Raw genomic sequence first — 57,671 nt, 5'->3', positions numbered from 1 at the left:
GCACTGCTTAAGGGCTGGTCCCCGTTCGCTCGCCGCTACTGGGGGAATCTCAATTGATGTCTTTTCCTCGGGGTACTTAGATGTTTCAGTTCTCCCGGTTCGCCTTCATGAGTTATGTATTGGCTCATGAATACCTGCCTTGTGGCAGGTGGGTTTCCCCATTCGGAAATCGCCGGGTCGCAGGTCATTTGCCACCTCACCGACGCTTATCGCAGGCTGTCACGTCCTTCATCGCCTCTGACTGCCTAGGCATCCACCGTGTGCGCTTAATCGCTTGACCATATAACCCCAAGGGGTCCGGTCTCACAATCACACTACATTTACCGGCATGCATACGACTATGCATGGCGATAAATTTATACGTTGTCTGCCGGCCGGGTCACAACGCTCATCCGAAGACGAGGTGTTCACCGACCGACAGGTCAGCATGATCCACATTGTTAAAGAGCGTACTGTCAAAAAGACAGTCAGAAATCATGTCGATGATTGTCATCATCATGACTTTTGACTGTGGTTTCATCAGTAGGAGCGAGACTGTGACACCGAGCTGTATGGTGGAGCCTAGCGGGATCGAACCGCTGACCTCCTGCGTGCAAGGCAGGCGCTCTCCCAGCTGAGCTAAGGCCCCGACAGGTTGGTGGGTCTGGGCAGACTCGAACTGCCGACCTCACCCTTATCAGGGGTGCGCTCTAACCAACTGAGCTACAGACCCAAGCAGTCTTCGCTCTATCCGATCAGGCAATTTGTGTGGACGCGCTGGTTCGCGTGAGCACTTGTCGTTTAAGGAGGTGATCCAGCCGCAGGTTCCCCTACGGCTACCTTGTTACGACTTCACCCCAGTCATGAACCACACCGTGGTGATCGCTCTCCCGAAGGTTAAGCTAACCACTTCTGGTGCAGTCCACTCCCATGGTGTGACGGGCGGTGTGTACAAGGCCCGGGAACGTATTCACCGTGGCATTCTGATCCACGATTACTAGCGATTCCGACTTCACGGAGTCGAGTTGCAGACTCCGATCCGGACTGAGGCCGGCTTTCTGGGATTGGCTTCACGTCGCCGCTTCGCAACCCTTTGTACCGGCCATTGTAGCACGTGTGTAGCCCTGCTCGTAAGGGCCATGATGACTTGACGTCGTCCCCACCTTCCTCCGGTTTGTCACCGGCAGTCTCCCTGAAGTTCCCGCCATTACGCGCTGGCAAAAAGGGATAGGGGTTGCGCTCGTTACGGGACTTAACCCAACATTTCACAACACGAGCTGACGACAGCCATGCAGCACCTGTCTCTGCGTTCCCGAAGGCACTTCCTCATCTCTGAGGAATTCGCAGGATGTCAAGAGCAGGTAAGGTTCTTCGCGTTGCATCGAATTAAACCACATGCTCCACCGCTTGTGCGGGCCCCCGTCAATTCATTTGAGTTTTAGCCTTGCGGCCGTACTCCCCAGGCGGTCGACTTATTGCGTTAACTGCGCCACCAAACCCTCAAGGGGTCCAACGGCTGGTCGACATCGTTTACGGCGTGGACTACCAGGGTATCTAATCCTGTTTGCTACCCACGCTTTCGCGCCTCAGCGTCAGTGTCAGTCCAGAAGGCCGCCTTCGCCACTGGTATTCCTCCCGATCTCTACGCATTTCACCGCTACACCGGGAATTCCACCTTCCTCTCCTGCACTCTAGCCTACCAGTTCCGAATGCCGTTCCCGGGTTGAGCCCGGGGCTTTCACATCCGGCTTGGCAAGCCGCCTACGCGCCCTTTACGCCCAGTAATTCCGATTAACGCTTGCACCCTCCGTATTACCGCGGCTGCTGGCACGGAGTTAGCCGGTGCTTCTTCTGTGGGTGATGTCCTTCATGACGAGTATTAATCATCATGCCTTCTTCCCCACTGAAAGTGCTTTACAACCCGAAGGCCTTCTTCACACACGCGGCATGGCTGGATCAGGGTTCCCCCCATTGTCCAATATTCCCCACTGCTGCCTCCCGTAGGAGTCCGGGCCGTGTCTCAGTCCCGGTGTGGCTGATCATCCTCTCAGACCAGCTACGGATCGTCGCCTTGGTGAGCCGTTACCTCACCAACAAGCTAATCCGACATGGGCTCATCCGATAGCGCAAGGTCCGAAGATCCCCTGCTTTCTCCCGTAGGACGTATGCGGTATTAGCTCGGGTTTCCCCGAGTTATCCCCCACTACCGGGCAGATACCCATGCATTACTCACCCGTCCGCCGCTCGTCAGCGGGTAGCAAGCTACCCCTGTTACCGCTCGACTTGCATGTGTTAGGCCTGCCGCCAGCGTTCAATCTGAGCCATGATCAAACTCTTCAGTTTATTTTGAAGCTTTGAGATTCGTTTCGAGGCCTGCCGAGGCAGTCCGCGAGGTGAATCAATCCGGGCTCGAGGTCAAACTAGTTACTCTTGACGAGTGTTCGTCTGCTCGACTATCTATGTGACTGGTGTCACACACGAGCCAGACGCCCACACAAATTGCCTGATCGACTTGTTAAAGAGCGTCTCGAAGATGTTGCCTCAGTCGCCGTGGCGGCTGCTTCGAGAGAGTGGGCATTTTACAGCCCTGAATCGAAAAGTCAACCTCTTTTTTTCGATTCGGAAGTCAGCGGCTGGATCCGTGATCCTGATTGGACGACCAAAACCTCAGTCAAAACAATCACCTGCCAAACTTCCCCGCTGCCTCGTCGCCGTGTGCTCCGTGGCAGCGGATGCGTACTTTATAGATCAGACCCCGAGGGCGCAACCCCTTTCGTCAAAAACTTTCACTTTTCTGTCACAACGGGAGAGAGGCTCGTTTGGCGACGGCTCTACAGGCTGGGCTCTCCGCACTCTCCTCCTTATAGAGAGAGCATCTCTCTATAAGGAGGAGAGTCGCCAAAAGAAAAGGCCCGCCGCTGATCGTGTCAGCGGCGGGCCCTATGGATCTTCCTGATCCTTAAACACCACCCTCCATAGTGATGTCCTTGAAATTTACACCGGGGCTTCCCTTCCCTGGGTGCAACGCTTCCATGCGCCGGCTGCCTCGGTGTTTGTACAACTTACCGAATTGTAGCGGTCATGTCCAACTTTTATGTACAAAAAATGCTGCAGGTGTATGACTTGTCCAGGAATAAGGTTATCCCTTGTGCACCCGCACCCTGGCATAACGCTTTTTACCGGCCTGGATCACGTATTCATGACCCACTGCGAGCATGTGTCCTGCCTCTACCTTGTTGCCATCAATCCAGACACGTGCGTTTTTCAGCATGTCCTTTGCCTGAGCACTATTGTTGGCAAGGCCGGCTCGATTGAGGATCAGAGCAATGGGTGCTTCCGCCATATCCTCGACAATAACCTCTACTTCCGGCAGATCATCCGGCAGCTCGCCTTCCTTGAGCTGATTGCCACTGGCGCGGTGTGCCCCGGCAGCGGCTTCTTCGCCATGAAAGCGGGCCACCAGCTCACGCGCCAGCACCATCTTGACGTCACGCGGATTGGCGCCGTTGTCCACGTCACTCATCAGCGCCCTGACTTCTTCCATGGGCTTGAGCGACAGCAGCTCGAAGTAGCGCCACATGAGCGAGTCCGGCATGGACACAATCTTGTTGAACATCTCACCGGGACGATCCGTGATGCCGACATAGTTGCCCAGTGACTTGGACATCTTCTGCACCCCGTCCAGGCCTTCAAGCAGCGGCATGGTCAGGACCACCTGCGGCGTCTGTCCATAATGCTTTTGAAGCTCACGCCCCATTAACAGATTGAACTTCTGATCGGTGCCACCGATCTCGATATCGGCTTCCAGTGCTACCGAGTCATACCCCTGTATAAGTGGATAGAGAAACTCGTGAATGGCGATGGGCTGGTTGCCGCGATAGCGCTTTTCAAAATCATCACGCTCCAGCATGCGGGCCACGGTGGTCTGGGCGGCCAGGCTGATCAGATCGGCGGCCGACATCGCACTCATCCACTGCGCGTTGAAGACCACCTTCGTACGCTCGGGATGAAGCACCTTGAACACCTGCTCCTGATAGGTGCGCGCGTTGGCCATGACGTCTTCCTGTGTCAGGGGCTTTCGCGTCACGCTCTTGCCAGTGGGATCACCGATTCGCCCGGTGAAATCACCAATCAGAAACAGCACCTCATGCCCCAGATCCTGAAACTGGCGCAGCTTGTTCAAAAGCACCGTGTGTCCCAGATGAAGATCAGGGGCGGTGGGATCGAAGCCGGCCTTGATGCGCAGCGGTCGCCCCAGAGAGAGCTTCTTTTCCAGCTCGTCTTCTACAAGTATCTCGTGGACACCGCGCTTGATCAGCGCCAGCGCATCGGCAACATCGGCCATGACCTGCATCTCCTGTTTTCAGGTTGTTGCGACTGCTCCTCCCGCCAGACGGGAGAACAGCAAGAAATGTGGGGCATGATAGCATGGCGGCAAACGCAGAGACCGCCCCGCCAGGAGTGAGCAGATGAGTCTTTTTATAGGTCTGATGTCCGGCACCAGCCTGGACGGTATCGATGCAGCGCTGGTGGAATGTGACCACCATCACCGACCTCTTTTACTGGAAGCCACGGGCATCGACATGCCGGAGCCCTTGCGCCGCCAGCTCTGGCATCTATGTCACGCCGGAGAAGTGGCCTTTGAAACGCTGGCAGAAACCGAAGAGGCGTTCTGCAGACTTCAGGCGCAGGCCGTCACGGCACTTCTGGAGAAAAGCGGTCATGCCATCTCGGACATCACTGCCATCGGCAGCCATGGGCAGACCATTGAACACCGCCCGGCGGGTCCTTTTCCGTATACCTGGCAACTGGACAATCCTTCACGACTGGCCGAACTGACTGGCTGTCGCGTCGTGGCCGATTTTCGAAGGCGGGATCTCGCCGCCGGCGGTCAGGGTGCACCATTGGCCCCCGCTTTCCACAACGCGATTTTTCGTGACCCTCATCAGTGGCGTGTCCTGCTGAACCTGGGGGGGTTTGCCAACGTCACCCTGCTACCGCCGGAGGGCAGTGACATACCGGTGATCGGCTTTGACACCGGCCCGGCCAACGCCTTGCTGGATGGCTGGTATGCCCGTCATCATGACGGCCGGTTCGATCGCGATGGCGCCTGGGCCGCTCAGGGGCAGTGCCAGACCCCCTTGCTGGCAAGACTGTTAAGTGACGCCTTTTTTGACAGCCCACCGCCCAAGAGCACGGGCCGGGAGCATTTTCACCTGCAGTGGCTTGAGACACATCTGGAAGAGGAATCTGCGGCAGATGTTCAGGCCACCCTGCTGACGCTGACCGTTGAAAGCATTGCTCGTGAACTGGAGCGCCACCTGCCTCCCGAGGCGCAGACCGCGGCCTGCGTCATTCCCTGTGGCGGCGGTGCACATAATGTCGCCTTGATGGACACCCTGAGCGCAAGACTGTCACCGATCAAAACCGGGTCCTGCCAGGCGCTGGGCTGGTCACCCGACTGGCTGGAAGCGGGCGCCTTTGCCTGGCTTGCCTGGCGGCGGCTGGAAAAACTTGCAGGCAACCTGGCCTCGGTCACCGGTGCCGCAGGCCCCCGCATTCTGGGTGGGGTGTACGAGCGCTGAGTTTTCCTGCTGCGGCCCGGGGCTCAGCACCCTCCTGGCATGCTCCGGCCATCAGCAACCCCGAAGCATCAGCCTTTCTCTTCGCGCACGATCAGACCTTCAGCCGCCAGCTTCGACACGGCGGCCTCCATGGTCTGCATGCCCAGCCCGCCGCCGGTCTGCAGCGCAGAGTAGATCTGGGCCACCTTGTCCTCGCGAATCAGATTTCGGATGGCGGGTGTCGCAATCAGAATCTCGTGGGCGGCAATCCTGCCCCCACCGATACGGCGCATCAGTTGCTGTGAAATCACGCCCTGAAGGGACTCGGACAACATGGCGCGCACCATTGCCTTTTCATCCCCGGGGAAGACATCCACGATGCGATCCACCGTTCGGGCCGCAGAGGTGGTATGCAGCGTGGCCAGCACCAGGTGGCCGGTCTCGGCCGCCGTCAACGCCAGCCGCATGGTTTCCAGATCGCGCATTTCTCCTACCAGAATGACGTCAGGATCTTCACGCAGCGCCGAGCGCAGGGCACTGGCAATATCATGTGTATCGCGTTGCACCTCGCGCTGATTGATCAGCGCCCGCCGGGAGTGGTGCACAAATTCAATGGGATCCTCAATGGTCAGCACATGCTGGGCGCGGGCGCCGTTGATATGATCCACCATGGCCGCCAGCGTAGTGGACTTGCCCGAGCCGGTAGGCCCTGTCACCAGCACCAGTCCATGCGGGCATGAAGCCAGCCGTCGAAAGACCTCTCCAAGCCCGAGCGACTCCAGACTGGGCACATGCGAAGGAATGGTACGAAAAACCCCGGCGACGCCCCTGTCCTGATGAAAGGCATTGACGCGAAAACGCGAAACGCCCGGCACCTCGACGGAAAAATCGAGCTCCAGCGCTTCTTTGAAATTCTGCTGCTGGGCCTCACTCATGACCGCCATCAGCAGGCGCTCGACGTCTTCATGTTCAAGCGCCGGCACGTTAAGGCGACGAATTTCGCCATCGACACGCATCATGGCCGGCAAACCTGCCGACAGGTGAAGGTCCGAGGCACCCTGTTTTGCTGTAAAAGCCAGCAGTTCGGTAATATCCATGCGTTCGCAGTTCCGGACGTCACAAAGAGTGATCACTCATGAGCGATCAGCAGTCACGCGCAACCCCAGATCAGAGCCACGCCGTAAAGGACAATATCGTCGCCATACGCCACCGACTTGAGCAGGCCCTTGTCAGCGCCGGGCGACCGGCCGACAGTGCGGCGGTACTGGCGGTCAGCAAGACCAAACCGGCGGACATGCTGCGCGCAGCATTTGATGTCGGCCAGCGGCTTTTCGGGGAAAACTATCTGCAGGAGGCACTGGAAAAACAGCAGGCTCTGGCAGACCTTGAAGAGATCGAGTGGCACTATATCGGCGCACTTCAGTCCAACAAGACGCGTGATGTGGCCGAACACTTCAGCTGGGTCCATACGGTAGACCGCAAAAAGATCGCGCGACGCCTGAGCGAGGCTCGCCCGGCCTCCATGGACGCGCTCAATGTCTGTCTGCAGGTCAATATCAGCCGGGAAAGCTCGAAGTCGGGCGTGATGCCCGAGGCGTTGCCGGCACTGGCCGAGCAGGTCATGGCCCTGCCGGGGCTGAGATTGCGCGGCCTGATGGCCATTCCGGCGGCCAGCGATGATCCGGCGCAACAGCGACGTCCACACGCAGCACTGCGTGAGCTTTTCGAGACACTGGCAAGGCGTTATCCCGAGGCGCCACTGGACACCCTGTCGATGGGCATGAGCGGTGACATGGAAGCCGCCATTGACGAGGGCGCCACGCTGGTCAGACTTGGAACGGCCATTTTCGGCAGCCGCGACTGAACTTCCCGACCACAAGGACACCTTTCATGGCAAGTCAATTGACCTTTATCGGCGCCGGCAACATGGCCAGCGCCATCTTCGGTGGCCTGATCGACAATGGTTACCCGGCCGAGGCCATTACGGCCACGTCCCCCGATGAGGCCATGCTCGAGCAGCATCGGGCGCGCTACGGCATTCAGACCACCAGCGACAATGCCGCTGCGGTCAGTGAAGCCGATGTCGTTATTCTGGCCGTCAAGCCACAGATCATGCGCGAGGTCTGCGAGCCGCTTCAGGACGCGCTGCAGATCAGCCGCCCATTGGTCATCTCCATCGCCGCAGGGCTGACCATCGACACCCTCGGCCAGTGGCTGGGCGATGATAGCCTGCCCATCATTCGCTGCATGCCCAATACACCGGCGCTGGTGGGCCAGGGCGCCACCGGCCTGTATGCTCCCCCCGGGCTCAGCGAGGCCCACCGTGCTCTGGCAGGCGATCTGCTGTCGGCCGTTGGCATTATCGAATGGGTAGAAGAAGAAACCCTGCTCAGCGCCGTCACGGCCATTGCCGGCAGCGCGCCTGCCTACTTCTTCTATATGCTGGAAGCCATGGAAAATGCCGGCGTGGCACGAGGGCTTTCACGCGACATCGCGCGGCGACTGGCCATTCAGACGGCACTGGGCGCAGCCCACATGGCAAAAGAAAGCGAACATGACCCGAAAACGCTCAAGCAACAGGTGATGTCGCCGAAAGGTACTACGGAGCGCGCCATTGCCAGTTTTGAGCAGGCCGGCTTCGAGAAAATGGTGGATGATGCCACACTGGCCTGTTTCGAGCGTGCCGAATCACTGGCACGTGAGCTGCGGGATCAGTAAATTCACTGTATCTGTCATCTTGTGACGACATAACGGAGAGTCTCCATGGGGAGCGCACTGGGCGATACCGGCATCATGCTGGTCAACACCCTGATCAACCTTTATCTGTTTGTGCTGATGCTGCGCTTTTTGCTGCATGCCTCACATGCCGACTACTACAACCCCATCAGCCAGGCGATCGTCAAGGCAACCTCGCCACTGGTGGCCCCACTGCAGCGCATCCTGCGACCTGCCGGCCCCATTGATATCGCAACGCTTGTGGTCGCACTGTTGTTCAAGATGGCGGGCATTGCCCTGATCTGCATGGTGATCTTTGGCTTTCCGCCCATTGGCCTGCTGGCCGTGGCAGCGCTGGCGGGCGTGGTCAACGCCATTTTGAAGATCTACTTCTTTGCGATGATCATCATGATCATTCTGAGCTGGGTCGCCCCCCAGTCCGGTCACCCCGGAGCACTGCTGGTGTTTCAGATTACCGAACCGGTCATGGCGCCAGTACGACGCGTCATTCCTGCCATCGGCATGATCGATCTCTCTCCCATCGTGGTCTTTTTGCTGATCAACGTGCTCGACAGCTTTCTGGTGGGTGCGCTCAGCCGTGCAGCCGGCCCCCTTGCACCGCTGATTTAAGACCTGACAGGCTGTCGTGCCCGCGCACGACAGCCGCCCCGCCAGCGCGCTCCCCCGACGCCTGCGACGATATGCTACAGTGCGCCTGCGACGCCGGGCCATGATTCCGGCCTGCCCTGTCTGACCGGATTTGAGTGCTGATGCCCGAGACACTGTCTTCTACATCGGTTGGCCTGGTAACCCCCCAGGTCGCCCGCTTTGATACGCCCTTGGCGCTGGCCTGCGGCCGTGAACTCCCGGCCTTTGAGCTGGTGTATGAAACCTACGGTACGCTTAACGAAACGGCCAGTAATGCGGTCCTGATCTGCCATGCGCTGTCGGGTCACCATCATGCTGCCGGCTATCATCATGTTGATGATCGAAAGCCCGGCTGGTGGGATGCGCACATCGGTCCCGGCAAAAGCATCGATACCCGACGCTTTTTCGTGATTGCCGTCAACAACCTTGGCGGCTGTCATGGCAGTACCGGCCCTGCCAGTGAAAATCCGGCTACCGGCCGCATCTGGGGTCCCGACTTTCCGCTCATGACCGTGACCGACTGGGTCAACAGTCAAGCCATGCTGGCTGACCGCCTCGGCATCCAGCGCTTTGCCGCCGTGGTCGGCGGCAGTCTGGGCGGCATGCAGGTCCTGCAATGGGCCATGAGCCTGCCCGAGCGAGTGGCCAATGCCACCGTCATTGCCGCAACGCCACGGCTTTCGGCACAAAACATTGCCTTCAATGAAGTGGCACGCCAGGCCATACGTTCCGACCCCGAGTTCTTTGACGGCTGGTATACCGAGCATCAGACCCTGCCCAGGCAAGGGCTGCGGCTGGCCCGCATGGTCGGTCATATCACCTATCTTTCGGAACATTCCATGGGCGCGCGCTTCGGACGCGATCTGCGCACCGACAGCCTCAACTATGGCTATGATGTCGAATTCGAGGTGGAGTCCTATCTGCGCTATCAGGGCGATACCTTCTCGACACGCTTTGATGCCAACACCTATCTGCTGATGACCAAGGCGCTTGATTACTTCGACCCGGCCGGTGAGCACGAGGATGACCTCCCCCGCGCCCTGTCCACGGCGACGTGTCGTTTTCTGGTGGTCAGCTTTACGACCGACTGGCGTTTCGCGCCAGCCCGGTCACGCGAACTGGTCGATGCACTCCTGCGGGCCGGCAAGCATGTCAGCTATGCCAATATCGACTCTCCCCATGGGCATGATGCCTTCCTGCTGCCCAATGAGCGCTATGAGGCCGTACTGGGCGGTTTCATGACGCGTGTTGCCAATGACGTGGAACGGACTACCGAGGGAAATTTGTGATGCGGGCCGATCTTGCACTGATTTATGACTGGGTCCCGCATGGCGCTCGCGTTCTGGACCTGGGCTGTGGCGACGGTACCCTGCTGGCAGCGCTCTCGGCGCAAAAGCAGGTCACGGGCTATGGCCTTGAGATCGACAGCGACGGGATTTCACGCTGTCTTGAAAAGGGCGTGGATGTCATCGAGCAGGATCTGGACCAAGGACTGACCAATATTCCCGATGACACCTTCGATCTGGTGATCATGACCCAGGCACTTCAGGTCCTGAGACGACCTGACCTGATGCTCGATGAAATGCTGCGTGTCGCCAATGAATGCATCATTGCCTTTCCCAACTTTGCCTGGTGGCGCCATCGCCTGTCGCTGGGCATCAAGGGCCGCATGCCGGTATCGCGCTCGCTGCCGCATGCCTGGTACGACACGCCCAATATCCATCTATCGACCTTCCGGGACTTTTCCGATCTGTGCCGCCAGCAGGGGCATACCATCACCGACCGCGCGGTAGGCAATGGCAGTACGGAAGGCCAGTGGCGCCATCGGCGCTGGCCCAATCTTTTCGGCCAGGATGCCATCTTTCGGGTCAAGCGCTAGAACAGAAGGGTCCGGGCGCCCTGGACTTTGGTATGATCCAAGGATCAATCCGTGACGCCCAGCGAGGCCTGAACATGAATTTTCATACCCGCAAGTGGATCAAGCCCGAGGATCTCAACCCCAACGGCACGCTCTTCGGGGGCAGCCTGCTGAAATGGATCGACGAAGAAGCGGCCATCTATGCCGTCATCCAGCTGGCCAACTCGCGCGTGGTGACCAAATACATGTCGTCCATCAACTTTGTCTCCAGCGCCCGTCAGGGGGACATTATCGAGCTGGGGATTACCGCCACCCGATTCGGCAAGACATCACTCACTCTTCACTGCGTGGTGCGCAACAAGATCACCCACAAAAACATCCTGACCATTGATGAGATTGTCTTCGTCAACATGGGCGAGGACGGCCGCCCTGCCCCGCATGGCAAAACGGAGATCACCTATCTTCGCGATCGCGAGCTGGAAGGCCCCGACAGCGCCACCTGAACCTAATAAAGGCGGCGGTAGCGACAGGCTGTTACCTGTTCGGGCGTGATATCGCAGCCCAGCATCATGACCTCTACCCCTGCCTCGCATGCTGCCTGAAAGGTGCGGGCATAGGCAGGATCAAGGTGCGCGGCCGGCTGGACGTCATCAATACCGTCATGGGCGACCAGAAATACCAGCACCGCCCGGTCGCCAGCAGCACGCAGTGCCATGAGTGTTTCCAGATGGCGGCGCCCCCGGGTGCTGACAGAATCGGGGAAATAACCACCGCCCGCCTCCTTGAGCGTCACCTGCTTGACCTCCAGCCAGACCGGGACGCCCTCTTCAGGCGTCAAACAAAAATCAAGCCTTGACTCCCCCGTTCTGACCTCGCGCTGCAATGTCCATGGCGGTTCGAACGGCAGCAGTGTCCCGGCTTCCAGTGCTTCCTGCACCAGAGCATTGGCCCGCCCGGTATGAATGGAGGCCATCGCCCCATCCGGCAGCTCGATCAGCTCCCAGGTCCATGCCAGCCGCCGCTTCGGATTGTCATGCCAGGACACCCAGACCCGACAGCCAGGCACATTGACGGCGCGCATCGAGCCGGTGTTGGGGCAGTGCGCGGTAATGACACGGCCGTCATCAAGGCGGATGTCGGCCAGAAAACGTTTGTAGCGTGCGATCAGCACGCCCGACCATAGTGGCGGCAATTTCATGCTCCCGACTCCAGCGCCGATAGCATGGGGTGAACTACACTCATGAGGCGATCTCCAGGCCTGCTGACGTTCGTTGAAACCGGCTTGCAATTGGCATGGATTTCCTATAAACAGCACTACCCTGAATCATGCGATGCGGTAATCAGGAACAGTCTTGCGGGCTTACAGCATCGCTATTACCTGCAGTGAGGCAATCTCCCATGGCAGTAGCCGAGACGCAGTCGCCCGATACCTTTACGCCCTATGAGCCAACGCCGGGCGAAGAGTACATGAACGAGCAGCAGCTGGCACACTTCCGCCAGATTCTGCTTAACTGGAAAAACGACCTGATGGCAGAGGTCGACCGCACCGTTCGCCACCTTCAGGAAGACGCCAATAACTACGCGGACCCTGCCGATCGCGCCACGCAGGAAGAAGGCTTCAATCTCGAGCTTCGCACTCGTGACCGCGAGCGAAAGCTGCTCAAGAAAATCAACGAGACCATCGAAAAAATCGATGAGGATGATTACGGCTTTTGTGACGCCTGTGGCATCGAAATCGGCATCCGACGCCTGGAAGCCCGGCCTACGGCCACACTCTGCGTTGACTGTAAAACGCTGTCTGAATTGAAGGAAAAACAGCTCGGAGGCTGAATGCCGAGCCAAAGGCATATTGAACACGGCTCCGCGGTCGTTGGTCGCTTTGCACCAACGCCCTCGGGGCCTTTGCATTTCGGTTCCTTGCTGGCCGCACTGGCAAGCTGGCTGGATGTCCGCTCACAAGGCGGTCGCTGGCTGTTGCGCATCGAGGATATTGACCCTCCCCGCTGCCCACCCAGTGCCAGTGACACCATTATCAAACAGCTCGACGCTTTCGGCCTTTATCACGATGGCGCCGTCGAGTATCAGCATGACCATGACAGCGATTACCAGATGGCGCTGGATGCGCTTGTGAAAGGCGGCATGGCCTACCCCTGCAGCTGCTCGCGAAAGGAGTGGCAGCATTTCAGCGTCTATCCGGGCTGGTGTCGTCATGGCCCCCTGCATCCCGAGCGTGATGTCGCCTGGCGACTCAGAACCGATATCGGCGGCCCCGACATCTGCTGGCAGGACCGACGACTGGGCCATCAGCGCTGGTCATTGCCGGAGCTTGGGGATGTTGTGCTCAAGCGACGCGATGGGCTATGGGCCTATCAGCTGGCCGTGGTGGTCGATGACGCCCGTCAGGGAATAACAGATATCGTCCGCGGGGCAGATCTTCTCGACAACACGCCCTGGCAGATTCGACTGCAGCAGGCACTGGAATATCCCACGCCCCGGTATCTACACCTCCCGCTGGTGGTGGCGGCCAACGGTCAGAAGCTGTCCAAACAAAACATGGCGCCAGCCCTTCCCCTGCAGGATCTCGCCGTTCGCCCATTACTTCATGAAGCCCTCACGCTGCTGGGGCAATCTCCCGAGCAGTCCATGCGCCATGCGCCTGTCAGCCACCAGCTCAGCGCCGCCGTCAATGGCTGGCGACCGCACTTTCTGACTTCTCATAATGTTCAGCAAACGACATCGAGTTGACCACTATCGACCATCGTCGTCTTTTTTTACGCTCCGTTACGCGTATGCTGACCCTAGCCAACAAGAACAGTGCACCAAAAATAAGCAAGCACGCGAAATATATGCACTATTTTAGTGCGCAAATAAGCCTCGGTATTTACCGGAACTTGTTTTGGACAATGCCAGATCAATTAAATTTTCATAGATTGATGAATTTAATGGGATTTTTTTAAAGTGGCATATGCCCTGCACTAGTAAAGTCGACTGAAGAAAAATAACAGCGATCACCTGATCGGCTTCCAACAAAAACAATAGCCGGTACCGATCGACAGCCTTGCACAATAACAATATGAAAAGGTCCGTCATAAACGCGTGGATGCGCTGATAATAATAACAATGGTCCCATCTCGCACGAGGCACCAATAACAACAATAAAGGCCTTTCGTTACCCACAGAATGCGATGTCAATGCAGTGTTGTACGATAATAACAACTCAACCCTGCGACACTCCGAAACAACAATAAAATCTTCGGAGCAGCCTTGTGGCTGTCGTTATGGAAGATTGTTTTGAATACGAGATGTTCGCAGCCGTTCAAGCATATAAAAACAATAGATCACGGCATATTGCGTTCGTTGAACATGGTACGTATTCAGGGCGATGCGCCATCACGAAGAAAAACACGATGCATCATCATTGGCGGGGAGACGAAAATGTCTCCCCGTTTTCATTACCAACTGCCGACTTGTATGACAGGCTGCTTTGCAAGCTTTTGCTGCTCGGCTACACTGAGCCTCTGATCGGCGTCACAATTTATCAGGGCGCAGACAGATCGGGACATCATGGCCGTTATTTGATCGGTCCCCGGAATTTCCATCAGGTCAACATGGCTTCACCTTGACGCCCACCATTCTTCCCCGCGATCAACATCCAATTTCTCGACGAATGCTCAGCGAAAATGCGCTGAAGGTACTTTATCGTCTTAACCAGGCAGGTTTTGAAGCCTATCTGGTAGGTGGATGTGTCAGAGATTCTCTTCTTGGGCAGGTGCCCAAGGATTTTGATGTTGCCACCAGTGCCACACCGGAACAGGTTCGCAGCGTCTTTCGCAATGCCCGCATGATCGGTCGACGATTTCGCATCGTTCACGTTCGTTTCGGACGTGAAATCATCGAGGTCACCACCTTTCGCGGTGGTCACGATACCGAAATGGCCGAGCGTCATTCACATCAGTCCGAAGAAGGGCTTTTGCTGCGTGACAATGTCTGGGGCAGTGTCGACGAAGACGCCATGCGTCGTGACTTTACGGTCAATGCGCTTTATTACAGCGTGCGTGACTTCGCCATTCACGACTGGACCGGCGGCCTTGAAGACCTCGAGCATCGCGTACTTCGCCTGATCGGTGATCCGGACCTGCGCTATCGTGAAGACCCGGTCAGGATGCTTCGTGCCGTGCGCTTTGCCAGCAAGCTGGATTTCACCCTGGCTGCCGAAACAGAGGCACCACTGGCAGACTGTGCCTCCCTGCTGCTGCAGATTCCCTCGGCGCGGCTGTTTGAAGAAGTCCTCAAACTCTTTTTGTCCGGTTATGCTCTGAGCGCCTTTCACGGCCTTAGACGTCATGGCCTGTTTGCCATGCTGTTTCCGGGCACTGAGGAGTCTTTTGCACAGCTGAGCTGGGCCGAAAAAATGGTTGAGCAGGCGCTGATCAACACTGATGAGCGTATTCGGGCCGACAAGCCGGTGACTCCGGCCTTTTTGTATGCCGCCCTGCTCTGGCCGGCCACTGTCGCGCAGACCGCGCAGCTGATCAACGAGGGCGTGCCACCGGTACCTGCTGCGCAGCAGGCTTCCCAGCAGGTACTGAATCGTCAGTTACAGCATACGTCCATTCCCAAGCGCTTCAGCCTGCCCATGCGCGAGATCTGGGACATGCAGATGATGCTGCCACGACGACGGGGCAAGCGTCCCTATCAGACGCTGGTGCATCCACGCTTTCGTGCGGCCTATGACTTTTTGCTGCTCAGGGAAACGGCCGGTGAAATAGCTTCGGGGCTTGGACTCTGGTGGACCCGCTTTCAGGAAGCCAGCGAAACCCAGCAGCGTGAAATGGTGCAGAAGGTAGAACAGGGCCAGGATGATGTTCCTGTCGATGACGAGGGACCGGAAAGCATGCCCGCCCCTGCCCGCAAGCCCAGACGCCGCCGCAGACGCCGCGCCCCCCGGGATGACCAGGAGTGAGTCACAGGGCCTGGATCGGATTGGGCAGCAATCTCGATCAGCCTCGCCGGCAGGTCCTGAGCGCGCTTGAGGACCTTGCCGGATTGCCTCTGACTGAACTGAGCGCCAGCTCTTCTCTTTACGGCAGCCGCCCGGTAGGTCCACAGGATCAGCCTGACTTCGTCAACGCCGTGGCAGTACTGGACACCCTCTTGTCCCCGCTGGCGCTGCTCGATCAGCTCCAGGCGCTGGAACAGCGTCATCGACGCGTACGACAGCGTCACTGGGGGCCTCGCACACTGGATCTGGATATTTTGCTGTATGACGACCGGGTACTCGATCTGGCGCGCCTTGTCGTGCCTCATCCCTGGCTTGTCAGCCGTGCCTTCGTGGTCCAGCCCATGCTGGAAATTGATCCTGAACTCTGCCTGCCTGACGGCCAGCCCTTGAACCGGCTTTCCGCGGCAGCGCCCTCGAATGACTTGAAGCGTCTATCGCTCTGACCCTAGACTCGATCAGCCATACCGGCCGCTGACTGTCGAGGGATGCATGACCCGCCCCATTACCATCCGAACATTGAACGAGCGACGCGCGGCGGGACAGCCCTTCAGCTGTCTCACCGCCTATGATGCCACTCTGGCCGCGCTGGCAGGCAATGCCGGCATTGACGTCTTGCTGATCGGGGATTCACTGGGCATGGTGTTGCAGGGACACACGTCCACCCTGCCGGTCACCCTTGAAGACATGATCTATCACACCCGGTGTGTTGCAAGGGCCGGCACCTCCAGTCTGATCATGGCTGATCTCCCCTTCATGACCAATATCACAACGCCCCAGACCCTGCAGGCCGCCGGACAGCTGATGCAGGCAGGCGCGCACATGATCAAGCTCGAAGGGGAGGCCTGGCTTGCCGAGACCGTCACGGCCCTGGCGCAGCGCGGTATACCTGTCTGCGTGCATATGGGACTGACGCCACAAAGCGTTTATGCGCTGGGCGGCTATCGCGTTCAGGGCCGCGACGATGACCAGGCCGAGGCCATGCTCAATGCTGCCATAACGCTGGAACAGGCCGGTGCCGGCGTCATCCTTCTGGAGTGTGTGCCATCCGAACTGGCAGGCCGTATCCGGGAGGCCCTCCATGTCCCGGTCATTGGTATTGGCGCCGGCCCCGACGTTGATGGACAGATTCTGGTGATGCACGACATGCTGGGCGCCACTACGGGGCGAGCGCCGAGATTCGTCAAGGACTTCATGGCAGAATCCGGCAGTATCGAGGGCGCCTTCAGGGCCTATCACGAGGCGGTCACCAGCCGCTGCTTCCCCGCCCCGGAACACTGCTTCTAAGTATGGACACCACACGGCATGCAAACGTTTGACGACATTAAAGCTCTTCAAAACACGCTGGCGGCATGGCGCCGCGAAGGCCATCGAATCGCCCTGGTGCCGACCATGGGCAACCTTCATGAGGGCCATCTAAGGTTGGTGGATGCGGCGCGACAGCACGCCGACCGCGTTGTGGCCACCGTCTTCGTTAACCCGCTGCAGTTTGGCCCTGACGAGGATCTGGATCGCTATCCACGCACGCTTTCCGAGGACCAGCGGCTTCTGGCCGGACGCGGCTGTGATCTTTTGTTTGCACCCGGCGTCGACACCCTCTATCCGGAAGGACAGTCCTCTCTGACCAGGGTTTTCGTCCCCCGCGTCTCGGAAGGGCTGTGCGGTGCCCATCGGCCCGGGCACTTTGATGGCGTGGCGACCGTGGTCAGTCTTCTTTTCAATCTGACCCGTCCCGATGTGGCCTGCTTTGGTGAAAAGGACTTTCAGCAGCTGGCCGTCATTCGAAAGCTGGTGCGCGATCAGCACATGCCCATCGAGATTATTGGCGTGCCCATCGCCCGTGACCATGACGGACTTGCCCTGTCCTCGCGCAATCGCTATCTGGATGAAGAGGCACGCGCTCAGGCAAGCCTGCTTTATCAATGTCTTGTGGATAGCGCCCAACGCCTTGAGCAGGGCGACAATAGCGAGCAGGTGCTGGCGAAGGGGCTACAACAGCTGCAACAGGCAGGGTTTCGACCCGAGTATCTGGCGCTGTGTGATGCCACCACGCTGTGCCCGATCAGCACATGGCACCCCGGCGCGGTATTGCTGGCGGCAGCCAGACTGGGAAATACCCGGCTGATTGATAACCTGGTCTGGGCATCATGACAGGATGGCGATCCGCCCGACCGGAAGATATGGCAGTGCTGACAGACTGGATCGACTCACCCGGAACGCTCGCGCAATGGGGCGGCCCTTTGGTGACATGGCCCGTCAGGGCCGAGGATCTATGGCAGCAGATCGAAGTAGCGTTTTTGCCATCCTTCGCTCTGGACGCGCATGGGGAACTTCAGGCCTTTGGGCAGCTGGCACCTCGAGAGAACATCACGACGTGGCATCTCTGTCGGCTGATTGTGGCCCCCCATCGACGTGGCCAACGGCTGGGCGAACAGCTCTGCGATCATCTGATCGCGCAAGCCATCAACCGGGGCGCTACGCGGGTAACGCTCAATGTCGCCACCGATAATCAACCCGCCCTTCGACTGTATCAACGGCTCGGGTTTGCCAGTGCCGGGCCTGTCAGCAAGCGCGGCATTCAGCCCATGGCGCGACAACTCTAAGCCCTTTTTGAGCGCACAAGAGATCTGTCCTCCGGGCACAAAAAAGGCCTGAACCCGATTAAATCGGTGTTCAGGCCCTGATACCAAAGGCGCTTCTGCTTTTACGACAGCGTCACTGACGCTGCATACAGACAGAAGTCTGGAAAATTACTCTTCCAGCGTGGCCTCAAAGGCGGCCTTTTCTTCTTCGCCAACTTCCTTGATGGAAAGCTTCACGCGGCCGCGGTTGTCGATATCCAGCACCTTGACGGTCACCATCTGCCCTTCGCTGAGGAAGTCACGCACGTCATTGACGCGCTCGGGGACGATCTGGGAAATATGAACCAGTCCGTCAGTACCCGGCATGAAGTTGACGAAAGCGCCAAAGTCAGCAATGCGCACGACCTTGCCGCGATAGAGCTTGTTGATTTCGGCTTCGGCAGTGATGCCCATGACAGTATCCATGGCCTTTTGCGCGCCCGCCTTGGTCTCGGCATAGATACGCACGCTGCCATCATCATCGATATCGATCGAGGCGCCAGTGTCTTCGCAGATCTGGCGAATGGTGGCACCACCCTTGCCAATGACATCACGTATCTTTTCGGGATCGATCTTCAGACGGGCCATGGTGGGCGCATGCTCGGCCACTTCGCCACGGCTCTGCGCGATCACGCGGTTCATCTCGACCAGGATATGCTGACGTGCATGGAAGGCCTGCTCCAGCGCCTTTTCCATGATCTCTTCATTGATCCCTTCGATCTTGATGTCCATCTGCAGCGCGGTAATACCGTCAACGGAACCCGCCACCTTGAAGTCCATGTCACCCAGGTGATCTTCATCGCCCAGAATGTCGGTCAACACGGCAAAGCGATCGTTTTCCTTGACCAGACCCATGGCAATACCGGCCACCGGTGCTTTCAGCGGCACACCGGCATCCATCAGCGCCAGCGAAGAACCACACACGGAGGCCATCGAGCTTGAGCCGTTGGACTCGGTAATCTCGGAGACCACACGAATCGTGTAGGGGAAATCATCGGCAGACGGCAGCATGGCGGCAACACCGCGACGCGCCAGACGACCGTGGCCGATTTCACGACGCTTTGGAGAGCCGATGAAGCCGGCCTCGCCTACGCTGTAGGGAGGGAAGTTGTAGTGCAGCATGAAGCGGTCATGGCGCTCGCCATTAAGGCCTTCAACCAGCTGCGCATCACGTGTGGTGCCAAGCGTCGTGGTCACGATGGCCTGGGTTTCACCACGGGTGAAGATGGCAGAGCCATGCGTACGCGGCAGGACACCGACTTCGATATCCAGCGCACGTACGGTGGCGTGGTCACGACCGTCGATACGCGGCTCGCCGTTAAGGACACGCTCACGCACGATACGCTTTTCGAGTTTTGCAAACCCTCCGCTGACATCTTCACTGCTGTAAAGAGCCGCGTCGCCTTCAGCCAGCTGCGCTTTCGCCTGTGACTTGAGCTCGCTCAGACGATCCTGACGCGCCATCTTGTCAGTGATGCGATAGGCCTCGCCGATGCCTGCCTCAAAACCACTGGCCAGTGCTTCCTTGAGCGACGAGTTTTCAGACTGGGGCTGCCAGTTCCATTTGGCCTTGCCACCTTCACTGACGAATTCGTTAATGGCCTTGATGGCCACCTGCATCTCTTCATGTGCAAACAGCACGGCGCCAAGCATTTCATCTTCGGAGAGCTCTTTCGCCTCGGACTCAACCATCAGCACGGCCTTTTCGGTGCCGGCCACGACCATGTCGAGTTCAGAACCCTGCAGCTCTTCCTGGGTGGGGTTGATGAAATAACCACGCTCACCGGTGAAAGCCACGCGCGCCGCACCGATCGGGCCGGCGAAGGGCACACCGGAGATGGCCAGTGCTGCGGAAGTACCCAGCATGGCAGCGATATCAGGATCCTGATCGCGTTCTGCCGAGAGTACCGTGCAGACGACCTGCACTTCATTCATGAATCCCTTGGGAAACAGCGGGCGGATCGGACGATCGATCAGACGCGATGTCAGCGTTTCCTTTTCACTGGGACGTCCTTCGCGCTTGAAAAAGCCGCCCGGGATCTTGCCGACCGAATAGGTCTTTTCCTGATAGTGCACGGACAGGGGGAAAAAATCCTGACCGGGCTTGGTGTCCTTGCGGGCCACGACCGTGCACAGCACGACGGTGTTGTCCATGGTGACCAGTACGCTGCCGGTAGCCTGACGTGCCAGACGGCCGGTTTCCAGCGTGACGCTGTGATTGCCGTATTGAAATGTCTTTTTAACCGCGTTCAATGCGTTGTCCTTTTCTCGTAAACCATTCATCTACTTTCAATGTCATCTTAAAATCAAACGCCCCAGGTGTCACTCTCACCAGGCCGGCACAACAAAAAACAGGCGGCTCCCGAAGGGGAGCCGCCTGTCAGTTCGTACCGGAAAAGCGACGCAATCAGCGACGCAGGCCCAGACGAGAAATGATCTGCTGATAGCGATCAAAATTCTTGCGCTTGAGGTAGTCCAGCAGCTTGCGGCGCTGGTTAACCATGCGGATCAGACCACGACGCGAGTGATGATCCTGCTTGTGATCCTTGAAGTGGCTCTGCAGTGTGACGATGTTGTCAGTCAGCAGGGCAATCTGAACTTCAGGCGAGCCGGTGTCGTTCTCAACGGTCGCAAATTCCTTGACGATTTCGGCCTTGCGTTCGGCAGTCAGTGCCATGTTACTTCTCCAGTCTAATATGCCTGAGCATTAATAAATGTCGAAGACCACGCATATTTGCAGTCTTCGCGAACCCTACCGACGTTCGTCGGCAGTATTAATCAGCCGGCGAGGCGAACACTGCCCCGACCCACTGATGGTGACCACGCCCAAAAGGCTCTGGTCATGATAAAGCCTGGCAACGCTGCCTTCTGCCAGCTCAAGTGTCTCGAGCGCAATGGGCTGACCGAGCATGATGCGCCGCGCCCCTTCACTATCGGTTTCAAGCGCCGGGAGATGACCGATCAGTGCGTCAATGGGCAACAGCCTTTCAAGGCGCTGCTCATCGCTCATCGACTCAAGCTTCTCGATATCGAGCATGTCACTGCCATCAAAGGGGCCGGTTCTGAGCCGACGAAGCCCTTCAAGGTGTGCCCCACAGCCGAGACGCTCGCCGATGTCCTCGGCCAGCGTGCGGATATAGGTGCCCTTGCTGACGCTGACATCCAGCGAAAAGCCCTGCGCATGTCGCGAGGTGAGCGCGATATCATAAATGCTCACACGCCTGGGTGCACGCTCAATCTCTCGGCCGGCACGGGCATGCTCATAGAGCGGACGCCCCTGATGCTTGAGCGCCGAGTACATCGGCGGCACCTGATCGATCTCGCCGAGAAAACCGGACAGTACGCTTTCAACCTCATTGTCAGGCAATGAGGGCACGGCAAACTGCCGAATCACCTCGCCTTCCCGATCCCCGGTGTCGGTGACGGCGCCCAATCGGACGTCGGCCAGATAACGTTTGTCGGCGTCCAGCAACCAGGATGAAAACTTGGTAGCTTCTCCCAGACAAATGGGCAGAAGCCCGGTTGCCATGGGATCCAGCGTGCCAGTGTGTCCCGCCTTTTGGGCCTGATAGAGCCCGCGCACCTGCTGCAATGCGCGGTTTGAGGTCATGCCTTCGCTCTTGTCCAGCAACAGCACGCCATCAATGGGGCGACCGCGACGTCGTCTTGCCATCAGTCGCGGCGCTCCGAGCCTTCCTCGTCATCTTCCGGCGCCCGATCACGATCAGACTGTACGGCGCGCTCGATCAGACTCGATAGCGCATGACCGCGAGTAACGGACTCATCGAAGTGAAAACGAAGCTCGGGCACATGCCGAAGCTTCATGACCCGGGCAATACGTGAGCGTAAAAACCCGCTGGCCCGCTTGAGCACGGCAAGGTTTTCACGAATACGCTCCGGATCGTTTTCACCCATCAGGGTGACGTGAACATCGGCATAGCCCAGATCACGACTGACATCGGCCGACGTGACCGTCACCATGCCCAGCCGGGGATCCTTGACCTCACGCTGGATAAGCTGTGCCAGCTCGTGTGCCAGCTGCTCGCCTACCCGATCCGTACGACTGAATTCACGCATGAATCGCTCCCTTCATGGGTGCAGCGCTCACAGGGAGCGCTGGACCTCGATCTGGTCAAAGACTTCGATCTTGTCGCCGACCTGGACATCATTGTAGTTACGTACACCGATGCCGCACTCCATGCCATTGCGCACTTCGCTGACGTCATCCTTGAAGCGGCGCAGGGATTCCAGCTCCCCTTCATAGATCACCACGTTTTCACGCAGGACACGGATACGCTTGTTACGATGCACGTTGCCTTCTACCACCATACAACCAGCGACGGCGCCGATTTTCGGGGCGCGGAAAACATCACGAACCTCAGCCACGCCCACGATCTCTTCACGCCATTCCGGTGCCAGCATGCCGCTCATCGCCAGCTTCACCTCATCGATGAGATGGTAGATGACGCTGTAATAGCGCAGATCCAGCCCTTCGCGTTCGATGATTTCACGCGAGGAAGCATCGGCACGGACGTTGAAGCCAATCACGATCGCGTTGGAGGCCACCGCCAGATTGGTATCGGTTTCGGTAATACCGCCGACACCGGAGGAGACCACGGCCACCTTGACTTCATCGGTCGACAGCTCTTCAAGCGCACCGCGGATGGCTTCGAGCGACCCCTGCACATCGGCCTTGAGTACGATATTGACCGTGGCAGTTTCGTCCTGACCCATCTGGCTGAACATGTTCTCCAGCTTGGCCTTCTGCTGACGTGCCAGGCGCACTTCGCGGTATTTGCCCTGACGGAAGTTGGCGACTTCACGTGCCTTCTTCTCGTCAGCCAGCACCATGAAGTCGTCACCGGCTTCCGGCGTACCACCCAGACCGAGGATCTCGACCGGCATGGAAGGCCCGGCTTCATCAACCTGCTTGCCCAGCTCGTTGACCAGCGCTCTCACGCGACCATAGTGAAGACCGGCCAGTACGACATCACCCTTTTTGAGGGTACCGTTTTGTACCAGTACGGTGGCCACCGGGCCACGACCGCGATCCAGACGGGACTCGACCACAACACCCTTGCCGGGCGCTTCGGGGACAGCCTTGAGCTCCAGCACTTCAGAGACCAGCAGTACGGCTTCCAGCAGTCCGTCGATGTTTTCGCCGCTTTTGGCCGAGACATGTACAAACTGGGTGTCGCCGCCCCACTCTTCCGAGATCACACCGCGCTGAGACAGCTCGTTGCGAACGCGGTCCGGATCAGCGCCGGGCTTGTCGATCTTGTTGACGGCCACGACCAGCGGAACGCCTGCTGCCTTGGCGTGCTCGATGGCTTCAACCGTCTGCGGCATGACACCGTCGTCGGCTGCGACCACCAGAATGACGACGTCGGTCGCCTGGGCACCACGAGCACGCATGGCCGTAAAGGCTGCGTGTCCCGGTGTATCCAGGAAGGTCACATTACCGTTTTCATGTTCGACGTGATAGGCGCCGATATGCTGGGTAATACCGCCGGCTTCGCCGGTGGCGACCTTGGTACGACGAATGTAATCCAGCAGCGAGGTCTTGCCGTGGTCGACGTGACCCATGACGGTGACGACCGGCGCACGCGTGATCTGTTCGCCTTCGTAGGAGATGTTCTCGAGCACTTCCGTTTCGAGGGCATCTTCCTTCACCAGCTTGGGCGTATGTCCCATCTCTTCAACCACGATCGCAGCAGTATCCTGATCGATGGTCTGGTTGATGGTGACCGCCGCGCCCATCTTGAACATGGCCTTGATGACTTCGTTGGCCTTGATGGCCATCTTGTCGGCAAGGTCTGCCACGCTGATGGATTCAGGGATCGGTACTTCACGCACGATATTCTGAATCGGCTTCTGGAAGCCGTGCGCGTTATCGCTGCGACCGCTGCCACCACGGCGACTGCCACGGCGCTGCTCGGCACGCTTGACCTTCTTGCCGCCACGCTTGCGTTCGTTGCGCTCGCTGCGCTCATCGGCATCATCACGGCGCTCGTCACGACGGCCGCTGGCCGACTTGGCACCTTCGCCACGACGGGGCGTGCGACGACTGTTGTCGTTGCGAGGCTCACGAGGCGGTGCGTTAACAGCAGGCGCGCCATCTTCTGAAGGCGCTGCAACGGCTTCTTCAACCGGTGCGGCCTTGTTGCTGGCCGTAGCGTCAGCTGCGGCAGCCGTCGGCTCGACAGCAGGCGTTTCTACCGCTGCCGCTGCCTCGGAGGCTGCCGGTGCTGCCGTTTCGCTGGCCTGCTCGACAGCCGGCGCCTGTTCCTGCTCGCCGGTTTCCTCATCGCCACGCTTGACGTAGGTACGCTTTTTGCGAACCTGCACCTCGATGGTCTTGTTGCGATCACCGGTGCGAATCTTGCTGCTGGTCTTGCGCGTCATGGTGATGCGGTTCTTGTTACCGCGTGCACCGGCACCGCCGTGACTCTTGGTGAGATAATCGAGCAGCTTCTGCTTGTCTTCTTCCGAGACCGCATCATTTTCTGCCTTGTGGGGCAGGCCTGCTTCACTCATCTGCTCCAGCAGGCGGCTGACATCACGCCCCACCTTGCCGGCAAATTCCTTGACTGTTGTTTCTGCCATTTATGACCTCCTGAGCCCGTGACCTGTCGCGATACGATGGATTATTCGAACCACGGCGCCCGGGCCGTCATGATCAGTGCCGCTGCGCGTTCTTCATCCATTCCCTCAATATCCTTGAGGTCTTCAATGGACTGCTCGGCAAGATCTTCCATGGTGATAATTCCTCGCCCGGCCAGCCGGTAGGCAAGATGCTGATCCATACCCTCCATTGAGAGCAGATCCTCGGCGGGCGCGGTGCCGTCCAGTTCTTCTTCGGATTTAATGGCCAGATTGAGCAATTCATCCTTGGCACGCGCACGCAGCTCTTCGACCAACGACTCATCAAAGCCGTCGACTTCCAGCATCTCTTCCAGCGGGACATAGGCCACTTCTTCAAGCGAAGTAAACCCTTCTTCCACCAGCAGTCGTGCCATCTCTTCATCAACATCCAGATGATTGATGAAGTATTCGATATAGCTGTCGAGTTCCTGCTCGCGGCGTCCTTCGGCTTCCTCCTCCGTCATGACGTTGAGCGTCCAGCCTGTCAGCTCACTCGCCAGACGCACATTCTGTCCACTGCGTCCGATAGCCTGCGCCAGATTGTCCTCGCCAACGGCGACGTCCATGGCATGAGTGTCTTCATCCACCAGGATGGAGGCCACATCAGCAGGCGCCATGGCATTGATGACCAGCTGAGCAGGATTATCGTCCCAAAGCACGATGTCCACACGCTCATTGCGAAGCTCGTTCGAAACGGCCTGAACCCTGGAACCACGCATGCCGACACAGGCACCGACCGGATCGATACGACGGTCGTTGGTCTTGACGGCAATCTTGGCTCGAGAGCCGGGGTCGCGTGCAGCACCCTTGATTTCAATCAGCTGCTCCGAGATTTCGGGAACCTCAATGGTAAACAGCTCAACCAGAAACTCGGGGCGTGTCCGTGAAAGAATCAACTGGGCACCGCGGGCTTCGGGATCCACGCGCCAGAGCAGGGCCCTGACACGCTCGTTGAGACGATAGCGCTCACCCGGAATCATTTCACCGCGTGGCAGGAAACCTTCCGCATTATCGCCAAGATCAATGATCAGGCCATCACGTGTGGTTTTCTTGACACTACCGCCTACCAGCTCGCCTTCACGTTCGGCGTACTGGCGTACAATTTCGGCGCGCTCGGCCTCGCGCACCTTCTGCACGATAACCTGCTTGGCCGTCTGGGCAGCAATCCGGCCAAATTCGGCGGATTCAATCTGCTCTTCCACCACGGCACCCAGATCCAGCGGCTCATCGCGCTCTTCTGCGGCACCCAGCGGTATCTGGCGCGCCGAGGTGATGTAGTCTTCATCAGGCACGACCGTCCAGCGCCTGAAGGTGTCGTAGTCGCCGGTGTTGCGATCAATACGCACACGAATGTCGACATCCTTGCCTTCGTAGCGCTTGCGGGAGGCGCTGGCCAGCGCCGCCTCGACGGCTTCGAAAATAATGTCGCGGGGGACACCCTTTTCATTCGATATCGCATCGACGACCAGCAAAATATCCTTGCTCATGCCTGTGCCTCGCCAGAAAAGTCCTTGTTATCATCAAGCATCAGTTATCAAACCCGGGCACGACACGTGCCTGCTCAATGGTCTCGATAGGAAATCCATACTCTTCGTCGTTAAACTGCAGCAGCACCTCGTCACCTTCCACACCTGCCAGAAGCCCCTTGAAACGACGCTGCCCTTCAAAGGGCGCACGCAGCTTCAACGTAATCGTGTGACCGGCAAAACGGGCAAAATGTGACAGGGAATAAAGCGGGCGATCCATCCCGGGGGAGGACACTTCAAGTTGATACTGTCCGGGGAGAGGGTCTTCTACATCCAGAAGAGCACTTACCTGCCGACTGACATCGGCACAGTTATCCACACCAACACCATTTTCGTGTTCGATATAGACAATCAGCTTGGAATGCTTGCCCTGAGAGCTGAAATCGATGCCCCAGAGTTCAAAGCCGAGCGCTGCGACGGCGGGTTCTATCAGCGTATGCAGTTTTTCTTGCCTGGTTGGCACGACATGGCCTCCTGCAGTGGCATCAGGCACCTGAGCGAAAATACAGGAGAGCAGATGAGGTGACTGATGAGCGATCTTGTTGCGCTGTAACAAAAAGCCCCTTCAATGGAAGGGGCTTTTCGGGAAAAATTTCCATCCATGACAACTGGATGGTAGCGGGGGCCGGATTTGAACCGACGACCTTCGGGTTATGAGCCCGACGAGCTACCAGGCTGCTCCACCCCGCATCAATAGCGCAATCAGTATAAGGACATTGTCCTGCGGAATCAACATGATCCGTCTGTCGCGACTTGCAGTTCCGATGGTGCCGAAGGCGGGACTTGAACCCGCACGACCATAAGGTCACTACCCCCTCAAGATAGCGTGTCTACCAATTCCACCACTTCGGCTTTCGGATCGACAGAAAACTGCGTTCTGTCGTGCTCGACACTTTCTTTGTCGAACATGCGACAAAGCATCTCTTGAGCGAGTGCCTCATCACTGGCGCGAGATTATGCATCCCATGACATGATTCGTCAAGCGATGCGTAACCTCATACATCAATTACCGTTATTGCTGTCTGTAGAGGGGACGCTTAAACCATCATCACCACTCTTTTCAGACGGCTGCTGAGCGGCGGGCGCGCGAGGTGCATCGTCGCCATCATCCAGACTCGGCGCGCTGCTGCGCTGCTGCTCGATCACCCGGGCGTCAGGAATACCGCTCTGGGTGTCGCCGCCACGATCCACTACCCAGGCAAGGCCGAGTGAGGTCATGAAAAAAAGCGCTGCCAGTACTGCGGTCAGGCGTGCAAGCGTCTTGGAGGCGCCCTGCGAGCCCAGCACCGTTTGAGAGGCGCCGCCTCCGAAGGAGGCGCCGGCTTCGGCTCCCTTGCCGCGCTGCAAGAGCACCAGCGCAATCAGGCTGATGGCAAGAAGGACGTGAATCAAAATGATGGCAACGTACATTTAATCAACCTGCTGCGTGACAAATCGCAATAAAGTCATCGGGTTTAAGCGAGGCGCCGCCTATCAGCCCCCCATCGATATCCGGCCGGGAAAGAAGGTCGGCAGCATTGTCAGCCTTCATGCTGCCGCCATACAGCAGACGCATGCCCTCTCCCAGAGCGGGATCCTTGTCTGACAGCCATGACCGAATCATGGCATGAACCTGTTGCGCCTGATCGGGTGTCGCCGTACGGCCCGTACCGATGGCCCAGACCGGCTCGTAGGCAATGACCAGGCGTGAGCGTTCTTCTGCAGAAAGGGCGTCAATCACCGTACCGACCTGCCCCAGCACCACGGTCTCCACGCGATCAGCTTCACGCTCTTCAAGCGTTTCACCCACACACAGCACAGGCACCAGACCAGCTCCAAGCGCAGCCTTCACACGCGCCAGTACGGCCTGATCATCTTCTGCAAACAGGGTACGACGCTCCGAGTGGCCCACCAGCACATACCTGACACCGCACTCTGTCAGCATGGAGGCACTGGTCTCACCGGTATAGGCACCTGATGATTCGGGATGAAGCGTCTGGGCACCAATTTCTGCCGAGCTTCCCGCCAGTATCTTTCCTGCCGACATGAGCAGCGTGAATGGCGGAATAATGGCGACATCCACGGCAGAGGAAACCCGGGCAGACGACAGCGCCTGCTTCATGGTCTCCAAAAGCGCCAGCGAACCATTCATCTTCCAGTTGCCGGCAATCAGTGGCTTACGCATGGTGACTTCTCCCTAGCCTGTCGGGAACAGGAAAGTATTGGTAGACGCCTCCGCAAGGAGGGCGATGTTAATGGAGCGATGGCGCGAACACAACCACGCCCCGCCTTCTCAACCCTGGGCAGTTGTCATACCCTGCTCGATTTCATCGGCAATTTTTTGTGCCAGCGCCTGAACATCAAAGCGCGGACGCCCTTCTACCATGACCCGAATCAGCGGCTCCGTACCCGACGGCCTGAGCAGAACACGCCCGGACTCGCCCAGCGTTTGTTCGACCTCTTTGACGGCGTTCGTCACAGGAGCACTTTCCATCAGCGCCGCCTTGTCAATGCCGGGCACCAGGCGCACGTTGATCAGCGCCTGCGGGGCCTTTTCCATCCCTTCCAGTAGCTCCTCAAGGCTTCGTTCCTCGATCACCATGGTGGCCAGCACCTGCAGGGCAGACACAATGCCATCACCGGTGGTCTGGGCATGGCCACACAGAATGTGCCCCGAGGACTCTCCTCCCAGCTGCCAGTCACGCGCCAGCATCTGTTCGATGACATAGCGGTCACCGACCTTGGCACGCTCAAAGGGAATACCCAGCTCTTCCAGCGCTGTCGCCAGCCCGAAGTTGCTCATCAGGGTACCAACGACGCCACCGCCCAGCACACCGCGACGCTGACGATCACGTGCAATGATGTAGAGAATGTCGTCCCCATCCACGATGCGACCGGCATGATCCACCATGATCACACGATCACCGTCACCATCAAAGGCAATGCCGAGATCTGCGCCGGTCTCGAGGACCTTTTCGCGCATGACTTCAGGGTGTGTGGAACCTACCTGCTGGTTGATGTTGAGACCATCAGGGGTCACACCCAGCGTAATGACTTCGGCACCCAGTTCACGAAAGACATTGGGCGCGATGTGATAAGTGGCACCGTTGGCGCAGTCGATGACGATTTTCAGACCATGCAGGCCAAAGCGATTGGGCACTGTCGACTTGCAGAATTCGATATAGCGCCCGGCAGCATCCTCGATACGTACCGCCTTGCCCAGCCTGTCCGGGCCGACCGTCTCCTGAAGACCTTCAAGCTCACGCTCGATTTCATCTTCCAGGGCATCGGGCAGCTTGGTGCCATGCTGCGAGAAAAACTTGATGCCGTTATCCTGATACGGATTGTGCGAAGCACTGATGACCACACCAGCACTGGCCCGCAGAGTACTGGTCAAATAGGCAATACCGGGCGTGGGCATCGGCCCCAGCAGGGCCACATCCACTCCTGCTGCCGAAAAACCGGCCTCCAGTGCAGACTCGAACATATAACCGGAGATACGGGTATCCTTGCCAATCAGCACGCGCGCGCGACGATTCTGGCGTGCAAAGACACGGCCGGCAGCCCAGCCCAGACGCAGCATGAAATCTGCCGTAATGGGCGCCTGACCCACCGTGCCACGAATACCATCCGTACCGAAATATTGTCTTGCCATTGCTATTTGCCTTCCTTGAGTACTGCACTGGTCATGCCAACGGCGTCAGCGCTGGCAGCGACATCATGTGTTCTGATAATCCAGGCGCCCTTGCTGACGGCAAGAGTTGTCAACGCCAACCCACCATAGAGACGTTCATCAACCTCGCGAGACAGCGTACGACCGATCATGCCCTTGCGAGAGGTACCGACCAGCAGGGGATAGCCCAGATGCTGGAGATACTCTAGGCGATTCATCAGACGCAGATTGTGCGCAAGCGTCTTTGCAAAGCCAAACCCCGGATCGACCAGCAATCGATCGCCATCCATACCGGCACCGCGACAGCGAGCGATCTTCTGCTCGAGAAATACAGCCACCTCTTCTTCAATAGGGCGTTCATATCGCGGGTCATTTTGCATGTTATCGGGCTCGCCCACCATATGCATGAGACATACGGGCAACCCCGAGGCTGCCGCTGCCTCAAGCGCCCCCGGACGCCTTAATGAGCGGACATCATTGATCATGCCAGCCCCTGCCTTCGTGATGGCGGTCATCACTTCCGGCGAACTGGTATCCACCGAAACCAGCGCCCCCAGCTCATGGGTCAGGCGTTCCACGATCGGCACTACCCGATCCAGCTCCTGCTGTACGCCAACAGGCGTGGCACCGGGCCGGGTGGATTCTCCCCCCACATCGATGATATCGGCACCCTCACGAAGCATCTCTGCGGCACGACGCAGAGCCGCATCGCCCAGAGCATGCTTTCCACCATCGGAAAAGGAGTCCGGCGTGACATTGAGAATGCCCATGACATGGGGCCTGTCACGGGACAGCCGGTGGCGCTCGCCGCACGACATGAAAGTAGCTTCTTTCGACATGATGATTCCTGAAACCCGAACTGACGACCTGTCATTGTAAGCAGTGGACATAAAAAAACCGCCCCGGAGGGCGGTCATGATACGTAAAACGCAGGTCAATGTCCGGAGGAACCACCCAGCGGATCAGAGGGACGACGCCGTGTGTCATCAGCACTGTCGCCATCATCCGGGTCTTCTACCGGACGTACATCCGCGGGACTGGTGTCGGGCACGCCCAGGCCACCGCTCGGACCGCTGCTGCCGGGCTCCTTCGGCGGACGCGGATCACGCCCTTCCATGATGTCGTTGATCTGATCGGCATCGATGGTTTCAAACTTGATCAGCGCATCGGTCATCGCATCGAGCTTGTCGCGATTATCATGCAGAATCTGCTCGGCCTGCTGATAGCACTCATCAATGATGCGGCGAATTTCGCGATCAAGCCTTGATGAAGTCTCTGCAGACGTGAACTTGCCACCGCCGTTACCCGGGCCACCGAGGAACTGATGTGACTCGTCCTCGTCATACATCAGCGGACCCATTTCCTGTGACAGGCCCCACTTGGCGACCATGTTGTGGGCAAGTTCGGTGGCACGCTTGATGTCGTTGGAGGCCCCCGTCGTGACGCCATTGGGCCCCAGCGTCATCTCTTCAGCAATACGTCCACCGAACAGGGAGCAGATCTGACTGATGATCTGCTGACGCGTATAGCTGTAGCGGTCCTCGCTGGGGAGGAACATGGTGACACCGAGCGCACGACCACGCGGAATGATCGTGACCTTGTAAACCGAATCATGCTCCGGCATCAAAAGACCGATGATAGCGTGACCGGCTTCATGATAAGCCGTGTTGCGCTTTTCCTTCTCGGACATGACCATCGAGCGCTTCTCGGCACCCATCATGATCTTGTCCTTGGCCATTTCAAGCTCGGCCATTCCAATCAGGCGACGATTCTTGCGGGCCGCAAAAAGGGCAGCTTCATTGACCACATTGGCCAGTTCCGCGCCGGAAAATCCCGGCGTTCCGCGTGCAATCATCTCTGGCTTTACATCATCAGCCAGCGGCACCTTGCGAAGATGCACGTTCAGAATGTGCTCACGCCCACGAATGTCGGGAAGACCTACAGTCACCTGGCGATCGAAGCGCCCGGGACGCAGCAGCGCAGGATCAAGCACGTCGGGACGGTTGGTGGCGGCAACGATGATGATACCTTCATTGGCTTCAAAACCATCCATCTCGACCAGCAGCTGATTCAGGGTCTGCTCACGTTCGTCATGACCGCCGCCCATACCGGAACCACGCGAACGGCCCACGGCATCAATTTCATCAATGAAGATGATGCAGGGCGCCTGCTTTTTGGCCTGCTCGAACATGTCACGCACTCGAGAGGCGCCGACACCCACAAACATCTCGACAAAGTCCGAACCCGAAATGGTAAAAAACGGTACTTGAGCCTCGCCGGCGATGGCCTTGGCAAGCAGGGTCTTGCCCGTTCCGGGCGGCCCCACCAGCAAAACGCCTCTTGGAATCTGTCCGCCAAGGCGCTGAAACTTGGAAGGATCCTTCAGGAAGTCGACCAGCTCTTCGACTTCTTCCTTGGCTTCATCACAGCCGGCCACGTCCTTGAAGGTTGTCTTGACCTGCTCATGAGACAGCAGCTTGGCCTTGGACTTGCCAAAGCTCATGGGGCCACCCTTGCCGGCGCCACCACCCTGCATCTGGCGCATAAAGAACAGGAAAATACCCAGAATCAACAGTATGGGGAAACTGGCAATCAGCAAACGAGACCAGATGCTCTGCTGATCGGGCTTCTTGCCCACCACGGTCACATTGTTGCTGAGCAGATCGTCCATCAGGCGCGGATCTTCTGCAGACGGCCTGATAGTCTGAAAACTGGAGCCATCATCGCGCTCGCCACGAATATCGTAGCCATCAATGGTGACCTGACGGATCTGTTTGTTTTGCACCTGCTCGACGAACTGGGAATAGTTCATCGCCTGCGGCGAATTATCGACGCTGAAGTTATTGAATACCGTCAGCAGTACCGCTGCGATAATCAACCATAGGATCAGATTCTTGGCCATGTCGTTCAAGGGGACACCCTCACTACGTGATTCTGCCTGCCAGGCGTGGCCCGGTATGTGTCGGATAGCTTGGGGCGCAGCCTGTCGATTACAAGCTCATGCGCGAAAACCGCGACCCAGCAGATATACTTCCCGCGATCCAGGATCGCGAGGCATCTGGCTTGCGAATAACTACTTTATCGAACCGGAGGCACATTTCCTTTAGATACTGATCAAAACCCTCACCCTGGAAGATCCTGGTCAGGAAATCGCCACCCGGCATCAGTACCTGCCGGGCCATATCAAGTGCCAGCTCTACAGGATACATGGCCCGGGCTGATCAATGCCCATCTTCCCGCTCGGATTGGGCGCCATGTCTAATAGCACAACGTTAACCTGTCGATTGCCCAGCGCCTCGAGCATAGCATGCAGCGTGGCCTCTTCCGTAAAGTCACCCTGAATGAAATCCACGCCCGCAATGGCATCCATCTCGAGAATATCAGTGGCAATAACCTGACCCTGATCTCCCACGCGCGTCGTGGCGACCTGACGCCATTCGCCCGGGGCAGCGCCCAGATCGATCACACTCATGCCCGGCGCAAACAGACGATCGCGATCATCGATTTCAAGCAGCTTGCAACTGGCACGGGAGCGATAGCCATCCGCCCAACTACGCTTTACCCGGATATCATCAAAGTGCTCCTTCACCCAGCCGTTGTCGGCTGAAGCCTTCTTGCCGGCAAGCGGCTTTTTGGCGCGTGTCACGTTAACTTCCGAAAAAAGGGATTGCCGTGCTATAGCGATCAAACACCAGCACGATTAAAGGAAAGAACACCGAACGTGATACAACCGTTGGCGCCATTGCCGTCGTGTGGAGTAAGATGATTGCACATGAAAAGGGATCGAGAGTTTTCAACATATCATGAGCCTTACAGCGGCACAAAAGAAAACCCTGCGTAGTGTTGGCCATATCCTCAATCCGGTTGTCCGGATCGGTGACAAGGGCCTGACCGAGGGTGTTACGGGTGAGCTTGAACGAGCACTCACCGACCATGAACTGATCAAGATCAGTATCGCCGGCGCAGAGCGCGATGAGCGTGCCGAGATCATTCAACACTTACTGGCGCAATCAGGCGCCGAACTGGTACAAAGCATTGGCAAGACTGCTCTGCTTTATCGCCACAACCCCAAGGCAGACCCGAGGCTTTCCAACGTGGCGCGTTATACGCAGTAATCGCCATAAAGCGTTGACGGCCCACGCCGGTGACCTGAATGCAAAAAGCCCCCCGACAGTGTCAGGGGGCTTTTTTTATAACGGGCAATGTGGCGCTGATCAGCCAACGTGCTCGACGCTGTCAATTTCATATTCGACATCGCCGCCGGGCGTTCGCACATTGACGACATCCCCTTCGGATTTGCCGACCAATGCACGAGCGATGGGCGAGTTGACCGAAATCTTGCCGTCCTTGATGCTGGCCTCGTCTTCACCAACGATGCGATAGGCCACTTCCTCATCGGTATCGAGGTTTAAAAGTTTGACCGTGGTGCCAAAGATGACCTTGCCGGTATGCGCTACCTTCGTGACATCAATGACCTGGGCATTGGACAGGCGCGACTCGATCTCCTGAATACGCCCTTCAATGAATCCTTGTTGTTCACGCGCCGCATGATACTCCGCATTTTCCTTGAGATCGCCGTGCTCGCGCGCCTCGGCAATGTCTGCAATCACGCGCGGACGATCAACACCCTTGAGCTGGTTAAGCTCTTCACGCAGGGCCTTTTCGCCCTGCACAGTCATCGGAACCCTGGTCATGCCGTTACACTCGTATGGAGTTCCTGAAGTCGCCGCACGGTAATCTCGTTACCATACTCAAGCGCCATACACACGGCACGCGCCCCGGCCAGGGTCGTGGCATAGGGCACCTTGTGTGACAGCGCCGAGCGGCGAATCATGGAAGAATCGTTAATGGCCTGCCGCCCCTCGGTCGTGTTCACGATGTAGGCAACCTCATCGTTTTTGATCATGTCGACAATATGGGGACGGCCTTCAAACACCTTGTTGACCGCCGTGACCGGCAGACCCGCAGCCTCAATGGCCTGCGCCGTGCCCTGTGTCGCGATCAACGTAAACCCTAATGTTAACAGAGAACGGGCCACGTCAATAACGCCCTCCTTGTCCGGATCACGAACAGAGAGGAACGCCTGGCGGTCACCGCTGAGGGCCGGAATGGCCTCTCCCGCGCCCAGCTGCGCCTTATAGAACGCCTCGGCGAAGGTCGTGCCGGTTCCCATGACCTCACCGGTCGACTTCATTTCCGGCGTCAGGATCGGATCCACGCCCGGAAACTTGTTGAAGGGGAAAACCGCTTCCTTGACGCTATAGAAGTTCGGAATGTGCTCACGGGTAAACTCAAGCTCTGCCAGCGTCTTGCCGGCCATAACGCGCGCCGCCAGCTGGGCCAGCGAGCGGCCTATGCACTTCGAGACAAACGGCACGGTACGCGAGGCGCGCGGATTGACCTCGATGACATAGATCTCGCCATCCTGCCAGGCCAGCTGCACGTTCATCAGGCCCACCACGTTGAGCTCCAGCGCCATGCGCTGCACCTGATCACGCATGCGATCCTGCACTTCACCCGGCAGCGAATAGGGCGGCAGTGAGCATGCCGAGTCCCCGGAGTGAACTCCGGCCTGCTCGATATGCTGCATGATGCCGCCAATCACGACCTCCTTGCCGTCACTGATGGCGTCAATGTCCACCTCAATGGCGGCATTGAGGAAGTGATCCAGCAGTACCGGCGAATCGTTGGAGACCTTGACCGCATGGGTCATGTAGTTCTCGAGCTCGTCAGCGGAATAAACGATCTCCATGGCGCGCCCACCCAGCACGTAGGACGGGCGTACCACCAGCGGATAACCGATTTTGGCGGCCTTGACGAAGGCATCTTCAAAACTGCGCGCCGTCGCGTTGTGAGGCTGCTTGAGACCGAGCTTTTCGATCATCTGCTGAAAGCGCTCACGATCCTCGGCACGGTCGATCGCATCCGGTGAAGTACCGATAATGGGTACCCCGGCCGCCTCCAGATCACGCGCCAGCTTCAGCGGCGTCTGGCCACCGAACTGCACGATGACCCCAACCGGCTTTTCCTTTTCGACAATCGCCAGCACGTCCTCAAGCGTTACCGGCTCGAAGTAGAGACGATCGGACGTGTCATAGTCGGTCGAGACGGTTTCAGGGTTACAGTTGACCATGATGGTCTCATAACCGTCTTCGCGCATGGCGAGTGCGGCATGGACGCAGCAGTAGTCAAACTCGATACCCTGACCGATCCGGTTGGGGCCACCGCCCAGCACCATGATCTTCTGACGATCGCTGGGATTGGCCTCGCACTCCTCTTCATAGGTGGAGTACATGTAGGCTGTTGATGTCGCGAATTCGGCCGCGCAGGTATCGACCCGCTTGAAGACCGGACGCACATCCAGCGCATGACGACGCTCTCTGAAGGCCTTTTCACTGACACCGATCAGCCGTGCGAGGCGCGCATCGCCAAAGCCGCGACGCTTGTAGAAATAGACCTGCTTGCGGCTGAGATCGTTCAGGGAAGCCTTGGCAATCTGGCCTTCCAGAACCATCAGTTCCTGAATCTGAATCAAGAACCAGCGGTCGATTTTGGTGAAGTTGAAGACCTCATCCAGCGACAGACCGGCTCGGAAGGCATCGGCCACAAAAAATATCCGGTCAGCGCCCGGACGCTGCAGCTCACCCTGCATCAGCTGACGCGACGCCTCATCGAAATCGGTAAGCTTCGGATCCAGCCCGTCGACACCGATCTCCAGACCGCGCAGCGCCTTTTGCAGCGACTCCTGGAAGGTGCGCCCGATGGCCATGACCTCGCCCACCGACTTCATCTGGGTGGTCAGCCGATCGTTCGCCTGCGGGAACTTTTCGAAGGTAAAGCGCGGAATCTTGGTCACGACATAGTCAATGGCCGGCTCAAACGAGGCAGGTGTGGCACCGCCGGTAATGTCGTTTTGCAGCTCATCAAGCGTATAGCCCACGGCCAGCTTGGCCGCGACCTTGGCGATCGGGAAGCCGGTAGCCTTGGACGCCAGTGCCGAAGAGCGGGAGACGCGCGGATTCATCTCGATAACCACCATGCGCCCGGTGTCCGGGTCCACGCCAAACTGCACGTTGGAGCCGCCGGTCTCGACGCCGATTTCCCGCAGTACCGCCAGCGATGCATTACGCATGATCTGGTACTCTTTATCGGTCAGCGTCTGCGCCGGTGCCACGGTAATGGAGTCACCGGTGTGCACGCCCATCGGATCGAAGTTTTCGATCGCGCACACAATGATGCAGTTGTCGTTTTTATCCCGCACGACCTCCATCTCGTACTCTTTCCAGCCCAGCAGCGACTCATCAATCAGCAGCTCATGGTTGGAAGAAAGCTCAAAACCGCGATGGCAGATCTCTTCAAACTCTTCCCGGTTGTAGGCCACGCCACCACCGGAGCCGCCCATGGTATAGGACGGACGAATAATGCAGGGAAAGCCCAGCTCGGACTGGATTTCCCAGGCTTCCGGCATCGAGTGTGCCACCTTGGCCTTCGGGCACTCAAGACCGATGTTTTTCATCGCCTTGTCAAAAAGGTCCCGGTCTTCGGCCTTTTCAATGGTCTTGGCATCGGCACCGATCAGCTCGACGCCGAACTCATCAAGAATGCCGCGGCGGTCGAGTTCAAGCGCACAGTTGAGCGCGGTCTGTCCGCCCATGGTCGGAAGCACCGCATCAGGGCGCTCACGCTCGATAATGCGCGCGACGGTCTCCCAGGTGACCGGCTCGATATAGGTCGCATCCGCCATGACCGGGTCGGTCATGATGGTGGCCGGGTTGGAGTTGACCAGAATGACCCGGTATCCCTCCTCACGCAGCGCCTTGCAGGCCTGGGCGCCGGAATAGTCGAATTCACAGGCCTGGCCGATAACGATGGGGCCAGCGCCAATGATCAGAATGCTTTTCAGGTCGGTACGTTTTGGCATGACGATTTCACTGCGTCGAAAAATGGGATGCGAACAAGTCGGATGCGATGGCGGCCCGACGGCGGCAAACGCCGCCGCCGGGACCGGGTCAGGCTGCCTGACGGCGACCCTCCATCATGGCCACAAAGCGATCAAACAACGGTGAAACATCATGTGGCCCGGGACTGGCTTCCGGATGCCCCTGAAAGCTGAAGGCCGGTGTATCGGTCAGCTCGATGCCCTGCAGGGTGTGGTCAAACAGCGATCGATGCGTGGCCCGCACGTTGGCCGGCAGGGATGCCTCGTCAACGGCAAAACCATGGTTCTGACTGGTGATCATGACACGGCCGCGATCAATATCCAGTACCGGATGATTGGCGCCGTGATGGCCCTGTTTCATCTTGATGGTTTTTGCCCCGCTGGCGAGCGCCAGCAGCTGATGCCCCAGACAGATGCCAAAAACCGGCGTGCCGGTGGCCAGAATTTCCTGAATGGCCCGGATGGCATAGTCACACGGTTCCGGGTCGCCCGGACCGTTGGCCAGAAAAACACCGTCCGGATTCATCGCCATCACCTCACTGGCGGGCGTCTGCGGCGGCACCACGGTCAGGCGGCAGCCCCGGCTGGTCAGCATGCGAAAGATGTTGTGCTTGGTGCCAAAATCATAGGCCACCACGTGCCAGGGGCGTTCACGCTGGCGAAAATCGGCGTACCCCTTGCTCAGCTGCCACTCACCGTCATGCCACTCATGAATCTCGCGGGTACCGGCCTCGCGAGCCAGATCCATGCCCTTGAGCCCCGGAAAGGCTTTCGCGGCCGCCTGGGCACGCGCCACGGCGTCATCGCCCTGGGCATCCGCCCCGGCCACAATGGCCCCGTTCTGGGCACCCTTGTCACGCAGAAGTCGGGTCAGACGGCGCGTGTCGATATCGGCAATGCCCAGAATGCCGTGGGCAGCCAGATAGTCATCAAGGGCGCGGACGCTGCGAAAATTGCTGACCAGACGGGGCAGATCACGAATGACCAGGCCGGCGGCATGAATGCGGTGGGATTCGACATCCTCTTCATTGATGCCGGTGTTGCCGATATGGGGATAGGTAAGGGTCACAATCTGGCGAGAATAGGAAGGGTCGGTCAGGATCTCCTGATAACCCGTCATGGCCGTATTGAAGACCACCTCGCCACTGGTTTCTCCGTCGGCGCCAATGGAGACGCCGTGAAATACGCTGCCATCCTCGAGCGCCAGAATCGCGGGTTTGATCAATGCAACGTCCTCCACAGGGCAAAAGAAACTGTCAGCGAAAGCAACATGCCACAACGCTGACCGCAAAACCGGCCGTCTGGCGACCCCGTCGACCATGCCCTCCCGGCACGTTCTGGTAACAGACATGCCCCCGGGCTGCAAAAAAGCGGGACGAAACCCTGAAGGGCTTCATCCCGCTTTGTTTTATCGCCATGGTCTGCGGGTTCGACCCGGCCAAATTGTGCCGATAATATCGGATTTCACCCCCGCATGCCATCACACAATGATCAGGCCTGTGGGTCGGCGGGCAGGGCCTGCTTGAGTCCCAGCACATCCTGCATGTCGTAATGACCGGCCCTTTGATCCATCAGCCAGTGCGCAGCCCGTACGGCACCCCGCCCAAAGGTCAACCGACTCGACGCCTTGTGAGTGATCTCGATGCGCTCGCCCTCGGCGGCAAAAAGCACGGTATGCTCGCCCACGATGTCGCCACCGCGGATGGTGGAAAAGCCGATTTCCCGCGCACTTCGAGGGCCGATCTGACCCACGCGCTGATAGACGCCATCGGCTTTCAGATCACGGCCCAGCGGCTCGGCCACGGCCCGGCCCATCATCAGGGCCGTGCCCGAAGGTGCATCCACCTTGTGACGGTGATGCGCCTCGATGATTTCGATATCAAAGCCGGCATCGCCCAGCGCCCGAGCCGCCGTAGCGAGCAGGTTGAGTGACAGGTTGACGCCGGTACTCATGTTGGCGGCAAACACGAAAGGTACCGTTGATGCGTAACCTTCCAGCGTTTTCAGCTGCTCATCGTTGAATCCGGTGGTCCCGATCACGAGACGCTTGCCGTGCTCGGCGCAAACCGCCAGATTATCCAGCGTCAGGGCCGGCGTGGTGAAGTCGATCAGAACATCGAAGTCATCAATGATGGCCTCGAGACTGCCCGCCAGCATCACGCCCAGACGCCCCTGACCGGCCAGCTCACCGGCATCGGCCCCTTTCAGCGAGCTGTCCGGACGAACGACGGCGCCTGTCAACCGAGCGCTGTCGTCACTGCTGACCGCCTCGATCAGCATTTTGCCCATGCGTCCTGCCGCGCCCATGATGGCAATTCGTGTCACATATCCCCCTGCTCATTGCTCATATTCATCATTTGCCCGTGCTCATCTCTGCCACTATAACCCATCAGACCTCGCAACCGGACGGCCCCATGGCGGACAGACGTACCCAACACCTTTTTGCTGCCACTGTGCTTGCCCTGTGGCTGACTCTGCTGTCCGGCTGCACCCGGGCAGGCGTTGTCGATCCGGGCGGGCCGCCCGGCGGCTCACGCCCCGAGCACCTTGAGTGGTGCGGCATGCTGGAACTGCCGGATCACATGCCCGATGGCCAACCTCTCGGGGGACTGTCGGAACTGGCGTTTGACCCCGACAGTCATCTGTTATACCTGCTGTCCGACCGCGCCCGGCTCTACCGCGCTCGTCCCCATTTTGATGACCGCCAGCAACTGACGCGCCTTGAACTGCTGGACTCGATACCGCTTCGTGATCAAAAGGGCCAACCGCTCAAAATGCCCTGGGCCGACAGCGAATCGATGGTGCTGACCAAAGGAGAAAACGGCGCGACGCAGCTTTTGATCGGGTTTGAGCGCCACCATCGACTACAGCGTTTTACGCTTGACGGGCGACCACTGGGAGACGCCATTCGACCGCCGGCACTGGAAGGCGCGCGTGACAACGGCAGTCTGGAAGCGCTGGTCAACCACCCTCGGTACGGCATCATTGCCGGGCTTGAATTTGCCTCACGCGGTATGGCCGCCAACGAAAGCCGGTTATTTGATCTCAAGGGACATCAGTGGCGCTGGCAGCGCAGCAGTGCCAACAGCGGTCTGACGGCGATGGCACCACTGGGCGATGACCTCCTGCTGCTGGAGCGCGACTTCAAGGTCGGCAGGCCCCTGACCATCTCATTGCGGCGCGCTCGAATTTCAGATGCCACACCGGGCAGCGTCGTGCCCGGCAGCACCATTGCCCGTCTGGCCAGCGACGAAGGCTGGCGGCTGGACAACTTTGAGGGATTGGCACACATCGCGCCACATCGCTATCTGATGATCAGCGACGATAACCTGAACTGGTTACAGCGCTCGCTTCTAGGATGTTTTGACGTCCCGCCACCTGCAAAGTGACCACCCAGCCGGCGGTCATCAGCACGCTGCTCCGGGGCCTGCCGCGTTTTCTGCCAGCAGCGTCTCAAGGGTCATCACTTCCCCGCAGCGGTCCGGCGCGTAACCATTCAGGCCCGCCAGCTCGGCCAGAAAGCCGCGCGAGGCCATATAGCCCAGCAGCGCCTGCATGTTGTCCTGAGCCAGCCGTTCGGTGTGACAGACCAGTAAATAGTGCTCGGTGGCCAGAGAAACGAAATCAAGCCCGAACTGCGTAGCGGCCGCCTCTACCCCAAAGCCTGCATCCGCCATGCCCGCCGCCACGTAGGCGGCCACGGCGGTATGTGTGAACTCCTCGTGCCTCGCATCGGGCAGGTCGGTCTCATCGACACCCTGCTCTGCCAGCAGCAGATCAAACAGCATGCGGGTCCCGGAGCGTTCGTTACGATGAATAAATCGAATATCGCCGCGCGCCAGATCTTTCATGGTACGAATTCGATGATGATCCTCATGACGCAGCATCAGCCCCTGTCGCCGGGTCACAAAGCGGATAACGCTTAAATTCTGACCGGAGAGCCAGGGGTGATAGACCGCCATGACCTGCTCGGCCAGCTGCGGGTCCACCGGCAGATGAAGACTGGCCAGATCACACTCATCGCGACGCAGCGCTTCGAGCGCTTCCATCGAGGTGCAATAGCGTAAATCCAGCTCCCCGGGGAAATCCGGCAATAGAGCGACGGCGTAACCGTGACTGGCATGCAGACGCAGCACGGGATGGGCACCGTCCAGCAGCTGCTGCAGCTGGTGGTTGAGCTCGGAAGCCATGCTGTCGATCTGCGGCCCCAGCCGCGCACGTACCCGCTGCTCCGCCCATAGAAGCTTTTCTCCCAGCGGGGACAGCTTCGTGCCATGGCCACGGCGCATCTCCACCAGCGCCATGCCAAAGAAGGTCTCGGCCCGATTGAGCAGATTCCAGGCATGCCGATAGGAGACATTGGCCCGGCTGGCGGCATGCGTCAGCTTGCCGGTCTCGAGCAGCCCGGCCAGCAGCACGAACAGCACCGGGTCGAGCAGCTCGCCATCCTCGCGATAAAAGCGCCATGCCGGAACGATATTCAACTTTTTGCTAAGCATTTTCGTTCATATTTTGCCGCCGTATAGAGAGTGCTAATTTGATCGCGAACGTGACCCTGACTTAAAGCAGTTATGAATAACGATTCCTATAAGACGATCGGATGAGCGATGTCGCTTGAATCCTCCGACCTGATGAGATCCGGCCATGTCACAGATCCCTTCCCCCGTCGCCGACGCCTGGACGCCGGCGCAAATTCAGGCAGTGATTGACGCCCATCGCGAGAGACCGGGCGCCATGCTGCCGACCCTGCACGCCATTCAGGACCGCTTCGGCTTCATTCCTGACGAGGCGGTGCCCATGATTGCCGAGACACTGCGCCATACCCGCGCCGAAGTTCACGGCATCATCAGCTTTTATCACCACTTTCGCACCCATCCGGCAGGACGCAGCGTCATTCAGATCTGTCGCGCCGAAGCCTGTCAGTCGGTCGGCAGCCGCCAGCTCGAAGCGCACGCCAAGGCGTCGCTGGGTGTGGATTATCACCAGACCACGCCGGATCACGAGTTCACCCTCGAGCCGGTCTACTGTCTGGGCAACTGCGCCTGCGGTCCTTCCATCCGCGTCAATGACGACGTTTACGGGCGCATGACGCCTGAACAGTTTGATGAATTGACCGATGAGCTGTCGGCAACCGTCGTGGAGGTGAAGTGATGGCCATTACCGTTTATGTCCCTCGGGATACCACGGCCCTGGCGCTGGGTGCCGATCGGGTCGCCACCCGGCTTCAGCGCGGCGCAAAGGCCCGCGATGTCGAGATCAACATCGTGCGCAATGGCTCCCGTGGCCTGTTTTATCTGGAACCGCTGCTTGAAGTCGATACGCCTGACGGCCGCATGGCGTTTGGTCCGGTCACGCCCGGTGACGTCGAATCCCTGCTGGATGCCGGGTTGCTTGAGGGCCGACAGGATCATCCCCTGGCACTCGGGCTGACCGAAGAGATCGCCTATCTCAAACGCCAGCAGCGTCTGACCTTTTCACGCATCGGTATTACCGACCCCGTGTCGATCGAGGACTACACGGCCCTGCGCGGCTTTGAAGGTCTGAAAAAGACGCTGGCGCTGGACAGCCAGGCCGTGGTGGATGAGGTCAAGACCTCCGGCCTGCGCGGTCGTGGCGGCGCGGCCTTCCCCACCGGCATCAAGTGGCAGACCGTCCACGACCAGGCCCCGGGCCAGAAGTATGTGGTCTGCAATGCCGATGAAGGCGACTCCGGCACCTTCGCTGACCGTCTGGTGATGGAGTGTGATCCCTACATGCTGATCGAGGGCATGGCCATTGCCGGCCTCGCCGTAGGCGCCGATCAGGGCTACATCTACCTGCGCTCCGAATATCCGCTGGCGCATGCCATTCTGGATGAAGCAATCGAGCGCGCCGTCAACGCCGGCTATCTCGGCGATAACATTCAGGGCAGCGGTCGCGCCTTTCATCTGGAAGTGCGCCTGGGGGCCGGTGCCTATATCTGCGGCGAAGAAACGTCCCTGCTGGAAAGCCTTGAAGGCAAGCGTGGGCTGGTGCGCGCCAAACCACCGCTGCCCGCCATCGAGGGGCTGTTTGGCCGGCCCACCGTGGTCAACAACGTACTGTCGCTGGCGGCAGTTCCTTTCATCATGGATCAGGGCGGTCAGACCTATGCCGACTATGGCCTGGGTCGCTCGCGCGGGACGCTGGCCATTCAGCTGGCCGGCAACGTCAAGCGCGGCGGACTGGTAGAGCTGGCCTTCGGCACCAGCCTGATTGAGCTGATGGAAGGGTTTGGCGGTGGCACCCTGAGCGGTCGCCCGCTCAAGGCCGTTCAGGTCGGTGGCCCACTGGGTGCCTATCTGCCAGAAAGCCAGTGGGACAACCCGGTCGACTATGAAGGCTTCGCCGCGTTTGGGGGCGTGGTCGGCCATGGCGGCGTGGTGATGTTCGATGACACCGTCGACATGGGCGACCAGGCCCGATTTGCCATGGAATTTTGCAGCGTGGAGTCCTGCGGCAAGTGCACGCCGTGCCGAATCGGTGCCGTGCGTGGCGTGGAGGTCATTGATCGCATCCGCGCCGGCGAGTCGTTTGATAAAAACCTCGCTCTGCTCACCGATCTCTGCGACACCATGGTCGATGGCTCTCTGTGCGCCATGGGCGGCATGACGCCGTTCCCGGTCCAGAGCGTCATGCAGCACTTTCCCGATGATCTGACACCTCGACAAGCCGTCACGGCGGGTGGTACGACATGCTGAATTATTTCGATCCCAAGACAGTCGATCCCAAACAATCCGGTGCCCACCAGTTCAACGCAGGGCTGGGCGGTGTCGGTGAGTACCAGAACACCTTCAATCCGGCGTTTTTCGACCGCGATCTGGGCACCCCGGCACGCGTCTCCGAAACGCCGGTCGAGCTGACCATCGACGGCACGGCCATTCGCGTGCCCGAAGGCACCTCCGTCATGCGCGCCGCCGCGCTGGCCGGCATTACCATTCCCCGCCTGTGCGCCTCGGACAATCTCGAAGCGTTCGGCTCGTGCCGACTCTGTGCCGTGGAGATCGAAGGCCGGCGCGGCATGCCGGCCTCGTGTACCACGCCGGTGGTTGAGGGCATGTCTGTCACGACGCAAAACGCTAAAATCGCGAAGCTGCGCCGCAACATCATGGAGCTCTACATCTCCGACCACCCGCTGGACTGTCTGACCTGTCCGGCCAATGGCGACTGTGAGCTGCAGGACATGGCCGGTGTCGTGGGACTTCGCGAGGTGCGCTACGGCTTTGATGGTGCCAACCATCTCGATGCCGAGATCGATGACTCCAATCCCTATTTCAGCTTCGACCCGAGCAAGTGCATCGTCTGCTCGCGCTGCGTGCGTGCCTGCGGTGAGGTTCAGGGCACCTTTGCGCTGACCATCGAAGGTCGCGGTTTCGACTCCAAGGTGGCCGCCAGCCAGAACGAACCGTTCATGGACTCCGAGTGCGTTTCCTGCGGCGCCTGTGTTCAGGCCTGCCCCACCTCGACACTGATGGAGAAAAGCGTCATCGAGGAAGGCGTGCCGGAACACAGCGTCGTGACCACCTGCGCCTACTGCGGCGTGGGCTGCTCGTTTGAAGCACAGATGAAGGGCGACAAGCTGGTACGCATGGTCCCCTACAAGGGTGGCGATGCGAACCACGGTCACTCCTGCGTCAAGGGTCGCTTTGCCTTTGGCTACGCCACCCACAAGGACCGTATTCGCGAGCCGATGATTCGCGATTCGATCGACCAGCCCTGGCGTGCCGTCTCCTGGGAGGAGGCCATCGGCTTCGCTGCCCGCCGTCTCAGAGAGATTCAGGCACAGTACGGCCGCGACAGCGTTGGCGGCATCACGTCATCACGCTGCACCAATGAAGAAACCTATCTGGTCCAGAAGCTGATCCGTGCCGCGCTGGGCAACAACAACACCGACACCTGCGCCCGCGTCTGCCATTCGCCGACCGGTTATGGCCTCAAGGCCACGCTGGGTGAATCCGCGGGGACCCAGACGTTCGACTCGGTCATGAAGGCCGACACCATCCTGGTCATTGGCGCCAACCCCACCGATGCGCATCCGGTGTTTGCTTCACAGATGAAGCGCCGGCTGCGTCAGGGTGCCACGCTGATTGTGGCCGACCCGCGCCGAATCGACCTGCTGAGAACGCCTCACGGCGGTCGGAGCCAGCATCTGGCGCTCAAGCCGGGGACCAACGTGGCGCTGGTCAATGCGCTGGGCCATGTGGTGGTGACCGAAGGCCTGGAGGATACCGACTTCATCGCCAGGCGCTGTGACACCGAGGGCTATCAGCGCTGGCGCACGTTCATTTCTGATCCGCGTCATGCCCCGGAAGCCGTGGAAAGCGAAACCGGCGTTCCTGCCGAGGCCGTTCGCGAAGCCGCGCGCACCTACGCCAGTGCCGGCAACGGTGCGATCTACTACGGACTGGGCGTGACCGAACACAGCCAGGGCTCGACCACGGTCATGGCGATCGCCAACCTGGCGATGGCGACCGGCAACATCGGTCGTGAAGGGGTTGGGGTCAACCCGCTGCGCGGACAGAACAACGTTCAGGGCTCCTGCGACATGGGCTCGTTCCCGCATGAACTGCCGGGCTATCAGCACGTGGCAGACCCGGAGATCCGCCAGCGCTTTGAAACCATCTGGAACGCCACACTCGATGACGAGCCGGGGCTTCGCATTCCCAACATGTTTGACGCTGCCATCAATGGCACCTTCAAGGCGCTCTACGTGCAGGGCGAGGACATCGCACAGTCCGATCCCAACACCCAGCACGTCGAATCGGCCCTGTCAGCGCTGGATTGCCTGATCGTGCAGGATATTTTCCTCAACGAGACGGCCAAATACGCCCATGTGCTGCTGCCAGGCGCTACTTTCCTTGAGAAAAACGGCACTTTCACCAACGCCGAGCGTCGCATCAACCGCGTACGCCGGGTCATGCCACCGGTGGCCGGCAAGGAAGACTGGGAAGTCACTCAGGATCTGGCCAACGCGCTGGGCTATCCCATGAACTACAGCCATCCGTCCGAGATCATGGACGAGATCGCAAGCCTTGCACCGACCTTCACCGGGGTGAGCTATAACAAGCTCGAACAGCTCGGCAGCATTCAGTGGCCCTGCAATGACGACTATCCGCTCGGCACGCCCACCATGCACGGCGTGGATTTCCCGATCGGCAAGGGAAGCTTTGCCATCACCGAATACGTGGCAACGGAAGAGCGGGTCAATGCGCGCTATCCGCTGCTGCTGACCACCGGGCGCATCCTTAGCCAGTACAATGTGGGCGCGCAGACACGGCGCACTGCCAACAGCAACTGGCATTCGGAGGACGTGCTGGAGATCCATCCGGCGGATGCCGAGGATCGCGGCCTGCATGATGGTGACTGGCTGGGCATTCGCAGCCGCGTGGGCCACACCGTGCTGCGCTGTCTGGTCAGCGATCGCATGGCGCCGGGCGTGGTCTATACCACCTTCCACCATCCGGGCAGTGGTGCCAACGTGATCACCACCGACAACTCCGACTGGGCCACCAACTGCCCCGAGTACAAGGTGACGGCGGTGCAGGTCGAGAAGGTCTCGCAGCCCTCGTCCTGGCAGCAGCAGTTCCAGCGCTTTGACGAACGCCAGCAGGGCTATCTGGCCAACGCCGAGTCACCGGAACCGGCACTCAAATGAGCGCCGGCGACCATGACCCTATCCGGACTGCGAGGTTGACATGAACGACCCCATTGTACCGCTGATCAAGATGGTCAATCAGATCAGCCTCAACAACCGTCATCATGACAGTGATGAGGCGGCGGCCGAGCAGATTGCCGGTCATCTCAAGAGATTCTGGGCTCGTGACATGAAACGCCAGATCATCGACTACGCCGATCACGACGGCAGCGAGCTTGATCCCGTTTCAAGGCTTGCGGTGGCACGACTGAAGACCATGTCGGATGTGGTGAGAGACTGGGAGGAGACCTCCGACGCCGGCTGAGCCAGCGCGAAGCGCCTTTTGAAGTGACCCATTGATGGCCCCCCTGCAATCTACCTGCAGGCGGGGCCATTTTCCTGTGATGTTGCCCGGATTCTGTCAGGCCCGAGACCCCTCTCAAGACATCGTGTTGCCAATTTGCCTGTTCGCTACCGTCGTCGCCCCATGCTGCTCGACGCCGTGAATGAAACCTCGCATAATGCCGAAAAAATGCGAATGATAAACCTTATCATCACATGACAGGACGCTACCCGGTGTCGCGTTCACAGCGTGTGTCTCCCTCTCTGGCCATTACAATGATCATGAAAAGAAACCTGCTGTTTACCGCTGTTATAACGCTTGCCCTGTTCTCCGGACTCGCTTCGGCAAAGGACGTGGTGGTTACCGATGTGGCAGGCCGTCAGGTCCATGTCGACACGCCGGTCAAACGCATGATTCTTGGCGAAGGCCGCCAGATCTATCTGCTGAGCGTACTGCAGCCGAAAAGCCCCTTTAACGGTGTGGTGGGCTGGCGTGAAGATCTTTCGCAGGCCGACCCGGAAACATACGCCGCCTACGCCGAAAAATTTCCCGAACTGAAAGACATTCCGACCTTTGGCGGTTTCAAGGATGGCACCTTTGACGTGGAGCAGGCCGCGTCTCTCAAACCCGATGTGGTCTTCATGAACATCGAGGCGCAAACGGCCACCGAAGACGCCGGCTACGAAGACAAGCTCGCGGCACTGGGTATCCCCATCGTCTATGTCGATTTTCGCGAGAATCCCATCAAGGATACGCCGGCCTCGATCCGACTCATGGGCAAGCTTCTGGACAAGGATGAGGAAGCAGAGCGCTTTATCGACTTTTCCAACCAGCAGATGGCACGTGTGACCGATGTGATTGGAAAGGTCGACCCGGAGCGCCCGCGTGTGTTTATCGATCGTGCCGGCGGCTACTCTGATGACTGCTGCATGAGCTTTGGTCCGCACAATTTTGGCGACTACGTTCGCATTGCCGGCGGCCAGAACATTGCCAATGACATCATTCCCAACACCTTTGGTACCCTCAACCCCGAACAGATCATCGCCTCCAACCCGCAGCAGGTCGTGGTGACCGGTGGCGACTGGGAAGCCTATGTCCCCGGCGGTGCCTGGGTGGGTGTCGGACCGGGCGCTGACATGCGCGAGGCCCGTCGCAAGCTGGAGGCCCTGACGCACCGTACGGCCATGACCGGCATCGATGCCGTTAAACACGACCGTGTCCATGCCATCTGGCATCAGTTCTACAACAGTCCCTATTACTTTGTGGCGATTCAGCAGCTGGCCAAATGGTTCCATCCGGAACTTTTCAAGGATCTCGATCCGGATGCCACCATGCGCGAGCTTCATGAACGCTTTTTGCCTTTGACATATCAGCCGGGGTACTGGGTGTCGCTCGAGGCGGAAGATGAATAAGTCGACGGCCGCCATGACCTCTCCCCAACAGGGTCGCACCTTCTATCGCACCATGGTCCTGCGCCGTCAGCTGATCCTGCTGGCCCTTCTGGGCGCCCTTTTTTTAAGCTTTTGCGTCGATCTGGCGCTTGGACCTGCCCGATATGAGCTGACAGAGGTGCTGAGCGCACTGCTCGCGCCCGGCTCGGTCAGCGAGCAGATCAGCGTCATTGTCTGGCAGATTCGCATGCCGGTAGCGCTGATGGCGATCGTGGTCGGCGCGAGTCTTTCAATTGCCGGCGCACAGATGCAGACCATCCTCAGCAATCCGCTGGCGAGCCCCTTTACGCTGGGCATCTCGGCCGGGGCTGGATTCGGCGCGGCGCTGGCGCTGGCCTTTGGGGTATCGATCGTGCCGTTCGCGGTGGACTATATCGTGCCGATCAATGCCTTTCTGGTCGCCATGCTCACGGCGCTGATGATTCATCTTTTGAGCATGCGTCGGGGCGTGACGATTGAAACCATCGTGCTGCTGGGCATTGCCATGGTGTTCATCTTCAACGCGCTCATGGCGCTGATCCAGTTTTTTGCCAGCCAGCAGGCCCTGTCAGCCGTGGTGTTCTGGACCATGGGCAGCCTGACCAAGGCGACCTGGCCCAAGGTCTGGGTCTCGCTGACGGTACTGGTGATTGCGATACCGCTGCTTGCCCGCCACGGCTGGGCGCTGACCGCCATGCGCCTGGGCGATGCCAAGGCCGAGAGCATGGGCGTACGACCACGCCGGCTCAGGCTACAGGTGCTGATGCTGGTGTCGCTGCTGGCCTCGGTATCGGTGGCCTTTGTCGGCACGATTGGCTTCATCGGACTGGTGGGACCGCATATTGCGCGGATGCTGGTAGGAGAAGATCAGCGCTTTTTCCTGCCGGCGTCAGCCCTGTGCGGCGCCCTGATCCTGTCGGTAGGCTCGGTGATTTCCAAGATGCTGATTCCGGGGACGGTCATTCCCATTGGCATCATCACCTCGCTGGTCGGTATCCCGTTTTTCCTCTTTCTTGTTCTCAACCAGAAGAAATCAACATGGTAAGCCTGACGCTTGAACAGGTGACGGCCCACTACGGCAAGCGTGAAGTGCTCTCGAGCATTACCACCCCGACGCTGTCGGGTGGCCAGGTGGTGGCGCTGCTGGGTCCCAATGCTGCGGGCAAGTCCACGCTGTTTCGACGCATTCTGGGGCTGCTGGCCGGTGGCGGCCAGGTTCGGATCGCCGGAACAAACGCCGAGCGCCCTGTGGCCTATATGCCACAGGAAACCCGAATCGATGCGGTGTTGAGCGTCTACGAAAGCGTCTTGCTGGCACGCATGCAGGGTCGCCGTCTCAAGGTGCAGCCCGAGGATCTGGCGCAGGTGGATGCAGCCCTTGAAGAGCTCAATATTCAGGCACTGGCCCAGCGTGATATCGGCGACCTCAGCGGCGGCCAGCGCCAGCTGGTCAGCGCTGCCCAGGCGCTGGTGCAGTCGCCGGATATCCTGTTACTGGATGAACCCACCTCAGCGCTTGATCTGCATCGCCAGATCGGCCTTTTAAGCGTGCTTCGCCGGCTGGCCGAACAGCGCCAAATGTTGATCATCGTGGCACTACACGATCTGGGTCATGCCCTGCGCTTTGCCGACCAGGCCATTGTGCTGGCCGGTGGCGCTTTGAAAGCATGTGGGCCCACGCGGGCCGTGGTCACCGCAGAACTTCTGCGCGAGGTCTATCAGGTCGAAGGACGCATCGAAACCTGCTCCAGAGGCAGTCCAATGCTGGTGGTTGAGACAGCACTATAAACGCTGAAAACCGGTGCCATCGCGGTATCAAGCGATCATCCCATCCGGGCACCGGTTTATTTCAGGACTTCGACTTTCACCGGTACCACGCCACTGCGGATCATTCCGATCTGCTCGGCGGCAGCACGGGATAGATCAATTACCCGCCCTCTTGAAAATGGACCGCGGTCATTGATCCGCACCACGGTCTGGCGCTGATTGTTCAGGTTGGTCACTCGTACCCGGGTGCCAAAGGACAGAGATCGATGCGCCGCCGTCAGAGCGCTTTTGTCATAGCGTTCACCGCTGGCGGTGCGTGCGCCCTGATGACGGTCGCTGTAGTAGGAGGCCTTGCCCGAGGCGGTGGCCCCCGGTGCATCAGACAGCTGGCTGCCGGCGCATCCAGCCAGCCCCAATAGACACAGCAGCGCCAGAAGCTGCTGCCCTTTCAGCCAGCACTTTGCCGGCATTGATACGATCGACATGGCCCGTACTCTTCATAAAAAAACGCACCGCAGTCTATCAGAGCTGCGGTGCGCTTTTTTGGCGGGATCACACGATGGTGTCAGTGACCCTTCACTTCGATATCAACCTTGATGTTGCCTCGAGTGGCCTTGGAGTACGGGCACATCTCATGCGCCTGAGCGATCAGCTTTTCCGCTTCGGCCTGGGGCAGAGCCACTTGCGCAGTCAGTTTAACCGCCAGATTGTAGTCATGATTTTCAGCATCCAGTGTGACATGAGCGGCCACCGGGATGTCATCGAGCTTGTGACCCTGCTGGCGTGCCACGCCCATGGCGGCGCTGGAGAAACAGGCGGCATAACCGGCAGCAAAAAGCTGCTCCGGATTAGTGGCATCTGTACCACTGCCCGGCATGGCAAGATCGACATCAAGAATGCCGTCATCACTTCTGGCATGTCCCTTGCGTCCGCCGGAGACATTGACGGTGGTTTCATACATGACTGACATGATGCTCTTCCTGTGTTGAAAACCTGCTGCAAGCGTAGTTGATACCACCTCGGGGCGCCTGGTCATGCGAACAAACATAAAAAAACCCTGCCGGTTGGCAGGGTTTTTGAGATCGATCCAGACGCTTATGGGCGCATGTCATCGAAAAACTTTTTCACGCCGTCAAACCAGCGGCTTTTGCGCGGCGAATGCCGGGTGTCCGTGCCGTCCAGACTTTCTTGGAACTGACGCAGCAGCTGCTTTTGCTCTTCATCGAGATTGACTGGCGTTTCCAGCACCACCTTGCACATCAGATCGCCTGGTGCGCCGCCACGTACCGGCTTGACGCCCTTGCCACGCAACCTGAAAAGCTTGCCGGTCTGGGTCTCGGGCGGAATGCGCAGCTTGACGCGACCTTCAAGTGTTGGCACTTCAAGCTCACCACCGAGGGTGGCGTCCACGAAATTGATGGGCACTTCGCAGTAGAGATCGCGCCCGTCGCGCTCGAAGATGGCATGGGCCTTGATGGCCACCTGCACATAAAGATCGCCCGCCGGGCCACCGTTAACGCCGGCTTCACCTTCACCGTTGAGGCGAATGCGGTCACCGGTATCGACGCCTGGCGGAATCTTGACCGACAGGGTGCGCGTTTCCTGAACACGCCCTTCACCGTGGCACTTGCGGCACGGCGTATCAACGCTCTGCCCCTGACCATGGCAGGTCGGGCAGGGCTGCTGCACGGCAAAAAAGCCCTGCTGCATGCGAACCTGACCCATGCCGTTACAGGTGGAGCAGGTGCGTTTGCTGGTACCGGGTTCGGCGCAATCACCGTGACAGCGATCGCATTCCACCAGACGCGGCACGCGAATATCGACCGTGGTGCCGGCAACGGCTTCTTCCAGATCAATTTCCAGGTTGTAACGCAGATCACTGCCACGCGCGGCACCGCCCGGGCCACGCCGTCCACCGGCACCCCCGAAGATGTCGCCGAACACGTCGCCGAAGATATCGCTGAAACCGCCTGCACCGCCGGCCCCACCAAAGCCACCGCCGCCAAAGCCGCCGCCCTGACCATCAACGCCGGCATGGCCGAACTGGTCATAGGCCGCACGCTTGTCACCGTCGGCTAATACTTCATAAGCGTCAGAGACCTCACGAAACTTCTCGGCCGCCGTCTCATCATCAGGATTACGATCGGGATGATACTTCTGTGCCAGGCGACGATAGGCCTTCTTGATTTCCTTGTCGTCGGCGCCGCGCTCGACGCCGAGGACCTCATAATAGTCACGCTTGGACATGGTCTAACGAATCCTCCGAAGTCTGACACCTGCAAAAACAACGCGGGAGCAAGGCTCCCGCGTTATACAGATCAGGCGTGAAAAACCTTACTGCTTTTTCTGGTCGTCGTTGACTTCTTCGTAGTCCGCATCGACCACATCATCACCGCTCTTCTGAGTGCCTTCCGGCTGCTCGCCCTGAGCCTGTTCGCCCTGCTCGGCGTACATTTTCTGGGCCAGGTTACCGGAAGCCTCGGTCAGGGCATCCAGCTTCGGCTGGATCTGCTCGGGGTCATCGCTCTTGAGCGCTTGTTCCAGTTCGGTGATGGCCGTTTCAATGCTCTGACGATCTTCGTCAGTGGCCTTGTCACCGGACTCTTCCAGCGTCTTGCGCGAGGCATGAATCATGCCGTCGGCCTGGTTGCGCAGCTGAACGAGCTCCTCGAACTTCTTGTCTTCGGCCTCGTGCGCCTCGGCGTCCTTGACCATCTGATCAATCTCGTCATCGGAGAGACCGCCGGAGGACTTGATCACGATCGACTGTTCCTTGCCGGTCGCCTTGTCCTTCGCCGTGATGTTCAGGATACCGTTGGCGTCCAGATCGAAGGCCACTTCAATCTGGGGCACGCCACGCGGGGCCGGCGGAATGTCGGCCAGGTCGAAACGACCCAGTGACTTGTTCTGCCCTGCCTGCTTGCGCTCACCCTGCAGCGCATGAATGGTCACTGCCGTCTGATTGTCCTCGGCCGTGGAGAAGGTCTGTGTCTTCTTGGTCGGGATCGTGGTGTTCTTTTCGATCAGCGGCGTCATGACACCACCCATCGTCTCGATACCCAGTGTCAGCGGCGTCACGTCGAGCAGCAGCACGTCCTTGACGTCACCGCCCAGTACGCCGCCCTGAAGCGCGGCACCCATGGCGACGGCTTCGTCGGGGTTGACGTCCTTGCGAGCTTCCTGACCAAAGAATTCGGCAACCTTTTGCTGAACCATCGGCATGCGCGTCTGGCCACCGACCAGGATCACGTCCTGAATCTCGCTGTTGGAGAGACCGGCATCCTGCATGGCCGTCTTGCACGGGCCGAGCGAGCGCTGTACCAGATCTTCGACCAGCGACTCGAGCTTGGCACGAGTGACCTTGACGGCCAGGTGCTTGGGACCGGTCTGATCTGCCGTGATATAGGGCAGGTTGACTTCGGTCTGCTGCGCGGAAGACAGCTCGATCTTGGCCTTCTCGGCGGCTTCCTTCAGACGCTGCATGGCGAGCGAATCGCCTGACAGGTCGATACCGGAATCCGTCTTGAACTGCTGGACAAGATAGTCGATCAGCTTGAGGTCAAAGTCTTCGCCGCCAAGGAAGGTGTCACCGTTGGTCGCGAGGACTTCGAACTGCTTCTCACCGTCGACATCGGCCACTTCGATAATGGAGATATCAAAGGTACCGCCGCCCAGGTCGTAAACCGCGATGGTACGGTCGCCGCCCTTGCTGTCCATGCCATAGGCCAGCGCTGCAGCCGTCGGCTCGTTGATGATGCGCTTGACTTCAAGACCGGCAATACGACCGGCGTCCTTGGTGGCCTGACGCTGAGAGTCGTTGAAGTAGGCCGGTACGGTGATGACCGCTTCCGTGACCTCTTCACCGAGATAATCCTCGGCGGTCTTTTTCATCTTCTTCAGGACTTCAGCGCTGACCTGCGGCGGTGCCATCTTCTTGTCGTTGACCTGAACCCAGGCATCGCCGTTGTCGGCTTCGATGATGCTGTAGGGCACCATCTTGATGTCCTTTTGAACAACGTCATCCTTGAACTTGCGGCCGATCAGACGCTTGACCGCATACAGGGTGTTGTTCGGGTTGGTGACGGCCTGACGCTTGGCCGCCTGACCAACCAGTGTTTCGCCGTCACCGGTATAGCCGATGATGGAAGGCGTCGTGCGAGCACCTTCAGCGTTTTCGATTACGCGGGTCTTGTCGCCATCAAGCACAGCCACACAGGAGTTGGTTGTGCCAAGGTCGATACCAATAATGCGTCCCATAAGTGTCACCTCGAAAAATCTTTTGAACCAGAATTGCTGTCGATGCGCAGCCAACGCTGCGTGGATGTCTGCCTATGTGTGGGCATTACGCTGCTTTTCAAGACCCCACACGTATCGTTGTCGACAAATCATCCGAAACCGGGTAGTCAGTCATCCGAAACCGGGCAGTCAGGCCTGCTTGCTCACCACCACCATGGCCGGGCGAACCAGGCGACCGTTAAGCGTGTATCCCTTCTGCATGACGTCCATGACCGTATTGGGATCCATCTCGGGATTGGCCACCTGCGTCATGGCTTCATGGTACTGGGGGTCAAAGGGCTCGCCGTGCGGGTCGAGCTGCTCAACGCCAAACTTCCCGAGCACGTCCAGCTGCATCCGAAGGGTCATTGATACGCCCTCACGATGCGTTTCGCTGACATCCTCGCTCATGCTTTCAAGCCCCTTCTCGAGACTGTCCACGACCGGCAGCAGCTCCTTGACGAACTTTTCCAGCGCAAACTTTTTGGCCTTCTCGGCATCCTGCTCGGCACGGCGGCGTACGTTTTGCGCTTCTGCCGCGGCCCGGACCTGCTGGTCCTTCACCTGTGCCAGCTCCTGCTCGAGCTCTGCCACGCGCCCGGCCAGAACGTCGGCTTCCTGCTCGCTCTGGCTCATCACGGCATCGTCGTCCGAGGCCAGTTCGCCTTCGATATCCTCAAGAGTATCCGTATTGTCGGTGTCAAGCGGTTGCGGCTCGCCTTCGCGCTCGGCACGCTCGAGTTCTTCATCTCTTGGATCATGCGGCTTGTTGGTCATACCCCACTCCTGACTCGCTGTGTCTACTATTGGATCATGGCGCTCATGTTGCGCGGGCATACGCGACCGGCTGTCAGTGCGTCATCCTGTAGAGCGACATTCATGCTGAAAACTGTTTACCCAGATGGGGCATTCGGGTCGCAATCTCAAGGCATGACGACGATGAAATTACCAATTCAGGGTATTGAAGCCCGATCAGGGCAGCTGTATAAAAACACATTCACTGTATATAAAGTCAGTCTCCACCCACTAAACCCAGTCATTTGCGACACCGCGCACGGGAGTGGCCATGCTGTCTCAGCTATCCATCAGTAACTACGCCATTGTTGAACATCTGGAACTGGATTTCCGCGATGGCATGACGGCCATCACCGGCGAAACCGGTGCCGGCAAGTCCATTCTTCTGGACGCCCTGTCGCTTTGCCTGGGGGAAAGAGCCGATGCCGGCAGCGTGCGCCATGGTGCCTCGCGGGCCGATCTGGCGGTGCGCTTTGACGTCGAGAAACTGTCCGAAGCACGCGCATGGCTTGCCAAGCGCGACCTCGACGATACGGAGTGTCTGATGCGACGCTCGGTGGCCGCCAACGGCCGCTCAAAGGCCTGGATCAACGGCGTACCGGCAACGCTTGCCGACCTCAAAGCGCTTAGTGAACATCTGATTGATATCCACGGTCAGCATGCTCATCAGACCCTGATGCGCGAGGAGACGCATCTGCGTCTGCTGGACGATTTTGCAGGCCATAGCGAGAAGGTCGAACAGCTCACGCAGATCTATCGTCAGTGGCAGCAGGCCAGCCGCCGATTGAAAAATGCACGGGAAAACGGTGACGAGCAGCAGGCTCGCTGCCAGCTGCTGCGCTATCAGGTTGAAGAGCTCGACGCGCTGGCACTGGGCGAAGAAGAACTCTCGGCACTTGAAGAAGAACAGACCCGCCTGGCCAATGCCGAAGAAATCATCACTCAGGCGCAGTTTGCTGCCGACTGCTGCGATGATGATGAGAGCGGCGCCCTGTCCCGCCTGACTCAGGCCAGACAGCGACTGGAGCAGTTGCCCGGGAGCGACAGCGGCGCCCTGGCCAATATTCTGGGAATGCTCGGCGATGCCTGCATCCAGCTGCAGGAAGCAGGATATGAGCTTCATCGCTACGTCAATGCCACTGAACTGGACCCTGATCGCCTGATGGCGGTCGAGTCACGTCTGGCCGAAATTCACCGTATCGCCCGCAAGCACCACGTCATGCCCGAGGAAGTGTCGGCGCTGCATCAACGCCTGCAGACAGA

49 protein-coding genes, 4 tRNA genes, 2 rRNA genes and 1 pseudogene (2 of these 56 cut by a window edge) are annotated in these 57,671 nt (G+C 58.9%); 24 read left to right on the top strand and 32 right to left on the bottom strand.

All coding sequences use genetic code 11. The features are described from left to right. From ACUN8C_RS02165 to tyrS, 5 genes are all read right to left on the bottom strand, one after another. A 23S ribosomal RNA gene (locus ACUN8C_RS02165) occupies window positions 1-280 on the bottom strand (it extends 2,612 nt beyond the left edge of the window). A gap of 272 nt (window positions 281-552) precedes the next feature. Further along, window positions 553-628 (bottom strand) — tRNA-Ala (locus ACUN8C_RS02160). A gap of 7 nt (window positions 629-635) precedes the next feature. Then, window positions 636-712 (bottom strand) — tRNA-Ile (locus tag ACUN8C_RS02155). 69 nt (window positions 713-781) lie between these two features. Beyond that, a 16S ribosomal RNA gene (locus tag ACUN8C_RS02150) occupies window positions 782-2,322 on the bottom strand. Together the 16S and 23S rRNA genes with 2 tRNA genes alongside form the textbook arrangement of a ribosomal RNA operon. Before the next feature lie 796 nt (window positions 2,323-3,118). Then, entirely contained in the window at window positions 3,119-4,324 is a 1,206-nt protein-coding gene (gene tyrS / locus ACUN8C_RS02145) for a tyrosine--tRNA ligase (RefSeq protein ID WP_445620721.1), read from the bottom strand. Between the two features lie 124 nt (window positions 4,325-4,448). On the opposite strand from tyrS, the gene ACUN8C_RS02140 reads away from it, so the two are divergent. After that, window positions 4,449-5,564, top strand: coding sequence for an anhydro-N-acetylmuramic acid kinase (locus ACUN8C_RS02140; RefSeq protein ID WP_445620720.1), 1,116 nt, complete (start codon window positions 4,449-4,451; stop codon window positions 5,562-5,564). Window positions 5,565-5,632: 68 nt separating this feature from the next. Here the strand turns inward: ACUN8C_RS02140 and ACUN8C_RS02135 are convergent, their stop codons facing one another. After that, window positions 5,633-6,640 carry a type IV pilus twitching motility protein PilT gene (locus ACUN8C_RS02135; protein ID WP_445620719.1) on the bottom strand — a complete coding sequence of 336 codons (1,008 nt, stop codon included), beginning with the start codon at window positions 6,638-6,640 and terminating at the stop codon, window positions 5,633-5,635. Between the two features lie 38 nt (window positions 6,641-6,678). On the opposite strand from ACUN8C_RS02135, the gene ACUN8C_RS02130 reads away from it, so the two are divergent. The 6 genes from ACUN8C_RS02130 to ACUN8C_RS02105 all read left to right on the top strand — a co-directional run bounded on the left by ACUN8C_RS02130 (window position 6,679) and on the right by ACUN8C_RS02105 (window position 11,267). Continuing rightward, window positions 6,679-7,407, top strand: coding sequence for a YggS family pyridoxal phosphate-dependent enzyme (locus ACUN8C_RS02130; RefSeq protein WP_445620718.1), 729 nt, complete (start codon window positions 6,679-6,681; stop codon window positions 7,405-7,407). Window positions 7,408-7,433: 26 nt separating this feature from the next. Then, window positions 7,434-8,261, top strand: a complete 828-nt coding sequence (gene proC, locus ACUN8C_RS02125; RefSeq protein WP_445620717.1) for a pyrroline-5-carboxylate reductase — start codon at window positions 7,434-7,436, stop codon at window positions 8,259-8,261. Between the two features lie 45 nt (window positions 8,262-8,306). Next, entirely contained in the window at window positions 8,307-8,888 is a 582-nt protein-coding gene (locus tag ACUN8C_RS02120; protein WP_108844108.1) for a YggT family protein, read from the top strand. A 140-nt stretch (window positions 8,889-9,028) separates the two neighbouring features. Beyond that, complete coding sequence (gene metX, locus ACUN8C_RS02115) at window positions 9,029-10,195, top strand: homoserine O-succinyltransferase MetX (RefSeq protein WP_445620716.1); 1,167 nt, start codon at window positions 9,029-9,031, stop codon at window positions 10,193-10,195. Beyond that, window positions 10,195-10,785 (top strand): methionine biosynthesis protein MetW, encoded by a 591-nt coding sequence (gene metW / locus ACUN8C_RS02110; RefSeq protein ID WP_108844107.1) that lies wholly within the window; start codon window positions 10,195-10,197, stop codon window positions 10,783-10,785. Before metX ends, metW begins: the two co-directional genes overlap by 1 nt. Before the next feature lie 74 nt (window positions 10,786-10,859). After that, window positions 10,860-11,267, top strand: a complete 408-nt coding sequence (locus ACUN8C_RS02105) for an acyl-CoA thioesterase (RefSeq protein WP_108844121.1) — start codon at window positions 10,860-10,862, stop codon at window positions 11,265-11,267. A gap of 2 nt (window positions 11,268-11,269) precedes the next feature. On the opposite strand, the gene sfsA is transcribed toward ACUN8C_RS02105, so the two are convergent. Then, window positions 11,270-11,962 (bottom strand): DNA/RNA nuclease SfsA, encoded by a 693-nt coding sequence (sfsA, locus tag ACUN8C_RS02100; RefSeq protein ID WP_445620715.1) that lies wholly within the window; start codon window positions 11,960-11,962, stop codon window positions 11,270-11,272. A gap of 200 nt (window positions 11,963-12,162) precedes the next feature. Between sfsA and dksA the strand changes: the two genes are divergently transcribed. From dksA to ACUN8C_RS02065, 7 genes are all read left to right on the top strand, one after another. Beyond that, window positions 12,163-12,594 (top strand): RNA polymerase-binding protein DksA, encoded by a 432-nt coding sequence (dksA, locus tag ACUN8C_RS02095; RefSeq protein ID WP_445620714.1) that lies wholly within the window; start codon window positions 12,163-12,165, stop codon window positions 12,592-12,594. Beyond that, complete coding sequence (gluQRS, locus tag ACUN8C_RS02090; protein WP_445620713.1) at window positions 12,595-13,509, top strand: tRNA glutamyl-Q(34) synthetase GluQRS; 915 nt, start codon at window positions 12,595-12,597, stop codon at window positions 13,507-13,509. Between the two features lie 874 nt (window positions 13,510-14,383). Continuing rightward, window positions 14,384-15,727 carry a polynucleotide adenylyltransferase PcnB gene (gene pcnB, locus ACUN8C_RS02085; RefSeq protein ID WP_445620712.1) on the top strand — a complete coding sequence of 448 codons (1,344 nt, stop codon included), beginning with the start codon at window positions 14,384-14,386 and terminating at the stop codon, window positions 15,725-15,727. After that, window positions 15,724-16,209: a 2-amino-4-hydroxy-6-hydroxymethyldihydropteridine diphosphokinase gene (gene folK, locus ACUN8C_RS02080; RefSeq protein ID WP_445620711.1), complete on the top strand. Its 486-nt coding sequence runs from the start codon at window positions 15,724-15,726 to the stop codon at window positions 16,207-16,209. The genes pcnB and folK overlap by 4 nt, the downstream gene beginning before the upstream one ends. A 46-nt stretch (window positions 16,210-16,255) precedes the next feature. Then, entirely contained in the window at window positions 16,256-17,050 is a 795-nt protein-coding gene (panB, locus tag ACUN8C_RS02075; RefSeq protein WP_445620710.1) for a 3-methyl-2-oxobutanoate hydroxymethyltransferase, read from the top strand. A gap of 18 nt (window positions 17,051-17,068) precedes the next feature. Then, window positions 17,069-17,914: a pantoate--beta-alanine ligase gene (gene panC / locus ACUN8C_RS02070; protein ID WP_445620709.1), complete on the top strand. Its 846-nt coding sequence runs from the start codon at window positions 17,069-17,071 to the stop codon at window positions 17,912-17,914. Window positions 17,915-17,943: 29 nt separating this feature from the next. Next, the gene (locus ACUN8C_RS02065) at window positions 17,944-18,366 is read left to right on the top strand and encodes a GNAT family N-acetyltransferase (RefSeq protein WP_445620708.1); all 423 of its coding nucleotides are present in this window, start codon (window positions 17,944-17,946) and stop codon (window positions 18,364-18,366) included. Between the two features lie 147 nt (window positions 18,367-18,513). Here the strand turns inward: ACUN8C_RS02065 and pnp are convergent, their stop codons facing one another. The 15 genes and pseudogenes from pnp to rlmE form a co-directional block, all read right to left on the bottom strand. Continuing rightward, entirely contained in the window at window positions 18,514-20,637 is a 2,124-nt protein-coding gene (pnp, locus tag ACUN8C_RS02060; RefSeq protein ID WP_445620707.1) for a polyribonucleotide nucleotidyltransferase, read from the bottom strand. A 154-nt stretch (window positions 20,638-20,791) separates the two neighbouring features. Continuing rightward, window positions 20,792-21,061 carry a 30S ribosomal protein S15 gene (gene rpsO, locus ACUN8C_RS02055; RefSeq protein WP_108844097.1) on the bottom strand — a complete coding sequence of 90 codons (270 nt, stop codon included), beginning with the start codon at window positions 21,059-21,061 and terminating at the stop codon, window positions 20,792-20,794. Window positions 21,062-21,136: 75 nt separating this feature from the next. Further along, entirely contained in the window at window positions 21,137-22,057 is a 921-nt protein-coding gene (gene truB, locus ACUN8C_RS02050; RefSeq protein ID WP_445620706.1) for a tRNA pseudouridine(55) synthase TruB, read from the bottom strand. Beyond that, the gene (rbfA, locus tag ACUN8C_RS02045; RefSeq protein ID WP_445620705.1) at window positions 22,057-22,461 is read right to left on the bottom strand and encodes a 30S ribosome-binding factor RbfA; all 405 of its coding nucleotides are present in this window, start codon (window positions 22,459-22,461) and stop codon (window positions 22,057-22,059) included. The genes truB and rbfA overlap by 1 nt, the downstream gene beginning before the upstream one ends. Before the next feature lie 27 nt (window positions 22,462-22,488). Further along, window positions 22,489-24,990: a translation initiation factor IF-2 gene (gene infB, locus ACUN8C_RS02040; protein ID WP_445620704.1), complete on the bottom strand. Its 2,502-nt coding sequence runs from the start codon at window positions 24,988-24,990 to the stop codon at window positions 22,489-22,491. Between the two features lie 41 nt (window positions 24,991-25,031). Then, the gene (gene nusA, locus ACUN8C_RS02035) at window positions 25,032-26,516 is read right to left on the bottom strand and encodes a transcription termination factor NusA (RefSeq protein ID WP_108844093.1); all 1,485 of its coding nucleotides are present in this window, start codon (window positions 26,514-26,516) and stop codon (window positions 25,032-25,034) included. Between the two features lie 40 nt (window positions 26,517-26,556). Next, entirely contained in the window at window positions 26,557-27,018 is a 462-nt protein-coding gene (rimP, locus tag ACUN8C_RS02030; protein WP_445620703.1) for a ribosome maturation factor RimP, read from the bottom strand. A 150-nt stretch (window positions 27,019-27,168) separates the two neighbouring features. After that, a tRNA-Met gene (locus ACUN8C_RS02025) sits at window positions 27,169-27,245 on the bottom strand. A 75-nt stretch (window positions 27,246-27,320) separates the two neighbouring features. Then, window positions 27,321-27,407: transfer RNA gene (locus ACUN8C_RS02020), tRNA-Leu, on the bottom strand. Window positions 27,408-27,557: 150 nt separating this feature from the next. Beyond that, window positions 27,558-27,965 carry a preprotein translocase subunit SecG gene (gene secG, locus ACUN8C_RS02015; protein WP_108844092.1) on the bottom strand — a complete coding sequence of 136 codons (408 nt, stop codon included), beginning with the start codon at window positions 27,963-27,965 and terminating at the stop codon, window positions 27,558-27,560. A 4-nt stretch (window positions 27,966-27,969) separates the two neighbouring features. Then, the gene (tpiA, locus tag ACUN8C_RS02010; RefSeq protein ID WP_445620702.1) at window positions 27,970-28,719 is read right to left on the bottom strand and encodes a triose-phosphate isomerase; all 750 of its coding nucleotides are present in this window, start codon (window positions 28,717-28,719) and stop codon (window positions 27,970-27,972) included. Window positions 28,720-28,827: 108 nt separating this feature from the next. Then, complete coding sequence (gene glmM, locus ACUN8C_RS02005; RefSeq protein ID WP_445620701.1) at window positions 28,828-30,189, bottom strand: phosphoglucosamine mutase; 1,362 nt, start codon at window positions 30,187-30,189, stop codon at window positions 28,828-28,830. 2 nt (window positions 30,190-30,191) lie between these two features. After that, window positions 30,192-31,046, bottom strand: a complete 855-nt coding sequence (folP, locus tag ACUN8C_RS02000) for a dihydropteroate synthase (RefSeq protein ID WP_445620700.1) — start codon at window positions 31,044-31,046, stop codon at window positions 30,192-30,194. Window positions 31,047-31,141: 95 nt separating this feature from the next. After that, window positions 31,142-33,118 carry an ATP-dependent zinc metalloprotease FtsH gene (ftsH, locus tag ACUN8C_RS01995; RefSeq protein WP_445620699.1) on the bottom strand — a complete coding sequence of 659 codons (1,977 nt, stop codon included), beginning with the start codon at window positions 33,116-33,118 and terminating at the stop codon, window positions 31,142-31,144. Window positions 33,119-33,205: 87 nt separating this feature from the next. Further along, window positions 33,206-33,853, bottom strand: a pseudogene (rlmE, locus tag ACUN8C_RS01990) (23S rRNA (uridine(2552)-2'-O)-methyltransferase RlmE). A 157-nt stretch (window positions 33,854-34,010) separates the two neighbouring features. Here rlmE and yhbY point away from each other — a divergent pair. After that, window positions 34,011-34,322 (top strand): ribosome assembly RNA-binding protein YhbY, encoded by a 312-nt coding sequence (gene yhbY, locus ACUN8C_RS01985; RefSeq protein WP_445620698.1) that lies wholly within the window; start codon window positions 34,011-34,013, stop codon window positions 34,320-34,322. A gap of 99 nt (window positions 34,323-34,421) precedes the next feature. Here the strand turns inward: yhbY and greA are convergent, their stop codons facing one another. From greA to dapB, 4 genes are all read right to left on the bottom strand, one after another. Continuing rightward, window positions 34,422-34,901, bottom strand: coding sequence for a transcription elongation factor GreA (greA, locus tag ACUN8C_RS01980; RefSeq protein ID WP_445620697.1), 480 nt, complete (start codon window positions 34,899-34,901; stop codon window positions 34,422-34,424). After that, entirely contained in the window at window positions 34,898-38,128 is a 3,231-nt protein-coding gene (gene carB, locus ACUN8C_RS01975) for a carbamoyl-phosphate synthase large subunit (protein WP_445620696.1), read from the bottom strand. Before carB ends, greA begins: the two co-directional genes overlap by 4 nt. Before the next feature lie 88 nt (window positions 38,129-38,216). Then, window positions 38,217-39,371, bottom strand: a complete 1,155-nt coding sequence (gene carA / locus ACUN8C_RS01970) for a glutamine-hydrolyzing carbamoyl-phosphate synthase small subunit (RefSeq protein WP_445620695.1) — start codon at window positions 39,369-39,371, stop codon at window positions 38,217-38,219. A gap of 266 nt (window positions 39,372-39,637) precedes the next feature. After that, on the bottom strand, window positions 39,638-40,471 hold the full coding sequence (gene dapB / locus ACUN8C_RS01965; RefSeq protein ID WP_445620694.1) for a 4-hydroxy-tetrahydrodipicolinate reductase: 834 nt from the start codon (window positions 40,469-40,471) through the stop codon (window positions 39,638-39,640). A gap of 89 nt (window positions 40,472-40,560) precedes the next feature. Between dapB and ACUN8C_RS01960 the strand changes: the two genes are divergently transcribed. Continuing rightward, on the top strand, window positions 40,561-41,535 hold the full coding sequence (locus tag ACUN8C_RS01960; RefSeq protein WP_445620693.1) for an esterase-like activity of phytase family protein: 975 nt from the start codon (window positions 40,561-40,563) through the stop codon (window positions 41,533-41,535). Between the two features lie 18 nt (window positions 41,536-41,553). Here the strand turns inward: ACUN8C_RS01960 and ACUN8C_RS01955 are convergent, their stop codons facing one another. Then, window positions 41,554-42,645: a substrate-binding domain-containing protein gene (locus tag ACUN8C_RS01955; protein ID WP_445620692.1), complete on the bottom strand. Its 1,092-nt coding sequence runs from the start codon at window positions 42,643-42,645 to the stop codon at window positions 41,554-41,556. 145 nt (window positions 42,646-42,790) lie between these two features. Between ACUN8C_RS01955 and ACUN8C_RS01950 the strand changes: the two genes are divergently transcribed. The 7 genes from ACUN8C_RS01950 to ACUN8C_RS01920 all read left to right on the top strand — a co-directional run bounded on the left by ACUN8C_RS01950 (window position 42,791) and on the right by ACUN8C_RS01920 (window position 51,359). Next, entirely contained in the window at window positions 42,791-43,297 is a 507-nt protein-coding gene (locus ACUN8C_RS01950; RefSeq protein ID WP_108844081.1) for a formate dehydrogenase subunit gamma, read from the top strand. Further along, the gene (locus ACUN8C_RS01945; protein ID WP_445620691.1) at window positions 43,297-44,865 is read left to right on the top strand and encodes a formate dehydrogenase beta subunit; all 1,569 of its coding nucleotides are present in this window, start codon (window positions 43,297-43,299) and stop codon (window positions 44,863-44,865) included. Before ACUN8C_RS01950 ends, ACUN8C_RS01945 begins: the two co-directional genes overlap by 1 nt. Then, the gene (gene fdhF / locus ACUN8C_RS01940) at window positions 44,859-47,819 is read left to right on the top strand and encodes a formate dehydrogenase subunit alpha (RefSeq protein ID WP_445620690.1); all 2,961 of its coding nucleotides are present in this window, start codon (window positions 44,859-44,861) and stop codon (window positions 47,817-47,819) included. Before ACUN8C_RS01945 ends, fdhF begins: the two co-directional genes overlap by 7 nt. Window positions 47,820-47,859: 40 nt before the next feature. Beyond that, window positions 47,860-48,123 carry a formate dehydrogenase subunit delta gene (locus ACUN8C_RS01935; protein WP_445620689.1) on the top strand — a complete coding sequence of 88 codons (264 nt, stop codon included), beginning with the start codon at window positions 47,860-47,862 and terminating at the stop codon, window positions 48,121-48,123. 251 nt (window positions 48,124-48,374) lie between these two features. Continuing rightward, window positions 48,375-49,553: an ABC transporter substrate-binding protein gene (locus ACUN8C_RS01930; RefSeq protein ID WP_445620688.1), complete on the top strand. Its 1,179-nt coding sequence runs from the start codon at window positions 48,375-48,377 to the stop codon at window positions 49,551-49,553. Beyond that, entirely contained in the window at window positions 49,546-50,616 is a 1,071-nt protein-coding gene (locus ACUN8C_RS01925) for a FecCD family ABC transporter permease (protein WP_445620687.1), read from the top strand. The genes ACUN8C_RS01930 and ACUN8C_RS01925 overlap by 8 nt, the downstream gene beginning before the upstream one ends. Further along, entirely contained in the window at window positions 50,610-51,359 is a 750-nt protein-coding gene (locus tag ACUN8C_RS01920; RefSeq protein ID WP_445620686.1) for an ABC transporter ATP-binding protein, read from the top strand. The genes ACUN8C_RS01925 and ACUN8C_RS01920 overlap by 7 nt, the downstream gene beginning before the upstream one ends. Before the next feature lie 56 nt (window positions 51,360-51,415). On the opposite strand, the gene ACUN8C_RS01915 is transcribed toward ACUN8C_RS01920, so the two are convergent. The 5 genes from ACUN8C_RS01915 to grpE all read right to left on the bottom strand — a co-directional run bounded on the left by ACUN8C_RS01915 (window position 51,416) and on the right by grpE (window position 56,390). Then, window positions 51,416-51,823: a septal ring lytic transglycosylase RlpA family protein gene (locus tag ACUN8C_RS01915; protein WP_445620685.1), complete on the bottom strand. Its 408-nt coding sequence runs from the start codon at window positions 51,821-51,823 to the stop codon at window positions 51,416-51,418. An 80-nt stretch (window positions 51,824-51,903) separates the two neighbouring features. Next, on the bottom strand, window positions 51,904-52,308 hold the full coding sequence (locus ACUN8C_RS01910) for an organic hydroperoxide resistance protein (protein ID WP_445620684.1): 405 nt from the start codon (window positions 52,306-52,308) through the stop codon (window positions 51,904-51,906). Window positions 52,309-52,433: 125 nt separating this feature from the next. After that, the gene (gene dnaJ, locus ACUN8C_RS01905) at window positions 52,434-53,585 is read right to left on the bottom strand and encodes a molecular chaperone DnaJ (RefSeq protein WP_108844073.1); all 1,152 of its coding nucleotides are present in this window, start codon (window positions 53,583-53,585) and stop codon (window positions 52,434-52,436) included. A gap of 87 nt (window positions 53,586-53,672) precedes the next feature. After that, the gene (gene dnaK / locus ACUN8C_RS01900; protein WP_445620683.1) at window positions 53,673-55,595 is read right to left on the bottom strand and encodes a molecular chaperone DnaK; all 1,923 of its coding nucleotides are present in this window, start codon (window positions 55,593-55,595) and stop codon (window positions 53,673-53,675) included. Between the two features lie 168 nt (window positions 55,596-55,763). After that, a complete protein-coding gene (gene grpE / locus ACUN8C_RS01895) occupies window positions 55,764-56,390 on the bottom strand; it encodes a nucleotide exchange factor GrpE (RefSeq protein ID WP_108844071.1) in 627 nt (208 codons plus the stop codon). A 289-nt stretch (window positions 56,391-56,679) separates the two neighbouring features. On the opposite strand from grpE, the gene recN reads away from it, so the two are divergent. Then, window positions 56,680-57,671 carry the 5' portion of a DNA repair protein RecN gene (gene recN, locus ACUN8C_RS01890; protein ID WP_445620682.1) on the top strand. Its footprint extends 682 nt past the window's final position, so the window shows 992 of its 1,674 coding nt (coding positions 1-992); it begins with the start codon at window positions 56,680-56,682; its stop codon lies beyond the right edge, outside the window.

Source organism: Kushneria sp. Sum13 (genome assembly GCF_052692355.1).
The sequence above is the reverse complement of the archived record's forward strand: the minus strand, read 5'-3'. Positions and strand labels throughout refer to the sequence as shown.

Excerpts from the sequence above, each read along its gene's own strand:
- tyrS (WP_445620721.1), bottom strand. The coding sequence starts at position 4,324 with ATGGCCGATGTTGCCGATGCGCTGGCGCTGATCAAGCGCGGTGTCCAC.
- ACUN8C_RS02140 (WP_445620720.1), top strand. The coding sequence starts at position 4,449 with ATGAGTCTTTTTATAGGTCTGATGTCCGGCACCAGCCTGGACGGTATC.
- ACUN8C_RS02135 (WP_445620719.1), bottom strand. The coding sequence starts at position 6,640 with ATGGATATTACCGAACTGCTGGCTTTTACAGCAAAACAGGGTGCCTCG.
- ACUN8C_RS02130 (WP_445620718.1), top strand. The coding sequence starts at position 6,679 with ATGAGCGATCAGCAGTCACGCGCAACCCCAGATCAGAGCCACGCCGTA.
- proC (WP_445620717.1), top strand. The coding sequence starts at position 7,434 with ATGGCAAGTCAATTGACCTTTATCGGCGCCGGCAACATGGCCAGCGCC.
- ACUN8C_RS02120 (WP_108844108.1), top strand. The coding sequence starts at position 8,307 with ATGGGGAGCGCACTGGGCGATACCGGCATCATGCTGGTCAACACCCTG.
- metX (WP_445620716.1), top strand. The coding sequence starts at position 9,029 with ATGCCCGAGACACTGTCTTCTACATCGGTTGGCCTGGTAACCCCCCAG.
- metW (WP_108844107.1), top strand. The coding sequence starts at position 10,195 with ATGCGGGCCGATCTTGCACTGATTTATGACTGGGTCCCGCATGGCGCT.
- ACUN8C_RS02105 (WP_108844121.1), top strand. The coding sequence starts at position 10,860 with ATGAATTTTCATACCCGCAAGTGGATCAAGCCCGAGGATCTCAACCCC.
- sfsA (WP_445620715.1), bottom strand. The coding sequence starts at position 11,962 with ATGAAATTGCCGCCACTATGGTCGGGCGTGCTGATCGCACGCTACAAA.
- dksA (WP_445620714.1), top strand. The coding sequence starts at position 12,163 with ATGGCAGTAGCCGAGACGCAGTCGCCCGATACCTTTACGCCCTATGAG.
- gluQRS (WP_445620713.1), top strand. The coding sequence starts at position 12,595 with ATGCCGAGCCAAAGGCATATTGAACACGGCTCCGCGGTCGTTGGTCGC.
- panB (WP_445620710.1), top strand. The coding sequence starts at position 16,256 with ATGACCCGCCCCATTACCATCCGAACATTGAACGAGCGACGCGCGGCG.
- panC (WP_445620709.1), top strand. The coding sequence starts at position 17,069 with ATGCAAACGTTTGACGACATTAAAGCTCTTCAAAACACGCTGGCGGCA.
- ACUN8C_RS02065 (WP_445620708.1), top strand. The coding sequence starts at position 17,944 with ATGGCAGTGCTGACAGACTGGATCGACTCACCCGGAACGCTCGCGCAA.
- rpsO (WP_108844097.1), bottom strand. The coding sequence starts at position 21,061 with ATGGCACTGACTGCCGAACGCAAGGCCGAAATCGTCAAGGAATTTGCG.
- truB (WP_445620706.1), bottom strand. The coding sequence starts at position 22,057 with ATGGCAAGACGACGTCGCGGTCGCCCCATTGATGGCGTGCTGTTGCTG.
- rbfA (WP_445620705.1), bottom strand. The coding sequence starts at position 22,461 with ATGCGTGAATTCAGTCGTACGGATCGGGTAGGCGAGCAGCTGGCACAC.
- infB (WP_445620704.1), bottom strand. The coding sequence starts at position 24,990 with ATGGCAGAAACAACAGTCAAGGAATTTGCCGGCAAGGTGGGGCGTGAT.
- nusA (WP_108844093.1), bottom strand. The coding sequence starts at position 26,516 with ATGAGCAAGGATATTTTGCTGGTCGTCGATGCGATATCGAATGAAAAG.
- secG (WP_108844092.1), bottom strand. The coding sequence starts at position 27,965 with ATGTACGTTGCCATCATTTTGATTCACGTCCTTCTTGCCATCAGCCTG.
- tpiA (WP_445620702.1), bottom strand. The coding sequence starts at position 28,719 with ATGCGTAAGCCACTGATTGCCGGCAACTGGAAGATGAATGGTTCGCTG.
- glmM (WP_445620701.1), bottom strand. The coding sequence starts at position 30,189 with ATGGCAAGACAATATTTCGGTACGGATGGTATTCGTGGCACGGTGGGT.
- folP (WP_445620700.1), bottom strand. The coding sequence starts at position 31,046 with ATGTCGAAAGAAGCTACTTTCATGTCGTGCGGCGAGCGCCACCGGCTG.
- yhbY (WP_445620698.1), top strand. The coding sequence starts at position 34,011 with ATGAGCCTTACAGCGGCACAAAAGAAAACCCTGCGTAGTGTTGGCCAT.
- greA (WP_445620697.1), bottom strand. The coding sequence starts at position 34,901 with ATGACCAGGGTTCCGATGACTGTGCAGGGCGAAAAGGCCCTGCGTGAA.
- carB (WP_445620696.1), bottom strand. The coding sequence starts at position 38,128 with ATGCCAAAACGTACCGACCTGAAAAGCATTCTGATCATTGGCGCTGGC.
- ACUN8C_RS01960 (WP_445620693.1), top strand. The coding sequence starts at position 40,561 with ATGGCGGACAGACGTACCCAACACCTTTTTGCTGCCACTGTGCTTGCC.
- ACUN8C_RS01955 (WP_445620692.1), bottom strand. The coding sequence starts at position 42,645 with ATGCTTAGCAAAAAGTTGAATATCGTTCCGGCATGGCGCTTTTATCGC.
- ACUN8C_RS01950 (WP_108844081.1), top strand. The coding sequence starts at position 42,791 with ATGTCACAGATCCCTTCCCCCGTCGCCGACGCCTGGACGCCGGCGCAA.
- ACUN8C_RS01945 (WP_445620691.1), top strand. The coding sequence starts at position 43,297 with ATGGCCATTACCGTTTATGTCCCTCGGGATACCACGGCCCTGGCGCTG.
- fdhF (WP_445620690.1), top strand. The coding sequence starts at position 44,859 with ATGCTGAATTATTTCGATCCCAAGACAGTCGATCCCAAACAATCCGGT.
- ACUN8C_RS01935 (WP_445620689.1), top strand. The coding sequence starts at position 47,860 with ATGAACGACCCCATTGTACCGCTGATCAAGATGGTCAATCAGATCAGC.
- ACUN8C_RS01925 (WP_445620687.1), top strand. The coding sequence starts at position 49,546 with ATGAATAAGTCGACGGCCGCCATGACCTCTCCCCAACAGGGTCGCACC.
- ACUN8C_RS01920 (WP_445620686.1), top strand. The coding sequence starts at position 50,610 with ATGGTAAGCCTGACGCTTGAACAGGTGACGGCCCACTACGGCAAGCGT.
- ACUN8C_RS01915 (WP_445620685.1), bottom strand. The coding sequence starts at position 51,823 with ATGTCGATCGTATCAATGCCGGCAAAGTGCTGGCTGAAAGGGCAGCAG.
- ACUN8C_RS01910 (WP_445620684.1), bottom strand. The coding sequence starts at position 52,308 with ATGTCAGTCATGTATGAAACCACCGTCAATGTCTCCGGCGGACGCAAG.
- dnaJ (WP_108844073.1), bottom strand. The coding sequence starts at position 53,585 with ATGTCCAAGCGTGACTATTATGAGGTCCTCGGCGTCGAGCGCGGCGCC.
- dnaK (WP_445620683.1), bottom strand. The coding sequence starts at position 55,595 with ATGGGACGCATTATTGGTATCGACCTTGGCACAACCAACTCCTGTGTG.
- grpE (WP_108844071.1), bottom strand. The coding sequence starts at position 56,390 with ATGACCAACAAGCCGCATGATCCAAGAGATGAAGAACTCGAGCGTGCC.